Here is a 56,429-nt window from a genome sequence, read left to right as displayed (position 1 = left end):
TCGGCCGCTCGCCCCTGGGCGGGGCCGAGCTCGCGGTCGTGCTCGGGAGCGCGTCTTGACCGTCCGGGTCCTCGTCGTCGAGGACGAGCCCCTGGTGGCCGAGGCGCACGCGGAGTACACCCGCCGCGTCGACGGCTTCGAGGTCGTGGGCATCGCCCACTCCGCCTCCGAGGCCTCGCGGCTGCTGGGGGAGCTGTCAGTCGACCTGGTCCTGCTCGACATGTACCTCCCCGACGGCCACGGCCTCGGGCTGCTGCGCAACCTGCGCGCCGGCGGCGACCTCTGCGACGTCATCGCGGTCACGTCGGCCCGCGACGCCGACATGGTCCGGCGCGCGGTGGCGCACGGGGTGGCGCTCTACCTCATCAAGCCGTTCACGTTCCCGATGTTCCGCTCCAAGCTCGAGCAGTACGCCGAGTACCGCCGCCAGCTGGTCGACGCCCCGTCGGAGGTGCTCCAGGACGAGGTGGACCGGATGCTCGGCTCCCTGCGGGTGGCCAGCGTCACCGGGGTGCTGCCCAAGGGGCTCACCGCCGAGCGGCTGCAGGAGACGATGGCAGAGCTGCGTACGCCGCCGGGGGTGCTGTCGGCCCGCGAGCTGGCCGAGCGCCTCGACAGCTCCCGGGTCACGGCCCGGCGCTACCTCGAGCACCTCGCGGACGTGGGGCTCGCGGTCCGGTCACTGCGCTACGGCGGCGGTGGGCGGCCAGAGGTGGAGTACCGCTGGCAGCACACCGCCGCCGATGGTGGTGGGGTCAGTCGTCCTCGCCGCTGAAGACGACCTCGCGCTTCTGGCGCACCGAGGGCAGCAGGGCCGCCACCACGATGATCAGCGCGAGCGCCAGCAGCGTCGCCGAGATCGGCCGGGTGACGAACACCGACGGGTCGCCCCGCGAGATGATCATCGCCCGCCTCAGGTTCTCCTCGAGGAGCGGTCCGAGCACGAAGCCCAGCAGCAGCGGTGCCGCCTCGCACCCCCAGCGGATGAGGAAGTAGCCCAGCAGCCCGGCCGCCGCGACGGCGAAGACGTCCCAGGAGTTGAGGCCCAGGGAGTAGCAGCCGATCGACGCGAAGGCGATGATCGCCGGGAAGAGCACGCTGTAGGGCACGCTCAGCATCCGCACCCACAGCCCGATCAGCGGCAGGTTGAGCATCACCAGCAGCAGGTTGCCGATCCAGAACGACGCGATGAGACCCCAGAAGAGCTCCGGCTCGGTCTCGATCACGTCGGGGCCCGGCTGGATGCCCTGGATGATGAAGGCGCCGACGAGCAGCGCCATCACCGGGTGGGCCGGGAGGCCCAGGGTGAGCAGCGGGATGAACGACGTCTGCGCGGCCGCGTTGTTGGCCGACTCCGGCGCCGCCACCCCCTCGATGGCTCCCCTGCCGAACTGCTCCGGGTTCTTGGAGATCCGCTTCTCGAGGGAGTACGACGTGAAGCTGGCCAGCACGTGGCCGCCACCGGGCAGCACGCCCAGCAGCGAGCCCATCGTGGTGCCCCGCAGGACGGGCATCCGGATGCGCCGGAAGTCCTCCTTGGTGAGCCACAGGCCCTCGACCTTCTTGGTCACCAGGCTCGGGTTGATCCGGTGCTCGAGGTTGCGGATGATCTCGGCCAGGCCGAAGAGACCGACGGCCAGGGACACGAAGTCCAGCCCGCCGTACATCTCGCGCACCCCGAACGTGAAGCGCGGGACGCCGGTGAACCCGTCCTGCCCGATGGTGCCGAGCAGCAGGCCCAGCACGATCATCGCGAGCGCCTTGACCGCCGACCCGCTCGCCAGGGCTATCGAGGCGAGCAGGCCCAGGACCACGATGGAGAAGTAGTCCGCCGGCCCGAACTTGAGGGCCGCCGAGGCCAGCGGTGGCGCGAAGAGCGCCACCAGCACGGTGGCCACGGTGCCGGCGAAGAACGAGCCCAGCGCCGCCGTCGCGAGTGCCGGTCCGGCCCGGCCCTGCTTGGCCATCTGGTGCCCGTCGAGGGCCGTCACCACCGCGGAGGACTCGCCCGGCAGGTTGAGCAGGATCGCCGTGGTCGAGCCGCCGTACTGGGCGCCGTAGTAGATGCCGGCCAGCATGATGAGCGAGGCCACGGGGTCGAACGAGAACGTGATCGGCAGCAGCAGTGCCACCGTCGCGGTCGGTCCGATGCCCGGGAGCACGCCCACGGCGGTGCCGAGGGTGACGCCGAGCAGGCAGATGAGGATGTTGGAGGGCTGGAGGGCGACCTCGAGCCCCAGCAGGATGCCGTCCATGTCAGCCCCCCAGCCAGTCGCCGAGGATGGGCAGCCGCAGCTGCAGCGCGAACACGAAGACCCCGAGGCACAGCGCCGTGAGGCCGATCGCGATCACCGCGGCCCGACCGGGCCGGGTGCCGTGGCCGGCGAGGGCGGCCAGGAAGGTCGTCACCAGCAGGCTGGGGCCGAGCCCCAGTCCGCCCACGGTGAAGCCGAAGAACATGATCGCCCCCACGAGCAGGCCCATGCGCTGCCACGGGATGGGGCCGCGGTCGGCGTTGGCCACGGTCGGGTCGACGCCGCGGAACGACGCCACCACGATGACCAGCCCCAGGAAGGTGAGGAGACCTCCGAGGGCGATGGGGACGTAGCCGGAGCCCATCCGCAGGGCCGTGCCCACGTCGTACTGCGACCCGCCGATGGCGAACGCGAGGCCGAACGCGACGAAGGTGGCGCCCGCCATCAGGTCAGGCAGCGACGGCCCGGACCGTTCGCCGCCGAGGCGCCCGGCGTGGTCGCCGGGCGCCGCAGGGCTGGTGCTCATTCGCCGGAGACCCCGGCGTCCTCGATGATCGGCGTCCAGAGGTCGATCTGCTCCTCCAGCTTGGCCGTGTGCGCGTCGGGCGTCGCCTCGTCCTCGGTGACCGGGGTGGTGCCCAGGTCGGCCATCTGGTCGATGACGTTCTGGTCGGTCAGCGCGACCTGCAGGGCGGCCGTGAGCTTCTCGACGATCTCGTCCGGGGTGTCGGCCGGGACGTACAGGCCGTGCCACACGCCGACCTCGAGCTCGGGCAGGCCGGCGTCGGCCGTGGTGGGCAGGTCGGGCAGCGCCTCGACCGGCTCGGGCGTGGTCACGGCGTAGCCCTTGATGTCACCGGACAGGATCTGGCCGGTGGTGTTGGTGGTCTGGTCGCACATGAAGTCGACCTGGCCGCCGACCAGGTCGGTGAGCGCCGGGCCGGTGCCGTCGTAGGGGACCTCGGTCAGGTCGACCCCGACGGCCTCCTCGAAGAGCAGCCCGCAGAGCTGCGACGCGGCGCCGATGCCGGCGTTGGCCAGGGTGACGGTGTCGGCGTTGTCGCCGACGTAGGTCACCAGGTCCTCGAGCGTCTCGGGCTCGAAGTCGTCGCGGGCCACGATCGTCATGGGCACGTCGGTGACGAGACCGATGGTCTTGAAGTCCTCGAGCGGGCTGTACTCCAGGTCGGGGTAGAGCGCCGGCGCGGTGGACATGCCGATGTGGTGCATCAGCACCTGGTAGCCGTCGCCGTCCTCGCCGGCCACCTGGCCGGCCGCGACGGTGCCGCCGGCACCCTCGACGTTCTGCACGATGATCTGCTGCCCGAGCTCCTCCGACATCGGCTCGGCGATCAGCCGGGTGACGGTGTCGGTGGGGCCGCCGGCCGAGAAGGGCACCACGAAGGTGATGTCTTCCTCGGGGAAGGCCGCGGGGTCGGCGTCGCCTCCGCCGCACGCGGCGAGCGAGAGGACCGCGAGGACGGCGAGGGACGTGACGGGCGTGCGCATGCGCCTGGGCATGGTGGCTCCTTCGACAGGGGATGTGGCTCACGTCACACCTTGGAGCCGCCGTGCCCGGGGGTCGACGTTGTGCACCTTGTGTTCACGGGCCGGTGCCCCTGGGGGTGGGGCGCACCGCCCGCGCGGTGCTCCCGGACTCAGCGCACGGCCGAGCGGAACCCCCGGAGTCGCAGGCTGTTGGTCACCACGAAGACGCTGGAGAAGGCCATCGCCGCGCCGGCGAGCATCGGGTTGAGCAGCCCGGCCGCGGCGACCGGGATGGCCGCGACGTTGTAGGCGAAGGCCCAGAACAGGTTGCCCTTGATGGTGCCCAGCGTGCGCCGGGAGAGCCGGATCGCGTCGGCCGCGACCCGCAGGTCGCCGCGCACCAGCGTCAGGTCGCTGGCCTCGATGGCCACGTCGGTGCCGGTGCCCATGGCGAGGCCGAGGTCGGCCTGGGCGAGGGCGGCGGCGTCGTTGACGCCGTCGCCGACCATCGCGACGACCCGGCCCTCGTCCTGGAGGCGCTTGACCACGTCGACCTTGTCGGCGGGCAGCACGTCGGCGATGACGTGGTCGATGCCGACCCGGTCCGCGACCGTGCGGGCGGCCGCCTCGTTGTCGCCGGTGAGGAGGTACGGCGTGAGGCCGAGGTCGCGGAGCATCCGCACCGCCTCCGCGGAGGTCTCCTTGACCGTGTCGCCGACGACGACGATGCCGGTGACGGCCCCGTCCCAGCCGACCTCGATCGGGGTGCGGCCGTCGGTGTGGGCCCTGGCGACGGCGGTCCGGAGCGGGTCGTCGCCGGGGTGGTTGCCGAAGTCGCCGCCGGGCTCGTCGCCGGGGTCGCGCGCCGACTGGCGGCGTACGACATCGGAATCCTCCGCGGGACTGTCGGCCGCCGCCAGCTGCGGCCGGCGGGCGAAGACTTTGCGCCCGTCGACGGTGCCGGTGACCCCGACCCCGCCGGTGGCGACGAAGTCGGTGACAGTCGCGTCGGACCCGGCGTACGCCGCGACGGCGCGCGCGATCGGGTGCTCGGACGCCTGCTCCAGCGCGCCGACGAGGCGGAGCAGCTCCTGCTCGTCGACCCCGCGTGCGGCCGCGACGGCGTGGACGGTCATCTCGCCGGTGGTGACGGTGCCGGTCTTGTCCAGCACGACGGTGTCGACGCGGCGGGTGGACTCGAGGACCTCGGGTCCCTTGATCAGGATGCCGAGCTGGGCGCCCCGGCCGGTGCCGACCATCAGCGCGGTCGGCGTCGCGAGCCCGAGTGCGCACGGGCAGGCGATGATCAGCACCGCCACCGCCGCGGTGAAGGCCGCCGACGCGCCGGCACCCGAGCCGAGCCAGAAGCCGAGGGTGGCCACGGCCAGGCCGATCACGATCGGGACGAAGATCCCGGAGATGCGGTCCGCGAGGCGCTGCACCTGGGCCTTGCCGTTCTGGGCGTCCTCGACGAGGCGGGCCATCTGCGCCAGCTGGGTGTCGGAGCCGACCCGGGTGGCCCGCACGACGAGGCGTCCGCCGGCGTTGACGGTCGCTCCGACCACGGTGTCGCCCGGTCCGACCTCGACCGGGACGGACTCGCCGGTCAGCATGCTGCGGTCGATCGCCGAGCTGCCCTCGGTGACCTCACCGTCGGTGGCGACGGCCTCGCCCGGGCGTACGACGAAGTGGTCGCCCACGGCGAGCTGCTCGATCGGGACACGCACCTCGGTGCCGTCGCGCAGCACCGCGACCTCCTTGGCTCCGAGCTCCATGAGGGCGCGCAGGGCCGCGCCGGACTGGCGCTTGGCCCGCGACTCGAGCCACCGGCCGGCCAGGATGAAGGTCGTCACCCCGGCGGCGGCCTCGAGGTAGATGTTGGCGGCGCCGTCGGTGCGGTCCACGGTCAGCTCGAACGGGTGGGTCATGCCCGGCGTCCCGGCCGTGCCGAGGAAGAGGGCGTAGAGAGACCAGCCGAAGGCGGCGAGCACCCCGACCGAGACGAGGGTGTCCATGGTGGTCGCGCCGTGGCGCAGGTTGGTCCACGCGGCCCGGTGGAACGGCCACGCGCCCCACACCACGACGGGGGCGGCCAGGGTGAGCGAGAGCCACTGCCAGTAGTCGAACTGCCAGGACGGCACCATGGCCAGCGCGACCACGGGCACGCTCAGCACCGCGCTGATGACGAGCCGGTCGCGCAGCGGGTCCCGCTCGGGGACGTCCTCGACCGCGGCTGTCGCGCCGGGAGGCGGCGGCAGCGCGGCGGCGTACCCGGCCTGCTCCACGGTGCGCAGCAGGTCGTCGGTGCTGACCGAGGTCGGGTAGGAGACCTTGGCCTTCTCGGTCGAGTAGTTGACGGTGGCGGTGACGCCGTCGAGCTTGTTGAGCTTGCGCTCGATGCGGTTGGCGCACGAGGCGCAGGTCATGCCGGTGATCGCGAGCTCCACGTCAGTGGCCATCGGAATCCTCCTCCCCATGCTCGTCGGCCTGGTCGTCGGTGTGGTCGTCGGCGGGCGCGTCCGGCCCGTTGCTGCGGACGGCGAGCTCCGCGGTGCGGACCACGCCCTCGTGCTGGAAGTCGAAGAACAGGCGGTAGCCGCCCGCACTGGGCACCTCGACCGCGAACGGGACCTCCGGGCCGGCGTCGCCGTCCTCGGGGTGCACGTGGAGGTAGGCCAGGTCGCCCTCGCGCAGCGCGACCAGGTGGCCGTAGGCGCCGAGGTAGGGCTCGAGGTCGGTCACCGGCTCGCCGTCGCGGCTGACCCGGACGGCGACCGCTCCGTCGTCGAGGTCGCCCACCAGGTCGACGGTGTAGCCGTCGACGGTGTCGGTCGTCCGGTTGCCGGAGTGCGGCGCCGGGGTGAAGCGGCCGGCCACCTCGACGTCGGTGCCCAGCGTCAGGGCCGGCCCCCCGGTGGGGGTGAAGTCGGCGAAGACCCGCCACGTGCCGGGCGTCAGGTCCACGTCGGTGGTCCAGGTGCCGTCGGCGGACATCATCGGGTGGACGTGCTGGTAGCCGGAGAAGTCGCGGCGTACGACGATGAGGTGCAGGTCCTTCTCGTGCTCCTCGTCGTACGCCGTCACGGCAGCGCCGTCGGGGCCGGTCACCGCGAAGCGCAGGGTCGCGCGCCCGGGGGTGAGCCCGCTGGTGGGCAGCTCGAGGGTGTAGCCGGCCTCGCTGACCTGGAGCCCGCCGGGGACGTCGGTCGCCGCGGCCGCTGAGGCGGAGGCCGCATCGTCGTGCGTGTCGCCCGTGTGGGTGTCGGTGGCGACCTCGACGGGATCGACGCGGTCCTCGACGAGGCGGCCGATGCCCCACGCCGTACCGAAGACGACGGCGAGCGCGGTGACGAAGAGCGCCACCCGCACCGGGGTGCTCATGCCAGCTGGTAGCCGGCTTCCTCGACGGCGGCGCGGACGGCCTGCTGCTCGAGGGGCTGGCTGCTCGTGACAGTGACGGCGCCCGAGTCGAGGACGACGTCCACGGTCTCGACGCCGGGGATCTCGCTGATCTCCTCGGTGACGCTGGCGACGCAGTGGCCGCAGGTCATGCCGGTCACGGTGAAGGTCTGGGTGTCGGTGGTCATGGGGTCCTCCTCAGGACTTCACGAGCCGCGCGATGGCCGCGCTGGCTTCCTTGAGCTTGGCCTGCTGCTCGTCGCCGCCCTCGCGGACGGCCTCGACGACGCAGTGCTCCATGTGCTCGTCGAGCAGGGCCAGGGACAGGGACTGGAGGGCGCGGGTGACGGCGGAGACCTGGGTGAGGATGTCGATGCAGTACTGCTCCTCGTCGACCATCCGGTGCAGCCCGCGGACCTGGCCCTCGATGCGCTTGAGACGCTGGAGGTGCTTGTCCTTGGTGCCGTGCGCGACGTAGCTGTGTTCCATGCCTCCGACCGTACCCCTAGGGGGTATAGGTAAGCAAGGCCCCGCGCGCGACGAGCACCTCCCGCAGCAGGTCGGGGCGGTCCGTGATGATCCCGTCCACTCCCGCGTCGAGCAGCATCTCCATGGTCGGTACGTCGTTGACGGTCCACACGGCGACCCGGACGCCCAGGGCGTGCGCCTGCTCGACGATGCGCTCGGCGTACACCGGAAAGCGGCCCAGCCGGTAGGGCACGTGCGCGAAGCTGCCGCACGCGACGCGGGCGGGCGTGCGCGCACCCGACCGCGATGCCGCGATCAGGGCGGTGAGGTTGCGCCAGCCCAGCGCCGTAGTCACCTCGGGCACCTCGGCCTTGAGTCGCAGCAGGCGCCGCGACCAGGCGCCGGCCACGCAGACCCGCGCGGCCCAGCCGGGGTTGGCCGTGAGCAGGGTCGCCATCGCGTCGACCGAGCGCTCGTCCTTGAGGTCGATCGCCCACCTGGCCTGGGGGAGGGAGTGCATCGCCTCCGCCAGCGTCGGCACCGGCTCACGTCCGTCGACGCGCAGTCGTCGTACGTCGACCAGGTCCAGGTCCGCGATTGACCCGCGCTCGCCGGTGGTCCGCCGCAGGGTGGCGTCGTAGAAGCAGACGAGCTCGCCGTCGCGCGTCGTACGGACGTCGGTCTCGAGGTGGCGCACGCCCAGGGCGATCGCCCGTCCGAAGGTCGCCAGGGTGTTCTCGGGACCGAGCGCCATGCCACCGCGGTGCGCGATGGCCAGGGGGCCGGGCTCCTCGCCGTAGGTCACGACTTCAGCATGGGTCCGCACCCGCCGCGCGGGAGGCCGCGGGACGGCTCGGGCGGCACTGTTCACGCAGGCTTCGTCCCGGACCCCCCGGCCGTGCCTGCGCGGAATACTCGGCGGCCACCCGCCGTTACATGTCGTACAATCTTCAATCAGATCGGTTGGAGCAGAAGCACCAGGAGGCAGTCATGCAGTTCGGCATCTTCAGCGTCGGCGACGTGACGCCCGACCCGACGACGGGACGCACCCCGAGCGAGGCCGAGCGCATCGAGTCGATGACCCGCATCGCGCTCAAGGCCGAGGAGGTCGGGCTCGACGTCTTCGCGACCGGCGAGCACCACAACCCGCCCTTCGTGCCGAGCAGCCCGACGACCCACCTGGGCTTCATCGCCGCCAAGACCGACAAGCTGCTCCTCTCCACGTCCACGACGCTGATCACGACCAACGACCCGGTCAAGATCGCCGAGGACTACGCGATGCTCCAGCACCTCTCCGGTGGCCGCATCGACCTGATGATGGGCCGCGGCAACACCGGCCCGGTCTACCCGTGGTTCGGCAAGGACATCCGCGACGGCATCAAGCTCGCCATCGAGAACTACCACCTGCTGCGCCTGCTGTGGCGCGAGCCGGTCGTCAACTGGCAGGGCCAGTTCCGCACCCCGCTGCAGGGCTACACGAGCACCCCGGCCCCGCTCGACGGCACGCCGCCGTTCGTGTGGCACGGCTCGATCCGCAGCACCGAGATCGCCGAGCAGGCGGCCTACTACGGCGACGGGTTCTTCCACAACCACATCTTCTGGAACAAGGAGCACACCGAGCAGATGGTGCGCCTCTACCGCCAGCGCTTCGAGCACTACGGCCACGGCAGCGCCGACCAGGCGATCGTCGGGCTCGGCGGCCAGGTCTTCATGGGTACGACGGAGGCCGAGGCCAAGCGCCAGTTCCGGCCCTACTTCGACAACGCCCCCGTCTACGGCCACGGTCCCTCGCTGGAGGACTTCTCCACGATGACGCCGCTGACCGTCGGGACCCCCGAGCAGGTCATCGAGCGCACCCTCGGCTTCGCCGACTACGCCGGTGACTACCAGCGCCAGCTGTTCCTCATCGACCACGCCGGCCTGCCGATCGACGTCGTGCTGGAGCAGCTCGAGATCCTCGGGCGCGACGTCGTGCCGGTGCTGCGCACCGAGTTCGACCGCCGCCGCCCGGCCCACGTGCCGAGCGACCCGCCCACCCACACCTCCCTCGTCGCAGCCGGGCCCGACGCCCCGCACCACCTCGTCGAGCCCGCCCGCGCGACGCTGGAGGCCGCCACCTCGACCAGCACCCAAGGAGCCACTGCATGACCCGCACCGTGGTCGTCATCACCGCCGGCCTCAGCGTCCCCTCGTCCACCCGGTTGCTCGCCGACCAGGTCGCCGACGCCGTCAGCGCCCAGGTCGGCGCGCGCGGCGAGGCCGTGCGCCTCGAGCACGTCGAGCTGCGCGAGCTGGCGGGTGACCTCGCGTCGTACATGACGAGCGGTGGCGTGCCCACCGCCCGCCTTTCCGAGGTCCGCGACCTGGTGTCGTCGGCCGACGGGATGATCGCGGTGACGCCGGTGTTCACGGCGTCCTACAGCGGGCTCTTCAAGATGTTCTTCGACGCCCTCGACACCGACGCCCTCAACGGCATGCCGGTGCTGATCGCGGCCACCGCGGGCACCGCCCGGCACTCGCTGGTCCTCGACCACGCGATGCGTCCGCTCTTCGCCTACCTGCGAGCCGTGGTCGTGCCGACGGGGGTCTTCGCCGCCACCGAGGACTTCGGCGGCACCACCGACCTCTCGGCGCGGATCACCCGCGCCGCGGGAGAGCTGGCCGGGCTCGTCGTGGGCACCGACCACGTCGCCGGCTTCGGCCCGGACGCGAGCGGACGGCGTACGACGCGCACGTCCGGCACCGACCTCGGCCCGGTGACCGACTTCGCCGACCTGCTGCGCGGGCACGCGGGCTGACCACTCGCTGATCACCCCTAGGGACCCCGGACGGTTGTCCGGGGTCCCTGTGCGAGACATGGTCGAGGAATGACTGACGACAAGAAGATCACCGTGGAGCGCACCATCCAGGCCCCGACGTCCGCCGTCTTCGACGTGCTGAGCAACCCCGAGCGGCACGCGCAGATCGACGGCTCGGGCTTCGTCAAGGGTGACGTGGGCTCCAACCGCATCCAGCAGGTCGGCGACGTGTTCACCATGGACATGACCGGCGACCACATGGGCGGCGACTACCAGACCGACAACACCGTCACGGGCTACTCGCCCAACCAGCTGCTCGCCTGGCAGACCGCCCCCGCCGGCCAGGAGCCCCCCGGCTGGCAGTGGGTGTGGGAGCTCGAGGCGGAGGGTTCCGAGGCCACCAAGGTCCGGCACACCTACGACTGGAGCAACGTCACCGACCAGGAGCTGCTCAGCAAGATCAGCTTCCCGCTGGTCTCGCAGGCGGACCTGGAGAGCGCGCTGACGAACCTCGACCAGGCGGTCACGGGCTCCTGATGAGTCCCGTCCGGATCCGTCCCGTGGGCGGACTCCCCGGATGCCTGGTGATGATCCTGGTGTCGGTCCTGCTCTCGGTGCTGCTGACGCTGGTGCTCAACCTCCTCGCCCGCTGAGGATCCCTTGTTCTTCCCGTCGACGCTGGGGTCACCGACTCGTAGGTTGGTCGGTGACCCCACATCGTCGGCAAGGAGAGCGCCATGACCAGCCTGCTCAACCCCTACGTCAACGTCCTCGACGGCAAGGCCCGCGAGGCCCTGGAGTTCTACCAGTCGGTGCTTGGCGGCGACCTCACCGTGATGACCTTCGGCGACATGGGCACCGAGGGCCCGCTCGCCACGCAGGTGATGCACGGCCAGCTCGAGACGCCCGCCGGCTTCACGCTGATGGTCGCCGACGCGCCGCCGGAGATGACCCAGGTGACCATGGGCAACAACATCTCGATCAGCCTGTCCGGCCCGGACGAGGACGGCGACGCCCTGCGCGGCTGGTTCGCCGGGCTCGCCGAGGGTGGTCAGGTGCCCCAGCCGCTTGAGGCCGCTCCCTGGGGAGACCAGTTCGGGATGCTGGTCGACAAGTTCGGCATCAACTGGATGGTGAACGTCGCGGGCGCGCCGCAGGGCTGAAACTCGGCCGCGGGTGGGCGCCCAAACCGCCCAGAATGACGCTGGCCCGACACGCACCGATCTGCGCGGGTGCCACTGGGATGGACCTCAACGTGCGGGTCCAATCCCGTGCCGCCGCACCGGAACCTGAGCGCGCCGCTGCGACCACGCCGGTCTCTAGACGATGTGCCATCCGGTCATCCATAACGGATGAGGTGCTGGCGAGGCCCGAGGGCGAGGGTGTGGGTGGGAGGTCCTATGAACGAGGACACGAGTGCTGATGCTTCTTCGGAAGGCCCGCACAGTTCCCGGCTGGCCATGCTGCTGGCCGCGGCCATGTTTGTGCTCGTTGTCGACACGTCGCTGATGAACGTCTCGATCTCTGCGGTGGTCGATGATCTCGACACGACGGTGAGCGGCGTGCAGTCCGCGATCGCTCTCGAGGCGTTGGTTTCGGCCGCGTTCATCCTGATCAGCAGCAAGGTGGGCGACCTTATCGGTCGCAAGCGCGCCTACGTCCTGGGCCTACTCGCCTACGCCATCGGCGCCTTGGCGATGACACTGGCCCAGAACCTGACCACGATCATCGTGTTCTGGGCGATCATCGGAGGTTTGGGGGCGTCGCTGCTTCTGCCCGCCATGCAGTCACTCATCCACGGCAACTTCGACGGATCCGCTCGCAAGAAGACCTACGCCCTGGTCGGGGCAGCCGCGGCCATCGCCGCAGCCGTAGGGCCGCTGCTCGGGGGCTTCGTCACCACCTACCTGTCGTGGCGCGTTGGCTTCCTGCTGGAAGCGTTGGTCATCGCGGTGGTGCTCGTGAACATCAAGCTGGTCCGCGACGTGGCCTACACGGGTCCTCGACAGGTCGACCTGGTGGGCGCAGCGCTCTCCGTTGTGGGCATGGGCGCAGTCGTCCTGGGCATCCTGGTCTGGCAGGAGGGCGGCGAAGCGGTGGGCGTGCTCATCGTGGCCGGCCTCGTTGGGCTCGCGGCCCTGGCGTACTGGCTGGTGCGCCGCAAGCGCCAAGGCAAGCCGACGTTGCTCGACCCGGACCTGTTCCGGTTCCCGCACTTCCGTGTCGGCATCTCGCAGCAGATGCTGCAGCAGATCACCCTCGGCGGCGCGATGATCGTGCTCCCGATCTTCTTGCAGATGACGCTCGAGTACAACGCGATGGAGGCAGGGCTCTCCCTGGCCCCGCTGTCGCTCAGCATGTTCGCAGTCGCCATGATTGCCGGCCGCAAGTCCGGCAAGCGTCGCGCCAGCAGCGTGGTCCGTTGGGGCTTCGCACTCACGACCCTGGGGATGGTCCTGATCATCCCGCTAGTCCCTCGCGCCGACTTCGGCTGGTGGCTCATCGGCCCCTTGCTCCTGGCGGGCTCCGGGCTCGGCCTGCTGGTGTCCCAGCTCAACAACTACACGTTGGCCCCCATCGCCGAGGAGCGCGTCAGCGAAGCGGCCGGAGTGAACTCGGCCGCAGGGTCGTTCGGGCTGTCGTTCGGCCTCGCGGTCGCCGGAGGACTCATGCTGGCCGCCCTGTCGTTCAGCTTCAACGAGATGACCCAGGACAGCACGGTGATCCCGGCCGCCCAGAAGGACCAGATCGCCGCGACCCTGGAGGACGACGCCCAGATCATGAGCAACACCCAGCTCGACACGCTGTTGGCTGACGAACCACAAGCAGTTCAGGCGGAGATCCGAGAGATCAACACGGACGCCCGGGATCTCTCATTGCAGATCGCCTTGCTGGTGCCTGTGCTGGCCAGCCTGCTCGGGCTGCTCAACTCGATCCGCATGGGGCGTCTCCCAGAGATCACCCCGACAGCCTCCATCGAAGACACGACTCTGGGCTGACCACCAAGACGGAACTCCCGGGGCCGAACGCCTCCTTAGGTCGCGATGGGAGAGCGCTGGCTGGCACTGTGTCTTTCCGCCGCGATTGGGCGCGGTCGAAGAGAATTCTCTATCCACAGATCCTTCGAACAGGCTTGCGAACGACATCCATCGTCGGTAGCGTTTGAGCCACGTTCCACGAAGTCACCGGGTAGTCGAATTGCCGAGCTGGTGGGGCGAGTTGCGAGGGTGAGTAATAGTCCGGGATCCGGGCCTCCAGGAGCGACGACCGTTGTGAGTCACGTACGCACGTGACGCACTGTCGTCGAGAGGAGGCCGGCCGTGGAGCACCCGATCGTGGCTGCCGTGGGCTCCGTCCGCTCGACGCTGAAGAGCGTCGGTGACGCCAACCCGACGTTCATGACCACCGATGACAAGGCCGCCGCGCTGACCGAGTTGGTCCGGGCCGAGGGTCAGCTTGCCGAGCTGCGGCTGCGGATCCTGGCCGATGCCGGTGACCTCGCGGTGGCGACCGCGACGAAGGACGCGGCCGGGTGGCTGGCGAAGGTGACCCGCACGCGATTCTCCGACGCGCGCGCAGACCTGGCCCTGGCCAAGGCGCTGGACGGTGAGCGCCAGGTGCTGGCCACGGCGATGCGGGAGGGCGACGCGACCCTGGCGCAAGCGCGGGTGATCCACCGCGTCCTGTCTGCGCTCCCCTCGCGCATCGACGCCGACACGGTCGCCAAGGCCGAGGCGCATCTCGTCGAGCAGGCCGGACACTTCGGTCCCAAGGAGCTCGGCCGACTCGGGCGACACATCCTCACGGTCGTGGCGCCCGAGATCGCCGAGGAGGCCGAAGCGCGACGGCTGGCCGAGCTCGAGGCCGCTGCCGCTGACAAGACCCGGCTGACGATGCGCCGCCTCGGTGACGGCACGACCCGGATCTCCGGCCGGGTGCCGGATGCAGCCGCCACCAGGCTGGCGACATACCTCGAGGCCTTCAGCAACCCGCGTGCCGGCGCCGAGGGGCAGCAGAACGAGGCCGACCCGTTCACGCGCCTGCCTTACCCCAAGCGGATGGGGCAGGCGTTCATCCAGTTCCTCGAGGCGGCTGACCCTCGGCGGCTGCCGATCCACGGCGGCGACGCCACCACGGTCGTCGTCACCGTCCCGCTCGCCTCCCTCAGGGCCGAGCTCGGTGCGGCCGACCTCCTCGGCTCCGGCCTGGTGCCAGGAGACGAGCTCACCGGCGACCTCATCACCGCAGCCCAGGCCCGACGCCTAGCCTGCACGGCCAAGATCCTGCCGGCCGTCCTCGGCGGCGACAGCATCCCGCTCGACCTCGGACGCGCCCGCCGGCTGTTCTCACCCGGCCAGCGCAAGGCACTCCTGATCCGCGACAAGACCTGCCGGGCAGAGGGATGTGACGTGCCGGGGACCTGGTGCGACGCCCATCACCTCGACCCCTGGTCGACCGGCGGCAGGACCGACCTCGACAACGGCGTGCTCCTCTGCAACCACCATCACCACCGGGCCCACGACCCGGCCGGTTACCGCACCGACCGCCTCCCCAACGGCGACATCAGGTTCAACCGACGCAGATAGGCCGGATTCCTCCCGCGCACGAAGCGAGGCAGATCACCAGGGCGAGGGCTGGTAGTCCTTCACGAAGCAGCCGTAGAGGTCCTCGCCCGCCTCACCCAGCACGACCGGGTCGTAGACCCGCGCCGCGCCGTCGACGAGGTCGAGCGGCGCGTGCCATCCCTCGGCGGCGATCCGCAGCTTGTCCTGGTGCGGCCGCTCGTCGGTGATCCAGCCGGTGTCGACCGCGGTCATCAGGATCCGGTCGGTCTCGAACATCTCGCCCGCCGACGTACGGGTCAGCATGTTGAGCGCGGCCTTGGCCATGTTGGTGTGCGGGTGCCCGGCGCCCTTGTAGCGGCGAGAGAACTGGCCCTCCATCGCCGAGACGTTGACGACGTACGCCCGCTGCGACGCCGCTGCCTGCGCAGCGGCCGCGAGGGCCGGCCGCAGCCGCGAGACGAGCAGGAACGGCGCGATCGAGTTGCACAGCTGCACCTCGAGGAGCTCGAGCGGGTCGACCTCGCCGACGGTCTGGGTCCACGAGTTGTTGGTCTGCGTGTCCGGCAGCAGGCCACCGGCGTCGACGGCGGTCCCGGCGAGGTGGGCGTCGAGCGAGGCGTGCCCGGCCGACAGCGCGAGCGCCGTCATGCTCGCCGCGTTGTGGGCGGCCAGGGCGGAGGCCCGCGACTCGCCCTCGTGGTGCGCGACGGCGGTGTCCGACAGGGCGCCGGCGATGGCCGCCGGGTGCGCCTCGCTGATCCGGTCGAAGGTCACCATCTCGGGCAGCACCCGGTCCTCGGGGAGCGGCGCGTGCTCGGCCTCGACCAGCGGCGCGTAGGCGCCCGGCGTACGACGCACCGTCTGGCAGGCGTTGTTGATGAGGATGTCGAGGGGACCGGCGCCCGCGACGTCGTCGGCCAGCGAGACCACCTGGGTCGGGTCGCGCAGGTCGATGCCCACCACCTTGAGCCGGTGGATCCAGTCCGCGCTGTCGGGCAGCGAGGAGAAGCGGCGTACGGCGTCCTTGGGGAAGCGGGTCGTGATCGTGGTGTGGGCGCCGTCGCGGAGCAGCCGCAGCGCGATGTACATCCCGATCTTGGCGCGCCCGCCCGTCATCAGCGCCCGCCGGCCGGTGAGGTCGGTGCGCTGGTCGCGCTTGGTGTGGCTCAGTGCGGCGCAGGAGGGGCAGAGCCAGTGGTAGAACGCGTCGACCAGGGTGAAGTCCTGCTTGCAGATGTAGCAGCCGCGGGGGTTGATCAGCTCGCCGGCGAACGCGCCGGGTGCCGTGGAGACGAGCGGGATGCCGGACGTCTCGTCGTCGATGCGCACCGGCGACCCGGTGGCTGTCAGCTCGGTGATCGCGCGGTCGTGGGCCAGCTCCTCGGCGCGCTTGCGGAGCTTGCGCTCGGCCTTGATCGACTTGTACATGTGCGACGCCGCCCGCTTGACCCGCACGTGGTCGGGGTGGTCGCCGGGCAGGTGGTGCAGCTGCTCCAGCACCCGGATGGTGGTCGCCAGGTCGCCCGGGTCGATGCCGGGGTCGAGGGCGGAGGCGGTGCCGGGCTGCTCAGTCACCGGAAGATCGTAGGCGCGCCCGAACAGCCCGGGCGATTCGCGGACCGCGCGGGGAGGGGCAGGCGATCAGGCGGTGCGCTCGCCGCCGGTGTCCTGGGCCACCGAGCCCATGACACGCACCCGGTCGGCGCGCAGCCCGTGCGCGACGCCCCACAGGACCGCCTTGGAGCGGCTGTCGACGTCGATCTTGCGGTAGCAGGACCGGATGTAGGACTTGATCGAGTTGACCGACAGCGACGTGCGGTCGGCGATCTCGAGGTTGCTCAGGCCCATCGTGATGAGGGACAGCACCTCGGCCTCGCGGGCGGTGAGGCCCTCCTCGCGACCCGGCCAGTCGCCGCCGACGAGGCGGTTGCCCTTGGGGGCGGGGGAGACGATGACCCGCCCGGAGGCCACGGCCTGCAGCGCGTCGACCAGCTGGCCGGCGGTGAGGCTCTTGGAGAGGTAGCCGGAGACGCCCTGCTCCATCGTCTCGCGGGCCAGCCAGGGCTGGAAGTTCCACGTGTAGACGACGACCTTGCCGATGCGCGGGTTGGCGAGCAGGCGGGACACGCCGGGGCCGTTGCCCTGGCCCATGCCGAACGTGTCGTAGAGCGCGATGTCGACCTCGTTGACGATGTTCTTCTGGGCAGCGAGCTCGACGATCTCGATGCGGTCGCCGTAGTTGCGCAGCATCGCATCGAGGCCACGGACGACGACTTCGTCGTCGTTGACGAGTGCAACGCGGATCACCATGGCAGCACCATACGACGGCGAGCGGGCGGTATGTTCAAATCGGTCGTTGATCAGACATGGGGGAGGCCAGGTGCAGGACCACGCGCTCGCGACGCCGATGGGCGGCGCGGCACCGTCGGCGGGCGGTCTCGGAGTCCGCTGCGAGGGGGTCGTCCACCTCTACCGCACCTTCGGCGGCCACGACGTCGTCGCCCTGCGCGGTGTCGACCTGGCGATCGCCCCGGGCGAGCGGGTCGCCTTCCTCGGCCCCAGCGGCTCCGGCAAGTCGACCCTGCTGACCCTCCTCGGCGGCATCCAGAAGCCCAGCGCCGGGCGCATCTTCCTCGGTGACGAGGAGATCTCCCGGATGGGTGAGCGCTACCTCGCCCGGATCCGCTCCCGCAGCGTCAGCACGATGCTCCAGGGCGCGACCCGCAACCTGCTGCCCTACGCCACCGCCCGCCAGAACATCGGCTTCGCCCGCCTGTCGTTGTCCGGCGCCGAGCGCCGGGACGCGATGCTCGACAGCGAGCTGCTCGGTCGCGTCGGGCTCGAGCAGCAGTCCGACCAGGTGGTCTCGACGATGTCCGGCGGCCAGCGCCAGCGACTCGCGCTCGCCTGCTCGGTGGCCACGTCGCCGCGGCTGCTGCTCGCCGACGAGCCGACCAGCCAGCTCAGCCACGAGGACCGCGACCACGTCCTCCACCTGATCCACTCGCTCGGCGACGACTTCGGCACCACGATCGTCGTGGTCACCCACCAGCCCGAGGTCGCCGCGACCTTCCCGCGCACCGTCACCATGAAGGGCGGCCGCGTCGGCTCCGAGGGCCGCGAGGGCTCGGAGTACGCCGTCGTGGGCGAGGATGGCGTCCTCCACCTGCCCGCCCACGTGGCGGCGGAGTGGCCGCCCGGCACCCTGGTGCGCTTCGAGGAGGACGAGCACGGTCGCCTGCTCGTCAGCCGCTCCGACGGAGAGGGCACCCCCGCGTGAACGACCTCGTCCTCGACCACGTGACCTACGTGGCCGGTCGCACCCTGCTCGACGACGTCTCGCTGACGTTCCCCGCCGGCCGGGTCACCGCGCTGTCCGGCCCCAGCGGCTCCGGCAAGACCACGCTGCTCTCGATCGCCGGCGGGCTGCTCGCGCCGACGTCGGGCACGGCGTCGTACGACGGCGCCTCGACGTGGACGGGCACCGGCGACCCGCGTCCCGAGGTCGCCTTCGTCCTGCAGGTCTACGGCCTGGTGCCCATCCTCTCGGCCCGGGAGAACGTCTCGATCGCGCTGCGCGCCCGGGGCGTGGCCCCCGCCGACGCCGACGAGCACGCCGAGGCCGCGTTGGCCAGGTTCGGCATCGCCGACCTCGGCGAGCGCCAGGTGGAGGAGCTCTCCGGCGGGCAGATGCAGCGCGTCGCCTGCGCCCGCGGCTTCGTGGTCGGCGCGGGCATCCTGCTGGCCGACGAGCCGACCTCCGAGCTCGACGAGGGCAACCGCGGGGTCGTCCTCACCGAGCTGCGCGAGGAGGCGGCCCGCGGCGCGGTCGTCGTCGTCGCCACGCACGACCCCGCCGTGGTCGAGGCCTGCGACGTCCACTACGCGCTCGACGAGGGCCACCTGGTGTGACCGGACCGAAGGTGGCGGGATGACCCGCCTCGTCCGCGGCGCCTGGAGCCGCCGGGGCGCCCTGACGACCCTCGTGCTGATGACCGCCGTGGTGGTCGGCGGTGCCGTCGGCGTGCTCGGCTTCGCCGCCGCGGCCGGCACCTCCCGGCTGCTGGCGGCCCCGCTGCTGCTGCTCGGTGCGGTCGCCGTGCCCAGCATCGGCGCCGAGCTCGCGGCCGCCCGCCGCGAGGAGATCGGCCTGGCCCGGCTGCGCGGCATCCACGGCGCGCGGCTCTGGCGGTTCCTGCTCCTCGAGCCCCTCGGCGCCATCGTCGTCGGCACCGCGCTGGGCGTCGCGCTCGGCGCGGGGGTGACGATCGCGTCCACGTCACTCTGGCTCGGCGAGGCGGCCGACCCGCTGGACCGGACGGCCCTGCTGACCGCCCTCGGCACCGCGCTAGGCGGCCTCGCCATCGTGGTGGTGTCCTCCGTCGCGGCGCTCCGTGAGCCGCTGGCGGTCCAGGTCGCCACCCGGGCGCGTCCGCGGCGGGCCACCACCGTGGCGGTCTTCCTGAGCGTCCTGGTGATCGTCGGCGCCGGCGTCGCGGCGTACCGCTCCCGTGCGGGGACCACCGACGACCCGGACGCCCTCGTCCTGCTCGGCCCGGCGCTCGTCGGCCTCGCCCTCGGACAGGTGGCGATCTGGCTGCTGCGCCTCGGCGCCCGGATCGCAACCGGTACGACGGGTGGTCGCGGCATCGCGCCCTTCCTCGCCACCCGTCGCCTCGCCCGCGCCGACGACCTGGTCACCCCGCTGCGGCTCGTCGTGGCGGCCGCGGTGGTGGCCACCCTTGCCGCGACCGGCGCCGCCGCCGTCGACGACTGGACCGACACCGAGTCGCGGATCTCGGCGGCCGGACCGACGGTCGTCCCGGTCGAGGGCGGCGCCCGCGGTGCGCTCGCCCTCACCCGCGAGCTCGACCCCGAGGGGGACCACCTCATGGCCACCGCCGTGGTGCCCAACCTGGACCGCCTCGCCGAGCGCCGCGCCTACGTCGACGCCGACCGCTTCGAGTCCGTCGTGGGCGACTTCTACGACGGCACCCCGGTCGCCGACGCCGCCGGGGCCGTCCCGGACCTCGCCGCCGACCTGCCCGACCTAGCGCTGCAGGGCGACACCCTCACCGTCGACGCCCGCGTCCTCGAGAAGGGCGAGGGCTCGACGGTGGGCATGGGCCTCGAGGTCGTGTACGTCGGCAACGACGACTCCCGGCAGTCCGCGTCCCTCGGTCTCACGCTGAGGAGCGAGGGCGCGCGGGCCAGTCGCACGGTCCGGCTGCGCGGGTGCGCCGACGGGTGCCAGCTCGTCGGGATGTCCGTGCGCCGGATCTACGGTGCGGGCACCAACGTCTTCAACCTCGACCCCGAGCCCTTCGTCGTGCTCCTCGAGCGGGTGGTCGTCGGCGAGCGCGACCTCACCGACCTCGCGTGGCGACCCGACGAGGGGTCGATCAGCGCCAACCAGAACAACCGGTTCTTCGACGACCTCGTCGACCCGCTGCGCCGGATCACGGCCAACCGGCGCGACGGCCTCGAGGTCGCGCCACTGCCCGAGGGACCGACGGCCCTCGTGCTCGCCGCGTCCGGGCTCCCCGTCCGCCTGCTGTCGGCCGACCTGGAGGACCCCGTGCCCCTCGACCTGGGCAGCAGCGAGCGCCCGGCCGACCCGCTGGGCTCGTACGCCGCCCTGCCGCTGGTCGGCTCGGTCGGCGTGCTGACCGACCTCACGGCCTCCTCGGTGGCGTCGGGTCCCACGGTGCCGAGCGCCGACTCCGGCATCGTGGCCGCCGCGGACACCCCCGACGAGCTCCTCGACCGGTTGGTCGCGACCACCGGCACCGAGCCTCGCTCGCTCGAGGACCTCCGCGACGAGATCGGCACCGCCGCCGGCGCCGACCAGGCCCGCGCCTACGTCCTGATGGCCGGGGCCTGCGTGCTGGTCGCGCTGCTCGCCCTGGCGGCCGGCGTGGCCCGGCACCTGCGCAGCTACCGCCACGACGTGGCCGCGCTGCGCGTCCTCGGCATCGGGGTGGCCACCGCCCGGCGCGCGGGTCGCGCCGAGCTCGCGTCCCTGGCGGTGCTGGTCCTGCTGACGGTCACCGTCGGCGGCTGGCTGGCCGTCGAGCTGCTCCTCGGCGGGCTCCCACTGGTCACGCCCCCGCCGGCGGCGCAGCCCCTCGACACCTCGGCCCGGACCCTGGCGCTGGTCGTCCCGGCCGTCCTCGCCGCGGCCGCCGTGCTCGTGGTCGGCGGCCGGGCCCGCGTCGTACGTGACTCCACCACGCGCCCTTCCCTGCTGCGGGACGAGGAGCGACGATGATCCAGCTCCTCGGCACCGTGCTGCGCGGCCTGCGGGCGCGCGCCCTCCTCAGCGTCGGCTCGATCCTGCTGACCGCGCTCGCGGTCGGCTCGGCGGTCCTCGGCCCGATCTTTGCCGAGGCGGTCACCAGCTCGTACGTCGTGACGCGGCTGCGCGAGGCGCCCGCGGCGTCCACCGGGCTGGTCCGCGTGCTCGAGCTCCAGTCGCAGCTCGCACCCCAGGCCGCGCGCGACCTCGCGGTCGAGGAGTCCACGGCCCTGGACGAGGGGCCCTGGGACGAGCCGACCACCACGCTCCTCTCGACGCGCTACAGCGCGCTGCGCGGGGTGGTGAACTTCTGGGCGCGCGAGGACGTCTGCGGCGGCCTCGAGGTGACCGGCCGCTGCCCGAGCGCCCCGGGCGAGGTCCTGATGCTCAACACCGACGCCGAGCGCAACGGTGCCGTCATCGGCGAGCCGCTGGAGCTGTCGATCTTCGAGCCCGGCGAGATCGAGGGCCAGTACCCGCGCTCCCCGATCGACGAGGTCGTGGTGGTCGGCACCTACACCACCCCGCAGTCCGACGACGTGTGGATGCTGCCCACCCTGCTCACGACCACCAACGAGCAGTCCAGCCTCTCCGGCGGTTACCAGCCCTACCAGCCGGCGCCGCTCATCACGACGTCCGACACCATGGCCGTGCTCGGGCCCGGCCAGTGGACGGTGCGCGTCGACACCCCGCTCGAGGTCCCCGCCGACCTCACGCGGGAAGACCTCGACGCGGCCGTGGAGACCGCCGCCGGCCTGGACTCCAGCACCGACGTGCCCGGCGGCACGCTGGTCGGCGTCCCCGACGTCAACAACCTCAGTGCCGTCCGCGACGAGGTCCGCGAGCAGCAGGCCACGGCCCGCGCCTCGATCGCGCCCGCCGTGCTGTCCCTCGTCCTCGTCGCCCTCGCCCTCCTCATGCGGCTGCTCATGGCCGCCAGCGAGATCCGGGTGCCCGAGCTCGCGCTGGCCTCGCTGCGTGGCGTCTCCTCGCGACGGCTCTGGGTGCTGGGCCTCTCCGAGCCGCTCGTGGTGCTCGCCGTCTCCGCCCCGGTCGGGGCGGCCCTCGGCCTCGGCATGGGCTACGCGCTGACGCAGGCCTGGCTGGTCGAGGGGTTGCCCCTGCCCGTGCCGTGGGTGAGCTGGGCGGCCGCCGCCCTCGTGCTCGCCGCCGCGGTGGGGGTCGCGGTGGTCGCGGTCGGGCTGGTGGTGCGCGACACGCTCGCCTCCCAGCTCTCCGGCGTACGCCGCCCGCAGGCCACCCGCCGCTGGTCCGTCGTCGCCCAGCTCGCGCTGGTCGCGCTCGCGCTCGCGGTCCTCTTCTCCAAGCTCGCCTCGGGCACCCAGAGCGACCCGGACGCCACCGACCTGGTCCTCCCGGTGCTGCTGGCCATCGTCGCCGGGCTCGCGGCCACCCGACTCACCGCCTGGCTGGCCACCTGGTGGACGCGCCGCCGCCCGCACACCCGCTCGCTGAGCGGCTTCGTCTCCGCCCGGGCGATCTCGCGGCGCCAGGAGGGCACCCTGGTGATCCTGCCGCTCACCGCCGCGATCGCGGTCGCCGTCTTCGGGGCGGGCGTCTACGACTCCGCGGCCACCTGGCGCGCCAGCGTCGCGGCCACCGCCTCGCCCGGTGAGGTCACGTGGAGCTCGCCGCTGTCGCTGCGCGACACCCGCGACCTGACCCGGCGCATCGACCCCGACGGCGACTGGGTGATGACCGCCGCCGAGGTCCAGAACCCGGGCGCCAACTTCTCCATCGTCGACGCCGACCGGCTGGCCACCATCGCGGTGTGGCCGCCCACGTGGACGCCCGACCAGCCCGTCGAGGACGTCGCCGCGAGCATCGAGACCGCCGGGGACGTCCCGTCGCTGGTGGGCCGGCGCCTGTCGATGACCATCGACAACCGCGCCCGGACCTCGAGCCCGCTCAACGTCGAGGTGCGCCTGGGCTCGGTCGGCGGCACCCCCGAGCGCGTCTACCTCGGGCCGTTCCCGCGCGGCGTGCACACCGTCTCCGGGCGCCTGCCCCGCACGTGCGCCACCGCGTGCCCGCTCGAGGGCCTCACCCTCGGCGGCGGCGCCGGCACCACGATGGAGATGGACGGCGAGGCCAGCGTGGTCGAGATCGCCGTCGACGGCGCCCGCGTCGACGAGGCCATCGACGGGGCCGGATGGGTCCCCGCCCCCGACTCCCAGGCCGCCAGCTCGATCGCCGACATCGACGCCGACAACGGGTCCATCGACCTCGTCCTCGACTCGGCCGGCCGGCCCGCGATGGCCCGCCTCACCTCCGGCGGCATCGCCCTCAAGCGTCCCGCGGTCCGTGGCGTGGACGTCTCCGACGAGGCGATCGAGAACCTCGACGGGTCCGGGGTCATCGGGGTGGAGCCGCGGGGCACCGCCGAGGGCCTGCCCTTCGTCGGACCGACCGGCCTGCTCGTCGACTACGCGTCGTTCATCACCGACCGGCCCGTCTACGACAACCTCTTCGAGACCCGGGTGCTGATGCGCGACGAGGCCCCGCAGCATGTCCGCGACGCCCTCGAGGAGTCGGGGCTGACCGTCGAGACCACGCTCGCGACCGAGCAGCGCGTCCTCGACCAGAGCGCCTACGCGCTCGCGCTGCGGCTGTACGCCGTGGTGGCCGCGCTGGTCCTGCTGATGGCGCTGGCCGGCCTCGTCGTCTCGACCGCGGTCCAGCTGCCCGCCCGGCGACGGGACGCCGCGGCGCTGCGCGTGGTCGGCGTACCGCGTCGCTCCGTGATGTCGGCGGTGGCGCGCGAGTTCGTCGTGGTGCTCGGTGGAGCGGCGGTCGCCGGCATCCTGGCCGGCTCGCTCGCGCAGTACGTCGTGCTGCGCACCATCACGCTGGGCTACGTCGAGGCGCTGTCGACGCCGCGGCTCGTCGCGGAGATCTCCCCGGCACGCCTGCTCGCGCTGACCGCCATCGCCGCGGTCGTGCTCGGCGTCGCCGCCTTCATCAGCGCCTGGCTCACCGTGCGCGGGGCCCGGGGGTCCACGCTGCGCGAGAACGCGCGCTGATCACCCGTCGGCCCCCTCCGCGGGGTCCGGGTCCCTTCAAGCAGCGTCGAAGCGGAAGCCCACGCCGCGCACGGTGCGGATCCAGCGCTCCTCGCCGTGCTCGCGCAGCTTGCGGCGCACGTTGGCCACGTGCACGTCGACGAGGTGCGTGTCGGTGGCGTGCTCGGTCTCCCAGACCTCGCGGAGCAGCTCGTTGCGACGCATCACGACACCGGGCCGGGTGGCCAGGGCGGTGAGCAGGTCGAACTCGGTGCGGGTCAGCTCGACGGGCTGTCCGTTGACCTCGACGTCACGGGCGTGGCGGTCGAGGACCAGACCACCTCCACCCTCGATGCGGCCGTCGCGGTTGACGCTCGCGGGCCGGGGGGAGGCCGACGAGGAGCGCGGACGGCGGAAGAGTGCGGCGATGCGGGCCTGCAGCTCGCGGGGCGAGACGGGCTTGCCCATGAAGTCGTCGGCGCCTGCCTCGAGACCCAGGAGCAGGTCGATCTCGTCCTGTCGCTCGCTCACGAACACGATGTAGCAGTCGCTCGAGGACCGGATGCGGCGGCAGACCTCGAGGCCGTCGATGTCGGGCAACGTGAGCTCCAGCACCACCAGGTCGGGCTGCACGTCGTCGAGGTGCGCGAGAGCGGTGCGACCACGAGCCGCGGTCGAGACCTCGAACCCGGCGCGTTGCACGGCGTCGCTGATCGTGTCCCTCGTGCCGGCGTCGTCGTCGACGACGAGGGCAGAACGGTATTTCATTGACTTCCCCCCGGAAGGTGTTGCAGCGGTCCTATCCTGCCTCATTGGACAAGGGTCGAACGTATTCGTGGCCCTCGCTGGGGAAAGACGCGCTCGTGGTCGCCTTGTTACGGCGTAGATACAGATTTGGCAAAACTGTCACCATGTTGACGATTGGTTGACATAGTTCCCGCCGTCCCCCCCCTGCTACGAACGGGAGCAGCCATGACGGCAGTTGCCGGGTCCCCCACGCCCCCCACGCTCGAGAGCGTCGACACCCCCACCGACGCGCGGCGCGACCGCGCCGAGGACCCGCGGGCCCCCCGCCGCGCGAGCACCCGGGTGATCGTCGTGGTCGCCCTCGGACTGGTCCTGCTCTCCACGGTCTTCACGTTCACCGGTGCCGACGCCGCCAAGGCCCGCGACCCGCTCCAGCGGAACGTCCGCTTCGGTGCCTGGGTCGAGGGGATGACCCTCGAGCCCGCCCGCCTCGACGCCCTCGGCCGCAAGCTCCGGACCGACGTGGCCGTGGCGTCGTACTACTGGGGCTACGGCGACGTCTTCCCCGCCGGCCCCGAGCTCGCGCACAGCCGCGGTGGCACCCGCGACGTGCTGCTGTCGTGGGACATGGGCGAGACCCGGTTCGTCGAGTGGAGCGGCGGGCAGCACGACGCCTACCTCGACCAGATCGCCGAGGCCGCGCTCGCCTACCCGTACGACGTGTACGTCCGCCCGTGGCCGGAGATGAACGGCGACTGGCAGTCCTTCCAGCCGACCCGCGACGGGGCCAAGGCCCACGGCGGCACTCCGCAGGAGTTCGTGGCGGCCTGGCGGCACGTGGTCGACCACCTCCGCACGGCGGGCGTCGACAACGTCAAGTGGGTCTTCAACCCCACCGTCGACACCTACGCCGAGACCACCAGGGTCGACGACATCTGGCCCGGCGCCGGGTACGTCGACGTGCTGGGGCTCGACGGCTTCAACTGGGGCCAGGACTCCCTGTGGGGTGAGTGGCAGGACTTCACGTCCGTGTTCCGCACCCAGTACAAGCGGCTGACGCGGCTGCACCCCTCCGCCCCGGTCTGGATCTGCGAGGTCGGCTCCAAGGAGCCGCGGCGCCACGACGGCGCCCCCCGCGACCGCCGGCAGAGCAAGGCGCGCTGGATCAAGGACATGATGACGGCGCGCGCCTTCCCCCGCATCGACACCGTCGTCTGGTTCAACGAGGCGAAGGAGCGGGACTGGCGGATCGAGTCGTCGCGGTCGTCGCTCAGGGCGATGCGACAGGCCCTGCGCTGACCCCAGCCGCGTCGGCCGCACTGACCCGGCGGTCGCCCCGGTCCGAGACCGGCGTGGAGCGCCCGTCGACGACGACGTCGGCGAGCTCGGCGACGGCGATCAGCCGCTTGGCCGAGCCGTACTTGGGCCAGCAGGTGGTCAGGGTGAGCTTGCGTCCCGGCAGCGGGTCGAGCACGTGGTGCGCGTCGGCCGCGACGATCCACGGCTCCTTGACGATCCTGTAGACCCAGGTGGTGTCGCCCTGCGACACCTCGACCCGGTCGCCGTCGCGGAGCTCGTCGAAGTCGATGAAGGGGTCGCCGTGGCCGGCCCGGTGGGCCGCGATGGCCGCGTTGCCCTCCTCGCCCGGCATCGGCGTACCGGGGTAGTGCCCGGGCCCGAGGTCGAGCGCGGGCTCGTCGGTGCCCTCGACCACGGCCCACTCCCAGTTGTCGCCGAAGCGCGGGATGCGCAGCTCGGCGAAGGGCTTCTTGTACGCCGACCGGCTCGCCACGGGCACCGGCACGTCCTTGCGGACGACCGGGCGCGGCGCCGTCCCCAGGGAGAGCTCCTGCTGGAGCCCCTCCTGGGTGCGGTCGGTCCGCCAGTCGTCGTAGCCGAGGCGCAGGACCACGGCCCCGGCCACGAGGCCGAGGATCACGACGAGGGCGAGCAGGCGACGCATGGTCAGCCCTGACGCTTGGGCAGGATCCGTCCGACGGCCAGGAAGGCTGCGATGATCGCGAAGCCCGCCAGGAACAGCCACATCGCGTCGAACCAGATGGAGGCACCCATCCCGGTCACGGCGAGGGTTCCCCCGCCAGCTGCACCGTTGTTGTACATGTGAATCACCACTTTCTCTCGGTGCCCAGGAAGGCCTGGGCGAATGCGCGGGCCTGGACGGCCTGCAGGAAGATGTCGAAGACGAACTCGATGACGACGGGAGCCGCCAGAGCCATCTGGCGGACCCCGCGGGCCCGCACGGTGACGACCCGCTCGAGGGCGAAGACGCCCGTCAGTGCGAGCCAGAACGGGTGGAGCGTGAAGCCCACCCCGACGGCGGCCACGAGGCTGCCGACGTAGAGGAGCGTCGCGAGCACGCCCAGGAAGCTGAGGAGCTGTCGACCCCAGTAGCGCAGGGTGACCCGGGTCCAGCCGTAGTCCACGAGGTTCTCGATGGCCCCCCGCTTCCAGCGCAGTCGCTGGTCGGACAGCGCGCGCCACGTCGGCATCACCTCGGTCTCGAGGGTGCACGCGGCGGGCGCGAGGATGCTGTAGCCGAGGTGCAGCAGGGCCAGGGAGAGCTCGTTGTCCTCGGTGAGGACGCGCAGGTCGTAGACCGACCCGGCGCCGGAGTTGTCGGGCAGGCGACCGTCGCGACGGGCGGCGATGACCTCGCGCAGCACACTCACCGGGAAGACCGACGCGGTGCCGGTGAGCACCAGGGCCTTGCCGCGCAGGCGGCGCACGTCGCGCTCGTAGCGGGCGTACTCGTTGCGCTGGAAGGTGCCGACCAGGCCGCCGCCCGGGCCGCCGCGGAACGTGCCGCCGACGCCGCCGAGGCTGCCCTCGCGCAGGTTGGCCCGGGCCACGGCGAGGAACTCCGGGTCGAGGGTGCAGTCGGAGTCCATGACCAGCACCTGGGCGTGGTCGCCCATCGTCGGCAGCAGCTGCTCGAGCACCTGGTTGAGGGCGCCGGCCTTCTTGTGGCTGTTGTCGACCGTCTCGTGCACCTCGGCGCCGCGCTCGCGGGCGATCTCGACGGTGCGGTCCGTGCAGTTGTCGGCGACCACGATGATGTGGTCCGGCGGCCGGGTCTGGTCGCGCAGCGAGTCGAGGGCCGCGCCGATCGACGCCTCCTCGTTGTGGGCAGGCAGCAGCGCGACGAGCGGACCCACGGGCCGCACGGTGCCCTTGCTGACGGTGCTGCTGACAGCACTGCTCATGGCACCGCGGCGCGCGGTCGTTGTGGTCGTGCCCCCGGTCTTCACATAGAGGTGATCGATCCAAACGGGCGGATCGAACGCGTTTTCAGGGTTTCTGGTTGAAAACTTGATCTACTTGCGGGGTTCTTGACAGTCCCTTGACGCAGGTGTGGACGTCGTGACGCGGGACACCCTGACACGGACCCTCCTCAGGATGGGGGAGGTTCACGCAAGCCGCACGGCGCGGTTCACCCAGGTGGCGACCGAGCGCATCCCGACCTTCTCGTAGAGCCCGAGGGCGCCGGTGCGGGAGTCGGTGCTCAGCTCGGAGATGCTCGCGCCGTGCTCGCGGGCCAGCCGGAAGCTGTCCACCAGCAGGGCCTGGGCCAGTCCGCGCCCGCGCTGGTCGCGGCGTACGGCGAGGCGCGCGACGTACGCGACCCCGCCGGGCGCGACGTGGACCAGCGACACCCCGACCACGGTGCCGCCGTGGTCGGTGAGCACGCGCAGGTTCCAGGGCTCGAAGCCGGGCCGCTCGACCAGCGAGGCCCGGAAGTCCTCGAAGGGCTCGCGGTCACGGACGGACCACTCGAGGAATGCGTCCTCGAGGACGTCGTGTGCGGCCCGCAGGTCGGCGTCGGCGGCTGTGCGGACGGCGTACCCCTCCGGGAGCTCGCGCTCCGGGATCTCCGTGCCCGGGGGCAGCTGGAGGACCCAGCTGGTCCAGCGCACCTCGTAGCCGAGGGCCGCGAGCAGCCGGTCGCCCGGGCCGCCCTCGGGGACGGGGTTGCCGACCACGGGGGAGCCGAGCCGGCGGCCGAGGTCGCGCAGCCACCAGGCCAGCCAGGTGCCGATGCCGCGGCCCCGGTGCGAGGGCAGGACTGCGGTGTCGGCACGGTCGACGCCCATCAGCTCGGCGTACCCGACCAGCAGGTCGCCGTCGAGGACCGCGACCGAGCGGGCCGCGAGGTCGTGGCTGGGCTTGGCCCAGTCGCCCACGATGTCGGCCTCCTCGATCTCGACGGTGCCGAGGTCCTCCTGCTCCTGCGCGGCCATCAGCGCGAAGACGATGCCCGAGTCCTCGCGCCTCAGCGGGCGGGTGGTGAGGCCGGCGGGCAGGGCCGGGGCGGGGTCGGTGCTGGCGTCCGCGGTGCTCGTCATGCGGTCCATGATGGAGGCGTGGAGGGGGCGCCGTCGCCCCATTATCAGAGGGCCGCGCGCCACCGACGGGCGGACGTGACGGACGTCGCCGCGACGACGAATCGGGTGCCCGTTGCGCTAGCCACTACCGTTGACGGGTGGTTGACGATACTTCCCCCGCCCCTGTCGACGTCGAGCAGCAGTCCTTTGCCGACCTCGGACTCGCCCCTGCAGTGCTCAAGGCGCTCGCGGACGTGGGGTACGAGTCGCCCTCGCCCATCCAGGCGCAGACCATCCCGCCGCTGATGGAGGGCCGCCACGTGGTGGGCCTCGCGCAGACCGGCACCGGCAAGACGGCCGCCTTCGCGCTCCCGATCCTGTCGCGGCTCGACCTGTCGCAGAAGACCCCGCAGGCCCTCGTCCTCGCGCCCACCCGTGAGCTCGCGCTCCAGGTGTCCGAGGCGTTCGAGAAGTACGCCGCGCACATGAGGGGCGTGCACGTGCTGCCGATCTACGGCGGCCAGGGGTACGGCGTCCAGCTCTCGGCCCTGCGGCGCGGCGTGCACGTCGTCGTCGGCACGCCCGGCCGGATCATGGACCACCTCGAGAAGGGCACCCTCGACCTCTCCGAGCTCCGCTTCCTCGTCCTCGACGAGGCCGACGAGATGCTCAAGATGGGCTTCGCCGAGGACGTCGAGACGATCCTCGCCGACACCCCCGCCGAGAAGCACGTCGCGCTGTTCTCCGCGACGATGCCGGCCCAGATCCGCCGCATCTCCAAGAAGTACCTCGCGGACCCGGTCGAGATCACGGTCAAGAACAAGACCACCACCGCGGCCAACATCACCCAGCGCTACCTCATCTGCTCCTACCCGCAGAAGGTCGACGCCCTCACCCGCATCCTCGAGGTCGAGAACTTCGAGGGGATGATCGTCTTCGTCCGCACCAAGAACGAGACCGAGCTGCTCGCCGAGAAGCTGCGGGCTCGCGGCTTCTCAGCGATGGCCATCAACGGTGACGTGCCGCAGGTGCAGCGCGAGCGCACGGTCAACCAGCTCAAGTCGGGCAAGCTCGACATCCTCGTCGCCACCGACGTGGCCGCCCGTGGCCTCGACGTCGAGCGGATCAGCCACGTCGTCAACTACGACATCCCGACCGACACCGAGTCCTACGTCCACCGCATCGGCCGCACCGGTCGCGCCGGTCGCAAGGGTGACTCGATCGCCTTCGTCACCCCGCGCGAGAAGCACCTGCTCCGGGCCATCGAGAAGGCCACCCGCCAGCCGCTGACCCAGATGCAGATCCCGACCATCGAGGACATCAACTCGACGCGGCTCTCCCGCTTCGACGACTCGATCACCGAGGCGCTCGGCAGCGACAAGCTCGACTTCTTCCGCGACGTCGTCGCGCACTACGTCAACGAGCACGACGTGCCGGAGGCCGACGTCGCCGCTGCCCTGGCCGCCGTCATGCACGGCGAGCAGCCGCTGGTCCTCGACCCGGCGTCCGAGCCGCAGCAGAAGGCCTTCGACACTCGCGAGCAGCGCCCCGAGCGCGGCGGCGGCAAGAAGCCCGAGCGGCGCCCGCGCGGGCGCACCGACGTCGACATGGCGTCGTACCGCATCGCCGTCGGCAAGCGCCACAAGGTCGAGCCCCGCCAGATCGTGGGCGCCCTGGCCAACGAGGGCGGCCTCTCCCGCGGGGACTTCGGGCACATCGACATCCGCCCGGACTTCTCCCTCGTCGAGCTGCCCCGCGAGCTGCCGGCCGGCACCCTCGACAAGCTCTCCGGCACCCGCATCTCGGGCAAGCTCATCGAGATCCGCCTCGACGGCGGCCCGCCCTCCCGGCGTGCCGACTCCCGCGCCCCCCGCTCCTCCGAGGGTGGCGACGAGCGGGCGCGGAAGCCGCGCCACAAGGGCTGAGCTCTCGCCCCTGACATGCAGCGAGCCGGCGACCCGCACGTGGAGTGCGGGACGCCGGCTCGGGTGCTTCTGCCGTACGCCGAGTGGTCAGGCGGACGGACGGGCCGAGATCAGGCGGACTTGATCGCCGAGATGTCGAACTCGAGCTTGATCTTGTCGGAGACGAGGACGCCGCCGGTCTCGAGCGCGGCGTTCCAGGTGAGGCCGAAGTCCTTGCGGTTGACGGTGGTCGCACCCTCGAAGCCGACGCGGACGTTGCCGAACGGGTCCTGCGCGGAGCCGGTCTCCTCGAAGTCGATCGTGACGGACTTGGTGACGTCCTTGATGGTGAGGTCGCCGGTGATGGCCCAGTCGGAGCCGTCGCGCTTCACGTCGGTCGAGACGAAGCGGATGGTCGGGTAGGTCTCGGCGTCGAAGAAGTCGCCGGACTTGAGGTGGCCGTCGCGGTCGGCGCTGCGGGTGTCGACGGTGGCGACGTCGATGGTGAGGTCGACGCGGGAAGCGGAGGGGTTGGTGGCGTCGACGTGGGCGGTGCCCTCGAAGCCGTTGAACTGGCCGCGGACCTTGGTGACCATCGCGTGGCGGGCCACGAAGCCCAGCGTGCTGTGCGAGGGGTCGATCGTGTAGTCGCCGGTGATGTCGTCGATGGCGGTGGTGGGGGCGTCGAAGGTGTCAGTCATTGGTGTCTCCCTTGGTCGGCCGGGGCCGGTAGTTGGTAGAGGATTCAACTACTCTAACCGTACCGTGGTCCGCTTTGTTCCCGTCAGGGCAGAAATCTTCGAGAAGCTCCCGAAACGACGAGGAGCCACCGGCCCGGTCGGGCGGTGGCTCCTCGTGCGAGTGACTGTCGTCAGGCGGCGTGCGGCGCTCGCGTGGCGATCCGCGGCGGCGCCCAGCGCGCCTCCATGTGGGTGCGCCCGGACTCGTCCGTGACTGCGACCCAGTGGCAGACGAGCCCCTCGGTCGTCCCCGTGGTCATCGTGTGGTCCCTCATGTGACACCTCCCGTTCACTTTCCGTTCACCAAGAGTAGCCGATCCCCATCCGGGCGCCAAGACAACGGCGAAATCGGTCGTGTCGCTCCACCTCGCCGCGTGTCGCGGGGGTGAGGTCGGGGGTTCCGCTCCACCTCCCGTTTGGCGAACGGATCCCGACCAGTGCGTACGACGGCGGGGCGTGGCGTGAGGGGGCGGCGCGAGGATGGTCCGGACGCAGACGAACCCCTTGCTGCATGGGGTCAGCAAGGGGCTCGCGGCAGAACTGTCCCACCCCCAGGGGCGAGGTGTCCCGATCTTGCCGAGATCGTGAAACTGGTCAGGACCGGTGCCCATTCGGGGCGTCGCGGTCCAGACCGGACGCCGCCCGTCAGCGGGTCTGGCACGATGAATTCATGAGTGATCAGCCCGAGTTGTTGTTCATCGACGGAGAGTGGCGAGAGGCCAACGACGGCCGGCGGTTCGCGGTGGAGGACCCGGCCGACGGGTCCGTCCTCGCGCGGGTCGCCGACGCGGGCGAGGTGGACGCCGCCGACGCCCTCGAGGCCGCCGTGGCGGCCCAGGCCGGGTGGGCCGCGGCCGCCCCGCGCGAGCGCGGCGAGCTGCTGCGCGCGGCGTACGAGCTGATCATCGAGCGCACCGACGAGTTCGCCCGGACCATCAGCCTCGAGATGGGCAAGCCGCTGGTCGAGGCCGCCGGCGAGGTGGCGTACGGCGCGGAGTTCTTCCGCTGGTTCGCCGAGGAGGCCGTGCGCATCCACGGCCGCTTCATGAGCGCGCCCGACGGCAAGAGCCGGCTGCTGACCCTCAAGCGTCCGGTGGGTCCGTGCCTGTTCGTGACCCCGTGGAACTTCCCCCTCGCGATGGGCAGCCGCAAGATCGGCCCGGCGCTCGCCGCCGGGTGCACCGTGGTGGTCAAGCCTGCCGAGCAGACGCCGCTCACCATGCTCAAGCTGGCCGACCTGCTGCGCGAGGTGGGGGTGCCGGCCGGCGTGGTCAACGTGGTGCCGACCAGCGACGCCGCGGGCGTCGTCTCCTCCCTGATGGCCGACGACCGGCTGCGCAAGGTGAGCTTCACCGGCTCCACCGACGTCGGCAAGATCCTGGTCCGCCAGTCGGCCGACAACCTCCAGCGAGTGTCGATGGAGCTCGGCGGCAACGCGCCGTTCGTCGTCTTCGAGGACGCGGACGTGGACGCGGCCGTGGCCGGCGCGATGATCGCCAAGATGCGCAACATGGGCGAGGCCTGCACCGCGGCCAACCGCTTCGTCGTGCACGCCGACGTGGCCGACCGCTTCGCCGCCGCGCTCGCCGAGCGGATGGGCGCGATGACCGTGGGCCGAGGGCAAGACGACGGCGTGCAGGTCGGGCCGCTCATCGACTCCGACGCCATCGACTCGGTCACCCAGCTGGTCACCGACGCCGTGCACGACGGGGCGAAGGTCATCACGGGCGGCACCGCGACCGGGGGCCCCGGCCACTTCTACCCGCCGACCGTGCTCACCGACGTGCCCGCCGAGGCGCAGATCAACAAGGTCGAGGTCTTCGGGCCGGTCGCCCCGATCACCACCTTCACCACCGAGGAGGAGGCGGTCGCCGCAGCCAACGCCACGGAGTACGGCCTTGTCGCCTACGCCTGGACCCAGGACCTGGCCCGCACCATGCGCCTCCAGGAGTCGCTGCAGGCCGGGATGATCGGCATCAACACCGGCCTGGTCTCCAACCCGGCGGCGCCGTTCGGCGGTGTCAAGGCGAGCGGCTTCGGGCGCGAGGGTGGCTTCGAGGGCATCGAGGAGTATGTCGACACGGTCTACGTCGCGCTGCCGGCCGGCTGATCGCGCCCACTTACGGGGTAGTCCGTGACGAACGGACCCCCGGAGGACCCTTGGGTCAGGGGTCCGTTCGTCACGGACTACACCAGCTGGGAGGCCAGTTCCAGCGCGCGCCGGGCCAGCGGCTCGGCCGCCGCACGGTCGACGGCGACGAGGCCGATACGGGTACGCCGGTCGAGCAGGTCGTCGACGTCCACCGCGCCCTCGTGGGTCACCCCGAACACGAGCTCGGCCAGCGTGACCGGGACCCGGTCGGAGACCGGGGCCAGCAGCTCGTCGTCGCCCAGCCCGGTCCGTCGGGCGGTCGCCAGGACCAGCGCGGCGTCGGTGCCGTAGCGGCGTACGAGCCGGGCCGGCAGCTCGAGCCGGGCCAGCTCGTCGCGGGGGGCCGCGCCGAGCAGCGGCGTGGTCGCGGTGACGCACCGGCCTGCGGTCAGGTCGCCGTGCGCGACGGCGGTGTCGACGGCGTCCTGCGCCATCCGCCGGTACGTCGTGAGCTTGCCGCCGACGACCGTCACCAGGCCCGTGGGCCCGGTCAGCACGGCGTGCTCGCGGGAGAGGTCGGAGGTGCGCCCCGGGCCGGCGTCGAGGAGGGGTCGGAGCCCGGCGAACGCCCCGACCACGTCCTCGCGGCGCAGCGGCCGGGCGAACGCCGCCGCCACCACGTCGAGGAGGAACCCGATCTCGGCCTCGCTCGGCTCCGGCACGTCGGGCAGCGGACCGTCGACCGGCTCGTCGGTGAGGCCGACGTAGACCGTGCCGTCGGGCTGCGGCAGCACCAGCGCGAAGCGGTTGGTCTCTCCGGGCACGGGCGCGGTGACCGCCACGGTGAGTCCGGGCAGGGTGTCGGCGCGCAGGACCAGGTGGGTGCCGCGGCTGGGGCGCAGCGTGATGTCGGCGGCGAGGTCGCCGGCCCACACCCCGGTGGCGTTGACGACCGCGCCCGCCGTGACGGTTCGGGTCGCGCCGGTCAGCTCGTCACGCAGGTCGACGCGTGTCCCCGTCGCGGCCGTGACCCGGGCGCGGGTGCGGACGTGGGCGCCGTACGACGCCGCGGTGCGGGCGACCGTCGTCACCAGCCGGGCGTCGTCCTCGAGCTGGCCGTCCCACGACAGGAGGCCGCCGCGCAGGCCGTCGCGGCGCAGCGCGGGCGCCATCCGGAGCGCCTCGGTGGCCGACACGCGGCGGGGGGCGGGGAGGGTCTCGGCGCCGGTGTGGGCCGAGATGCGCAGGGCGTCGCCGGCCCGCAGGCCGAGGCGGGTCAGGCCGGCCTGGAAGCGGGAGACGCTGGACATCAGCGGCACCAGCATCGGCAGGGGACGGGTGAGGTGCGGGGCGGTGACCTCCATCAGGATGCCGCGCTCGACGGCGCTCTCGTGGGCGACGCCGACCTGGCCGTGGGCGAGGTAGCGCAGGCCGCCGTGGACCAGCTTGGACGACCAGCGCGACGTGCCGAACGCGAGGTCGTGGGCGTCGACGGCGAGCGTGGTCAGTCCGCGGGTGGCGGCGTCGAGGGCCACGCCGGCGCCGGTGATGCCCAGTCCGACGACGACCAGGTCGACGTGGTCGGGCAGGTCGTCGAGGCCCGCGCGGATGCGGGTCACGGGGCGAGCACCCTCGCGATGACGAGGCGAGCCTCCGCGTAGAGGTCCTCCTCCGTCACGTCGTCGTCGACCATGGTGTGCCCGCTGAGCACGAAGCCGTGGGCCGCCAGCACCAGTGACCGGGCGATCACTGGCGGGTGCCCGGCGCGGATGGTGCCGTCGGCCTGGCCGGCGCGGACGGCGTCCTCGATGAGGTCCAGGATGAGGTCCTGCGAGCGGCCGCGCCGGTGCAGCAGGTAGGGCAGCAGGAGCTCGGGGTCGAGCTCGACGATCCGGACGAACAGCTCGTTGTCGCGCAGCGCGCGCACCGTGTCGAGGACGCGGTCGGCGATGTCGGCGTCGGGATCCCCGGCCGTCACGATGCCCGCCCACTCGCGGGTCATCAGGTCGCCGAGCAGTCGGCCCATGTCGGGCCAGGTGCGGTAGATGGTCATCCGGGAGACGCCCGCACGGCGGGCGACCTCGGTGAGCGTCGTACGCCGCCAACCGACGTCGAGGATGAGGGCGCGGGCGGCGTCGAGGTAGCCGTCCTGGGGACTGTTGTGACGAAGTGACGTCATGTGTCACAGTGTAACGCATGACGTCTGAGATGCACCCCCAGCGCTGGGGCGACCCGGCCGCCGCCGTCGCGCTGCCGGACACCGCCCGCGGGCTCGTGGAGCTCGCGTTCGGCGGGATCCGCGACACCTCCGCCGTGGTCGCCCCGGCGGGCGAGCTCCCCTCGCTGGACGACGCTCTGCTCGACGGGCTGCGGGCGGTCGTCGGCACCGAGCACGTGCTGACCGACACCGCGACCCGTGCCCTGCGCACCCGCGGCAAGTCGACGCCGGACCTGTTGCGCGCCCGCGCCGGGGACCTCACGGACGCGCCCGACGTCGTCGTACGACCCGGGGACGCCGCCGAGGTCGAGGCGCTGGTGGCCTTCGCGGTCGAGCACCACCTCGCGCTCGTGCCGTTCGGCGGCGGCACGTCGGTCACGGGCGGGCTGGTCGCCCGGCGGGAGGGGTTCGCCGGGGTGGTCAGCCTCGACCTGGTGCGGCTCGACCGGCTGGTCGCCGTCGACCCCGTCTCGATGACCGCCACCCTCGAGCCGGGCCTGCGCGGTCCTGCCGCCGAGGCGCTGCTCGCCGAGCACGGCCTGACGCTCGGGCACTACCCGCAGTCGTTCGAGCACGCCTCCATCGGCGGCTTCGCCGCCACCCGCTCCAGCGGCCAGGCCAGCGCCGGCTACGGACGCTTCGACGCCCTGGTCGTCGGGCTCACCGTGGTGACCCCGTCCGGCGTCCTGACCCTCGGCTCGGCACCCGCCGACGCCGCCGGTCCCGACCTGCGCCAGCTCGTCCTCGGCTCCGAGGGCACCCTCGGCGTGATCACGTCCGTCACGGTGCGGGTGCGCCGGCTCCCCGCGGTGAAGGTGTACGACGGCTGGCGCTGGCCGTCCTTCGCCGCCGGCTCCGACGCGATGCGGACCCTCGCCCAGGCCGGCCTGCTGCCCACCGTCATCCGGCTCTCCGACGAGACCGAGACGGCGATCAACCTGGCCGACCCCGACTCGATCGGCGCCGGCGGCGACGCGGGCTGCCTGATGGTCGTGGGCCACGAGGGGGAGCCCGCGTCCGTGGCTGCCCGGCGCGCGGCGGTCGCCGCGGTGCTCACCGGGCTCGGCGGGACCGACCTCGGGGAGGAGCCCGGCCGGGCCTGGGAGCACGGCCGCTTCCACGCGCCGTACCTCCGCGACTCGCTGCTCGACGTCGGTGTCCTCGTCGAGACGCTCGAGACGGCGACGTTCTGGTCGCACCGGCAGGGGCTGTACGACGCGGTCAAGGCCGCGCTCGCCGGCTCGCTCGGCGAGGGGGCGCTGGTGCTCTGCCACGTCTCGCACGTCTACGAGACCGGCTGCTCGCTCTACTTCACCGTCGCCGCTCGGCAGGGCGAGGACCCGCTCGCGCAGTGGGCGGCCGCCAAGGCCGCGGCGAGCGACGCGATCATCGCCGCAGGCGCGACGATCACCCACCACCACGCGGTCGGCACCGACCACAAGCCGTGGTTCGCCCGGGAGATCGGGCCGGTCGGCGTCCAGGTCCTGCGGGCGGTCAAGGACTCGCTCGACCCGACCGGCGTGCTCAACCCGGGGGTCCTGATCCCGTGACGAGCTCCTTCGCGTTCCTGGTCAACCCCGCCTCGGGTGGCGGGGCCGCGCCGGGTGCGGTCGTCCCGGTCGCCCGCCGCCTGCGCGACGCCGGGGCGACGGTCGAGGTGACCTACTCGCCCGGCCCGCAGGCCACCCACGACCTGGTGGCCGCCGCGGTCGCCCGCGGCGACGTGGTGGTCTCGGTCGGCGGCGACGGGATGCTGTGCTCGCTGGCCGGCGAGGTCGCGCGCCTCGGCGGGACGCTGGGGATCGTGCCCGCAGGCCGGGGCAACGACTTCGCGCGGATGCTCGGGCTGCCCGACGACCCGCTCGCTCAGGCCGACGTGCTGCTCGCCGGCGCCACCCGCCGGGTCGACCTCGTCTCGTGGGCGGTCGGCGGCGTCTCGCGGGTGGTCGCCGGGTCGGTCTACGCCGGCGTCGACGCCCGGGCCGCCGCGATCGTCGACCGGGTCCGCTGGCTGCCCGGCCCGGTGCAGTACCCCTACGCCGCCGTCCGCGCCCTCGCGACCTACCGCCCCGCCCGCTACCGCGTCGTCGTCGACGGGGTCGTCGGCGAGTACGACGCCGCCACCGTCGTCGTCGCCAACTCCCGCTACTACGGCAAGGGGATGGCGATCGCGCCCGCCGCCAGCCTCGCCGACGGGCTGCTCGACGTGGTCGTGATCGAGGCCACGTCCAAGCGCGAGCTCATCCGCTCGCTCCCCACGGTCTACGACGGCTCGCACGTCACGCTGCCCGAGGTCACCGTCCTCACCGGGGCGCGCATCGAGCTGTCCGCCGACGCCCGGGTGCCTGTGCCCGTCGGGGGTGACGGCGAGCCGCTCGGGGTCCTCCCGTCGCTCGCCTCGCCGCCGGCGGTCGCCTCGGTGCTGCCGGGGGCGCTCGCCGTCATCGCCTGACCGGGCAACCTGGTGGTCAGCGGAAGGTCCAGACCAGCAGGTCGGTGTGCTCGGTCGCGGTGACCACCCGCCCGGGCTCGTCGGAGAGGCGCAGCGCGTCGCCCTCCGAGAGCCGTCCGGTGCCCGGTCCGCCGTCAGCTCCGCCGGCCGTCCCGTCCCTGAGGTCGAGGGCACCGGTGGCCGCGAAGGCGTGGACCAGCGGCGCGTCGGGGAGGGCGACGGTCTCGCCGGGCGCGAGCCGGGCGACCTGCAGGGACGCTCCCGTCGTACGGATCGGGAGACCTCCCGACCCGGCGACCGGCACCAGTCCGGACCCGTCGAGGTCCACCGCCAGCTCCTGGTGCTCGGGGCTGCCGCCGGGCGAGTCGGGGCGCACCCACGCCTGCACGAAGCGGGTCGGGCCCGACGCGGGGTCGGCGACCTCGGTGTGCCGGATGCCCGAGCCCGCGCTCATCGCCTGCACCGTGCCCGCGCCGATCGGCGAGGTGTGGCCGGTGGAGTCGGTGTGCAGCAGGACCCCCGACAGCACCCAGGTGACGATCTCGAGGTCCTGGTGCGGGTGGTCGGGGTAGCCACCACCGGGCTGGAGGAGGTCGTCGTTGTGGCAGACCAGGGGACCGAAGCCGAGGTTGGCGGGGTCGTAGTGCGGGCCGAACGAGAAGGAGTGCCGCGTCACGCGGTCCGCCTCGTGGGTGGAGAACCTCTGCCATCCGGCGTACACGGTCGCGGCCATGCCGATATCTTCACAGCGTGACGACTGATCCGCCCGGGTCTTTCCCCCACCTCCCCCCGGGCTTTCGGTTCGGGACCAGCACGGCGGCGTACCAGATCGAGGGTGCGGCCACCGAGGACGGCCGCGGACCCAGCATCTGGGACACCTTCTGCGCCGAGCCCGGACGCATCTCCGACGGCTCGTCCGGTGCGGTCGCCTGCGACCACTACCACCGGTACGAGGAGGACGTCGCGCTGATGGCGGAGCTCGGCGCCGGCGGCTACCGGCTGTCCCTGTCGTGGTCCCGGATCATGCCCGACGGTCGCACCGTCAACGAGGCCGGGCTCGCGTTCTACGACCGCCTCCTCGACACCCTCGTCGCCCACGGCATCGCCCCGATGGTGACGCTCTACCACTGGGACCTGCCCCAGGCCCTCGAGGACGAGGGCGGCTGGCTCAACCGGGAGACCGTGGACCTCTTCGCCGCGTACGCCGCGGTCGTCGCCGAGCGCTTTGTCGACCGGGTCGAGCACTGGATCCCGATCAACGAGCCCAACGTCGCCTCGCTCCTCGGCTACGGCCTCGGTCTCCACGCGCCGGGCCGGACCCTGATGTTCGACTCGCTGTGGGCCTCGCACCACATGCTGCTGGCGCACGGTCGGGCCGCGATCGAGCTGCGCAAGCAGGGTGCGCAGAGCATCGGCTGCGCCAACAACCACGCTCCCGTCTGGCCCGCCTCCGACGACGACGCCGACGTCGGCGCCAGCAAGATCTACGACGGCCTGTGGAACGGCATGTTCCTCGAGCCGATGCTGCTCGGCCGCTACCCGGTCGACCTGGCGCCGCTGCTGGACGGGCTCGCCGAGCCGGGGGACATGGCGACCATCCGCCAGCCGCTCGACTTCTACGGCGTCAACTACTACAACCCGATGAAGGTCGCCGCGGCCCCCGAGGACGCGGACATGCCCTTCGAGCTGCGCGACGTCGTCGGCTACCCGACGACCGACTTCGGCTGGCCGGTCGTGCCCGACGCACTGCGCGAGTGGCTGATCATCTTCCGCGCCCGCTACCGCGCCGCGCTGCCGCCGATCATGATCACCGAGTCGGGGTGCGCCTACAACATGGGCCCGGACGAGGACGGTGTCGTCGACGACCAGCCGCGCATCGACTACCTGCACGCCCACCTGACCGCGGTCAGCGAGGCGATCGAGCGGGGCGTGGACGTCCGCGGCTACTACTGCTGGTCGCTGCTGGACAACTTCGAGTGGGCCGAGGGCTTCTCGCAGCGCTTCGGGCTCGTGCACGTCGACTACGACACGCTCGAGCGCACTCCCAAGCGCTCCTTCCGTTGGTACGCCGACCTGATCGCCGCCCAGCCCGGGAGCGGGTCCACTGCCGGATAGGGTGCGACGCATGTCGAGTCGTCGGGTCGTCTTCGTGGTCGGATCGGGCCGCAGTGGGACCAGCACCATGAGCGGCACGCTCCAGACGCTCGGGCTGCACGTGCCCCAGCCCGAGGTCGCCGCGGACGCCACCAACCCGAAGGGCTTCGGGGAGCCGCAGTGGGTCGTCGACCTGCACACCGAGCTCCTCGCCCGCAGCAACGTCCAGGTCTCCGACGCCCGCCCCCGTGCGTGGCTCGACGCCGGCCGGCTCAGCGGCGACCACGCCACCCGGGAGCGGGTCACGGCGTGGCTCGAGACCCAGTTCGCCGAGAACGACGAGCTGGTCATCAAGGACCCGCGGGCGTCGTGGTTCCTCGGGCTGTGGCGCGCGTGCGCCGACCGTTGCGACGCGACGTCGTCGTACGTCACCATGCTGCGACCGGTGACCGAGGTCGTCGGCAGCAAGAAGACCTACTACGACCAGCGCCAGGGCGACGTGACCCGCACCGCCGCGTGGGTCAACATGATGCTGCACACCGAGCGCGCCACCCGGGGCGAGCAGCGCCGCTTCGTCCGGTACGCCGACCTGCTGGCCGACTGGACCCAGCCGGTCTTCGCGATCGGCGAGGCCTTCGACCTGTCCGCGGTCAAGACGGCGATGGCCAACGACATCGCGCAGGTCCACAAGTTCATCGACCCCTCGCTGCGCCGGGTGACCATGACCTGGGACGACGTGCCGGTGCCCGCTCTCCTGCGCGACCTCGCCCAGGAGACGTGGGAGGTGCTCGACCGGATGGCCGAGGAGGGTGGCGACACCGTCAAGGCGCGCGCCGCCTGCGACCTGCTGCGGGTCACCTACGGCGAGATGTACGCCGACGCCGAGGCCTTCGCGCACTCCACGACGCTGGCCCAGCGGCGGACCGCCGCGGCCGACGCCCGCCGCAAGGCCGAGGCCGACCACGCCTCGGGTGCCCGCCGCGCGGCCGAGCTGGTGCCGCACTCGGTGCGCGCGATGGTCCCGGAGGGCGCCCGCCGCAGCCTCCGCAAGGCCCTGCACCGGGAGCGCTGAGGACACCCGTGCCGCCCACCACCCCGGACATCCCCTCGCTCGAGGGGCTCGCCGACTACGACGTCACGTGGCCATGGACGCGCGGCAAGCGGCTCACCCCCGGTCTCACCTGTGTCTTCCGGGTGCGCAACGAGGCCCGCAACCTGCCGTGGGTGCTGCCGCCGATCCTCTCCGCCGTCCAGCACGTGATCCTCGTCGACAACGGGTCGACCGACGGCACGCTCGAGGTCGCCGCGTCGATCGCCGCCGACCTGGGCGCGAGCGACCGCTTCACCGGGCTCACCTACCCGCACTCCGTCGCCCGTGCCGGTGGTGAGCACCTGGCCACCCCGGCCACCTCGGTGCACTCGCTGACGCACTTCTACAACTGGTGCTTCAGCCACGTGCGGACGTCGTACTCCATGAAGTGGGACGGCGACATGGTGCTCACCCCCGAGGGCGCGGGCATCCTGCGCGACCTGGCCTGGCAGCTGGAGTCGACTCAGACGATCGTGGCCATGCCGCGCCACCCGCTCACCGTGGTCGACGAGCGGACCGGCTGGCTCGACCTGTCGCTGCGCTTCCTCGAGCCGTGGGTCTATCCCATGGGTCCGGACTACACCTTCGTGAAGGCCTTCGACTGGGAGCTGCGCGAGTATCCCGCGGGCGTCGAGCGGCTCGTCCTCCAGCAGGGGCTGTGCGTGGAGGTCAAGTGGCTCGACGCCGACGAGTACGCCCACTGGCGCACCGAGGGTGTCGACTTCACCCACACCCGGCTCTACCGCAAGCTGCGCGAGTTCGAGGTGGACGAGGCGATCCGCTCGGGCCGCGCCGAGGCCCTGGGCGGCCTCGTCCGCGTCGACGCACCCGAGGGCGTCCACATCATCGACCACGTCACCCGCACGTGGCTGCGTCAGCAGCCGCGACCGCTGGTCACCCACAGCCTCCCCACGTCGCTGCGCGAGCGCACCCCCCGAGACCTGGCCGGCCGCGAGCAGGAGGCCCAGCGATGAGCGTGTCCTTCTCCGGTCATCCCCTCGATGGCTTCACCTCCCCCGAGCCCCTCCTGGTCATCGGTGACGACGCGTCCGCCGCCGACCTGGCACCGGCCGGTGCCACGTACACGACGATGGCAGGCACCACCGACATCGGCCGCGGCTGGAAGTCGGTGCTGTGGATGACCGCCGACCGTGCCTCGCTGCGCCGCCTCGCGTCCACCGTCAGCCGGGTCGGCCAGACCCGCGTCGTCGCGCTCTGGCTCACCGACGCCACCGAGCCGCTCGCCCTCGTCCCGCGCCCCGAGTGGCCGCCGCTCACCTCCTTCATGGCCCGCGAGGCGGGCCGTGGCGTGCTCACCGTGCTCCGCTTCGCCCAGCCGATCGGCGCCCACGTGGTGCTGACCGAGCTCGCCCGCCAGGCCGTGCCCGGCGTCGACACCGGCCACGGGGGAGTCGTCGTGGCGTACGCCGGTCGCGAGCCCGCTGCGGGCCTCGACGTGCGGGCGCCGCGCTACGCCTCCGCCGCGGAGGCCGGCGACCCGGAGGTCGTGGTGCCGGCCGACGTGGTGGTGGCGGGTCCCGAGGCTCGCTCCGCTCGCACCTCGACCACCGAGACGACGGGCGTCCCGGTCCACCCCGTCATCGACCGCGCCCCGACCGTCGTCACGGACCCCGGCCTCGAACCGGTCGACGAGATGGTGGTCAACCCCCGCGGCTGGCGCAAGGAGTGGACCGAGCCGGTCCGCGACCTCGCGCCCGGCCAGGCCACCACCGAGGCCGCCATCGCGGCGCTCCGCGACGTCCAGGGCCTCCGCGTCGACCTCACCACCGCCGACCCGCAGGTGGTCGCCCACCTCGCCGCGGCCGGCGTACCCCTCATCGCCACCGGGACCCACCCCGCGCTCGGACCGACGCTGACCCAGGCGCTGGAGGCGCAGCCCGACCTGGAGGACGCCCTCGCCCGCGAGGAGCACAGCGTCACGACCAGGCGCGCCGCGCTCCTCGAGCACTCCACCGTCGCGTGGCGCGCCCGCCTCGCCGCCCGGGCCGGTGTGCGGCACGTGGCGAGGCCGCAGGTCAGCGTCCTGCTCACCACGATGCGCCCCCACCAGCTCGACTTCGCGCTGCGCCAGCTCGCCCGCCAGCGCGACGCCGACTTCGAGCTCGTGCTCGCCACCCACGGCTGGGAGGCCGACGAGGCGCAGGTCCGTGCGGCCCTGCCCGGCCGCGACGTCGTGCTCGTCCCGCGCAGCCAGGACACCTTCTTCGGCGACGTGCTCAACGCGGCGTACGAGGCGGCCTCCGGCGACGTGCTGCTCAAGGTCGACGACGACGACTGGTACGGCCCGCACGCGGTCGTCGACCTGCTCCTCGCCCGGCGCTACAGCGGCGCCGACGTGGTGGGCATGCCCAGCGAGTTCGTCCACCTCGCCGAGCTCGGCATCACCACGCGGCGCAACCACCCGACCGAGATCTTCAACCGCTTCGTGGCCGGCGGCACGATCATGGCCGACCGCGACGTGGTGCGCAGCGTGGGCGGCTTCCGGCCCGTACGCCGCTTCGTCGACGCCCAGCTCCTCAGCGGCATCGAGGCGGCCGGCGGCCGGATCTACCGCACCCACGGCCTGGGCTACGTCCTGCGACGCCTCGCCTCCGGCCAGCACACGTGGCAGGTCGAGGCCGACTCGTTCCGCAAGGAGGGCATCGTGGACCGGGAGTGGACCGGCTTCCACGCCAGCCGCGAGCTCGAGGTCGACGAGCGGGACCTGCCATGAGCCAGCCCGTGTCCGCCCGCCGCGACCAGCCCGTCGTACGCCGCAACGAGTGGGACGTCCTCACGCCTCCCGCGATCGGGGCGTGGACCCCCACGCGGACCGTCACGGTCGTCGTCCCGGCGTACAACTCCCACCGCACCCTGCCGCACGTGCTCGCCGGCCTGGCCGCGCAGACCTACCCCGCGCACCTCGTGGAGGTCGTGATCTCCGACGACGGCAGCACCCCGCCCGTCGTGCTGCCCGAGGTCGTCCCCGACCACACCCGCGTCGTGCGCGTCGAGGAGGGCTGGGGCTGCGCCGGCGCCTGCGAGGTCGCGGGCCGGGCGAGCGAGGGCGAGCTCCTCTACTTCGTCGACGCCGACATGCTGCTGTGGCCCGACCACCTCGAGGCCCAGCTCCGCTGGCTGCACGAGGTCGACTACGCCGTGGTGGCCGGCACCAAGCGCTTCGTCGACCCCGAGCGGCTGCTGGCCCAGGACCCGGCGACCACCCGCGACCAGGTGGCCTCCGGCGAGGTCGCGACCCTGTGGGACTGGGACACCGCCGAGCCGCACAAGTGGGTCGACGGGATGTGGCGGCGTACCGACGACCTCACCCACGCCGGCCCGCGCGCCTTCCGGTCCTTCGTCGGGGCGACCTTCGCGCTGTCCCGCGACCTGCTCGACGCGGCCGGCGGTTGGGACACCACGCTGCGCCTCGGCGAGGACATGGAGCTCGGCCACCGCCTCGGCGAGGCCGGCGGGCTGCTCGTCCCCGAGCACGCCGCGAAGTCCTGGCACCTCGGCCGCTCGCACGTGATGGAGCGCCGCGAGCAGGTCAACCGCTACAACGACGCCTACCTCGCCAACCTGATTCCCGGGATGAGGCCCAAGCGCAACGCGCACGGCCGCCGCTACGAGACGCCGTACCTCGAGGTCGTGCTGGAGATGGCCGGCGACGCCGACGAGGTGATGGGCTGCGTCGACGCCGTCCTCGACTCCACCCTCGACGACCTGCGGGTGCTGCTGGTCGGGGACTGGGTGGCGCTGCACGAGGAGCGCATCCACCCGCTCGCCGACCCGCTGCTCGAGACCCGCATCGTGCACCGCTCGTACCGTGACGACCAGCGCGTCGCCCTCGTCGCCGCGGTGCCCGCGGGACGCACCCGCTCCAGCCTGCGGCTGACCCTCGACTCGCCCGCCCTCGCACCCGCGCCCGGTGCGCTGCTCGCCCTGGTCGAGGACCTCGAGCGCACCCACGACGGCGCCCTGGTCATCGAGGGCGTCGGCCGACTCGAGCGCGTCGCCGCGGTCAGCCGGGCGACCTGGCTCGGCCTCGGCACGTCCGACGAGGCGCTGGACCGGGTCTATGGCGTACGCCGCCTCGCGGCCGCCGACGCCGGCTTCGTCCCCACCGCCGAGCGGGAGGTCCCGCGGTACGACGGCAAGCTCAAGAAGCCGGTCCCGTCCGAGCTGGGCGGTGCGACCCCGCCCGAGGAGCAGCGGCCGCCGGAGCACCACGAGCGGCGCGGCATCTGGGGTCGGCTGCGCTAGGGCCGCCCGACCGCCGAGCACAACGCAGGCAGTTCGCGTCCCAGCCGCCCGCGCTGAGCGGGCCGATGTAGTGCGGCGACGCGAACTGCCTCCGTGGTGCGCGCTCTCAGACCTGTGGGGTCCCGTGCACGATCAGCACGCTCATCGGGGCGTGCACTGCAACCCGCGCTGAGACGCTGCCCCGCAGGAAACGCCGCACGTCACCGAGGCCGCGGCTGCCGACGATGACCAGGTCGGCCCCCTCGCGCTCCGCGACGTCGATGATCGCGGTGGCGGGGTCGTCCACCACCACGTGCCCCTCGCAGTCCACGCCTCGTTCCTGCAGTCGCAGGAGCGCGACCTGCTGGCGAGCGTTCTCCGGGGCGTTCGGTTCGTACGCGTCGCGGAACTCCGGGGGCAGCTGCCGGAGGTGGTCGGCAATCCTGGCGGCCGACTCGGGGTGCGAGGCGGTGACCACGTGGACCGTGCCGCCCGGTCCGACCTGGTCGGCTGCCGCCTCGAGCGCCCGATCGGCGTCGGGGGAGCCGTCGTACCCGACGACCACCGTGTCGTATCCCATTGCGTCTCACTCCCATCGGCATCGAGACCGCCGCAACCGACCTCGCGGCCCAGTCCTCCACGTGCCACGATGCCGCTCGCGGTGTCGGGTGGTCAGGTCCGTTGGTCACCGGCTGGCGGGACGTTCTGCCAGCATGGAGTCGCGCACACCGGCGTGGAACGTCAGGGCTCGGACGCGGCTCGAGGGTGGAATTCCACACACCTGCGTGGAAGTTCAGACAGGCCCCGCGGTCGCCCGCCGGGTCAGGACCTCCAGAACTCCCGCAGCAGGTCCATGACCCGGGGGTCGTCCTGCACGCGGTGCCCGGCACCGGCCACGGTGTGGTGCGCGGCCCCGAGGCCGACCAGCGACTCCGCGGTCTCGGCGTACAGGGGGCCGGACGGAGCGGTGAGGACGAGCGTGCGCGCCGGCAGGGAGGGCCCCAGGCCGACACCCCACGGCGGAGCGAGACGACGGAGGCGGGCGGCGTTGTCCGACAGTGCGTCGTCCCACGAGGTCGGCGGAGGGAAGCCCATGCCCGCAGCGAAGCGGGCGAACCAGTCCGGGTCGGAGAGCCCCGGGTCGGACGCGGAGGCGAACACCGCGCCCATGTCGGCGATGTGCTCCTCCACCGCCGGCATCCCGCGGGCGAGGTCGAAGCACGCCGGCTCGAGCAGTGCCAGCGAGCGGACGAGGTCGGGACGCGCCTGGGCCGCGAGGAGGGCCGCGTTGGCGCCGTACGAGTGCGCGACCACGTGCCCGCCTGCGGACGAGGCCAGCAGGTCGACGAGGCGGCGCGAGGCACGGGCAGGGTCGTCACCCTCGGCATCACGCGGGAGGAAGTGCCACCCGGTCTCGGGCGCGACGGCCTGGAGCGGCCACGCGTCGACGCCGGCGCCCCCGGCGCCGTGGACGAAGACGACGGGCACGACGGCGGGCGCCACGATCGAGCTCAGTCCGAGCCGAAGAGGTCGCGCGTGTAGACCCGGTCGGCGACGTCGGCGAGCTCGGGGACCATCCGGTTGGCGACGATCACGTCGGCCTCGCGCTTGAAGGCGTCGAGATCGCTGACGACCTCCGAGCCGTAGAACCGGCCGTCGGCGTCGAGGTGCTCCGCGCCGATCTCGGGCTCGTAGACGACGACCGGGATGCCCTTGGCCTTGATCCGCTTCATGATCCCCTGCACCGAGGACTCGCGGAAGTTGTCCGACCCGGCCTTCATCAGCAGCCGGTGCACGCCGACGGTGCTGGGCTTGCGGTCGATGATGTCGAAGGCGATGAAGTCCTTGCGCGTGGTGTTGGCGTCGACGATCGCGGTGATGAGGGTCTGCGGGACCTCGGAGTAGTTGGCCAGCAGCTGCCGGGTGTCCTTGGGCAGGCAGTAGCCGCCGTACCCGAAGGACGGGTTGTTGTAGTGCGTGCCGATCCGCGGGTCGAGCCCGACGCCGTCGATGATCTGCCGAGTGGCGAGGCCGCGCGACATGGCGAACGAGTCGAGCTCGTTGAAGAACGCCACCCGCATGGCGAGGTAGGTGTTGGCGAAGAGCTTGATCGCCTCGGCCTCGGTCGGCTCGGTGAAGAGCGTGGGCACGTCGTCCTCGTCGGAGCCCTCGACGAGCAGCTCGGCGAAGCGGCGGGCGCGGTCGCTGTCCTCGCCGACCACGATGCGCGCGGGGTGGAGGTTGTCGTGCAGGGCCCGGCCCTCGCGGAGGAACTCCGGGCTGAAGATCACGTTGTCGGTGCCCAGCCGCGCACGCACGTCCTCGACGTAGCCCACCGGGATCGTCGACTTGATGACCATCGTCGCGTCCGGCGCCACCTTCTGGACGTCGGCGATCACCATCTCGACCGAGGCGGTGTTGAAGTAGTTGGTGACCTCGTCGTAGTTGGTCGGCGTCGAGATGATCACGTAGTCCGCGCCGGCGTAGGCCTCGGCCGGGTCGGTCGTGAACGTGACGTCGAGGTCCTCCTCGGCGAGGAAGCGCTCGATGTCGTCGTCGTGGATGGGGCTGTGCCCTCCACGCAGGGTCTCGACGCGCGCCTCGTCGAGGTCGAAGGCGACGACCCGGTGGTGGCGGGCGAGGAGCACCGCCATCGACAACCCGACGTACCCGAGTCCGGCGACGGCGATCCTGGTGGTGGTGGCTTCGGTGGTCACCCAGCGAATTGTGCCCGAGTCAGGCGCCCAGCGCGGCGGCGGTGCGGCGAACGATCTCGGTCAGCCGCTCGCGCGAGGTCGCGATGTTGAGGCGTACGTGCCCGCCGGTGCCCGGGTGGTAGTCGTGCCCGGGGGCCACCTTGACCCGGCCCTTCTCGAGCAGCACCGCGGCCGGGTCCCAGTCGTCGACGTCGGCCGGGCCGTAGGCGCGCAGGTCGAGCCAGGCGAGGTACGTCGCCTCGAGCGGTCGCATCCTGGCCTGCGGGAGGTGCTCGGCCAGCAGCTCGCCGAGCAGGGTCCGCTGCTGGTCGAGCCGCTCGCGCAGCGCCGCCAGCCAGGGGTCCCCGTGCGTGTACGCCGCGACGGCGGCCACGACGCCGAGCGTCGACCACGAGTCGTTGCGGGCCATCGGGACGGAGAACAACCGGTCGCGGGTGGCGTCGTCCCCGGTCACCACCTGGGCGCATTTGAGGCCGGCGGTGTTGAACGCCTTGGACGAGGCGACCACGGCGACCGCGTGGTCGGCGGTGCCGGGGAGCGAGAGGTAGGGGACGTGCTCGCGACCGGGCAGCACCAGCGGGGCGTGGATCTCGTCGCTGATCACGCGCGCGCCGTGCGCGGTCACCACGTCGCGGATGCCCTCGAGCTCGGCTCGGCCGAAGACCCGGCCCCACGGGTTGTGGGGCTGGGTGAGCAGCAGGGTGCGGGCACCGTCGGCGAGGAGGCGGTCGAGCCGGTCGAGGTCGATGGCGCAGTGCTCGGCGTCGGGGTCGACGACGAGGTCCCAGCGCTCCCGGCCGGTGATCGCGGCGATCTCGAGCTGCGGGCTGTAGGCCGGGACGGGCATCACCATCGGGCCCGGGTCGGACAGCACGTCGAGGGCCAGCCGGACCCCGGCGGTCACGTCCACGACCGGGATGACGTGCTCCGGGTCGACCCGGTGGCCGAACTGCCGCGCCGCCCATGCGGCGTACGCTCGGCCGAGCTCGCCGCCGCGCTCGAACGGCGGGTAGCCGGTCTGGCCGGCGTCGACGGCCGCGTGCAGCGCGTCGAGGACGACGTCGGCGGTCGCGTAGTCCATCTCGGCCACCCAGGCGGGGATGACGTCGGGATCGACGGTGCCCCACTTGAGGACGAGGGCGCGGCGGGCTTCGGCGTCGGTGAGGTCGCGGATCACCCTCCCGACCCTAGGCGCGCAGCGTGCCGTGCCGCTCGACCTCGGTGTCGGGGCGTCGCTCGTGGCCGGGACCGAGACCGTGGCTCAGGGCCCACAGGACCGCCTGCGAGCGGCTGTCGACGTCGATCTTGCGGTAGGAGGACCGGACGTAGGACTTGACCGAGTTGATCGACAACCCCATCTGGGCGGCCACGTCGTTGTTCGAGAGGCCAACGGCGATGAGGGACAGCACCTCGGCCTCGCGGGCCGTGAGCCCCTCGTCCTGGCCGACCCAGGCCGACCCGTCGTGGGTGGTCCGCCGGTCCGGCGCGACGACGACGCGCCCGTGGTGGACCGCCCGCAGCGCCGCGACGAGCTCGGGGCCCGCCAGCGCCTTGGAGAGGTAGCCGGACGCGCCCTGCCGGATGAGGTCACCGGCCAGCCAGGGCTGGAAGTTCCACGTGTAGACGACGACCTTGCCGACCCGGCCGTCGGCGAGGAGCCGGGCGACCCGCCGCTGGCCCTGCTCGGTCGTGACGGTGTCGAACAGGACGACGTCGGCACTCGACGACGACAGGTCGACGAGCCGGACGGTCTCGCCGTGGCCCTCCACCATCGCCGACACGCCCCGCACGACGAGCTCGTCGGCATCGACGAGCGCAACTCGCATCACCATCGATCCGGTCGTCCTCTCCCTCGGCCTGCGCGGTTTACATTGTAAAACGCCGGTTCAAGCAGCCCGCACCGCAGGGGGTTCGCCACCGCCGTCCTCGCCACCAAATCGGATGAGTCGTGGGTGCGATCCCACTGCCGGGCGACCGCACGGTCCTACAGTCGGTCGATGCGCGAGCGGGGGACCACGCACCGGCTGGCGGACGCCGGGGCGGCGTTCACCAGCAACGCCCGCAACCCGGACCTGAGGCGGGCCCAGCTGAGCTTCCTCGGGGCGTGGACGGCCGAGTGGGCCTTCACCGTCGCGCTCGGCATCGTGGCCTACCGCGACGGGGGCGCTGCCGCGCTCGGCCTGGTGGGGCTCCTGCGGATGGTCCCCTCCGCGATCGTGGCGCCGCTGCTCTCGCCCCTCGCCGACCGCGGCCGCCGTGAGCGGGTGCTGGTCGTCGTCTCCACCGTGCGCGGGCTCGCGACCGGGGCCGCCGCCGTGGTGGCCGCGGTGGGGGGCGCGTCGGCGGCGATCTACGCCCTGGCGGTGCTCTCCACGATCGCGGCCACGCTCTTCCGGCCGGCCCACTCCGCCCTGCTGCCCTCGCTGTGCCACACCGGCCACGAGCTGGCCAGCGCCAACGTGGTGCGCGGGATGCTCGACTCGGCGGCCACGCTGGTGGGGCCGCTCATCGCGGCCGTGCTGCTCGGGGTTGCCGACGTGGAGGTGGTCTTCGCGGTGGCCGCGGCCGCCTCGCTGTGGTCCGCCGCCCTCCTCCTCCGCCTGCAGTACGACGCCCCGCCGCGGCCCGCCGCGTCGGCCCGCCCCCGTCTGGTGCGGGAGGCCGCCGAGGGGATCCGTGTGGTCGCCCACCACCGCGACCTCGCGCTGGTGCTCGGCCTCGCGGCCGCGCAGTCCTTCACCCGGGGTGCGCTGACCGTCTTCTCCGTGGTGGTGTCCATCGAGCTGCTCGGCCGCGGTGAGCCCGGCGCCGGCACCCTGATGACCGCCGTCGGGGTCGGTGCGGTCCTCGGGTCGCTGGGTGCCTCCCTCCTCGTCGGCACGAGGCGCCTCGGTGCCTGGTTCGCGCTCGGGGTCGCGCTGTGGGGTCTGCCGATCGCGCTGGTCGGCTTCGTGCCGGTGGACTTCGCGGCGCTGGTGCTGCTGGCCTTCGTCGGCGTCGGCAACGCGCTCATCGACGTGGCGGGCTTCACCCTGCTGGGTCGGATGGCCCCCGACGAGGTGCTGGCGCGGGTCTTCGGCGTGCTGGAGAGCCTGGTCGCGGTGTCCATCGGGGTCGGCGCGGTCGCCGCCTCGTGGGCGGTCGGGGCGTGGGGGCCGCGCACCGCGCTGGTGGCCGTCGGGCTCGTCTGCCCGGTGCTGGCCGCCGCGTCCTGGTGGCGGCTGCGCGAGCTCGACCGCACGGTGGGGGTGCACGACGAGGTGGTCGGCCTGCTGCAGCGGGTCCCGATGCTGCGCACCCTCCCGCTGCCCTCGGTCGAGCAGCTCGCCCGTGGCCTCGAGCGCGTCGACATCCCCGCAGGGGCGACGGTCTTCAGCCAGGGCGACGTCGGTGACCGCTACTACGTGGTCGAGTCCGGCGAGGTCGACGTCGTGGGGGACGGTCGCCTCCTGACCACCCTGGGGCCCGGCGAGGGGTTCGGCGAGATCGCGCTGCTCCGGCAGACCCGCCGGACGGCGACGGTCGTCGCGCGCGGCGACGTACGCCTGCAGGCCCTGCTCTCGGACCGGTTCCTGGCGGTCGTGCTGGGCTACACGCCGAGTGCGCGGGAGGCCGCGCTGGGCGTCGACGAGATGCTGGACCGCTTCGACCCGGAGCGACCGGCCACCGATCCGCCGCCGTCGCACCCTTGAGGCGGGCCGGGGCTTCTGCCATCGTGAGCCATGGCCTCCGTCCGGGGGCTCATGCTCATCGCCGACATCGGCGGCTACACCGAGTACATGAGCACCCACCGCATGAGCCTCGCGCACGCCCAGGTCAACACCGGCCGGCTGCTCGAGCGGGTGATCGACGCCGCTCCCGGCCTCGAGCTGGTCGAGGTGGAGGGTGACGCGGCGTTCCTCTACCGCGAGGCCGGCTCGACGGCGCCCGACGACCTCGTCCGCGAGGTCACCCAGCTGGCCGCGGCGATGCACCGGGCCTTCCACGTCGAGCGGGAGTACGTCGCGCGCAACCTCTGTCCGTGCTCGGGGTGCAAGGAGGCGGCCAACCTGACGCTCAAGTTCGTGGCGCACGTGGGGGAGGTGGCCACCCAGACGATCCGCGACCGCCTCAAGCTCGTCGGGATCGACGTGATCCTGGTGCACCGGTTGCTCAAGAACCCGGTCCCGGTGCGGGAGTACGTGCTGCTCTCCGAGGAGCTCTACGGGACCGGCGCGTCCACCGTGTCCGACCAGGTCCACGAGGTCGCGCCGGAGCTGGAGGGCATCGGCACCGTGCGGGCCTTCTACGTCGACGTGGCCGGGCTCGACGAGGGCGCGCCGCCGCTGCCGGCGCCGACCGTGCGTGGCCGTCTGGTGCGCACGGCGTACGCCGCCGGCGCGGGGCTGCCGTACATGTTCGGCCGCCGTCGTCGGGAGCTCCAGGGAGCGGCCGGAGCGTAGCGACCGAAAGGCCCGGCGCAGCGGGACCGTCGGCACTGTGTGGTGCGGACCCCGCGGCCTAGCGTCGAGGAGAAGGACCGACATCGTGAGGGAGTGGTCGCCGTGACCGACGAGTTCGTCACCCAGCTGTCGCTGGACGAGTGCTGGGAGATGTTGCGCGAGGAGGAGTTCGGGCGGCTGGCCTTCCGGCTCGTCGACGAGGTCCACATCACGCCGATCAACTACGCGGTCGACGGCGAGACGCTGCTCTTCCGGACCGCCGAGGGCAACAAGCTCCTGTCCGTCGTGATGGGCTCCGAGGTGGCCTTCGAGATCGACCGGTACGGCGAGGACGCGGCGCGGAGCGTCGTCGTGCGCGGGTCGGCCCGGCTGCTCCCCGAGGACGAGGCCCACCGCTCGGAGAGCGTCCCGTTGAGGCCGTGGGTGCCGTCGTTGAAGTACAACGTCGTCGAGATCACCCCGAAGGTCATCACCGGGCGGGCGTTCTCGCTCGAGCGACCCTGGCTCCACCTGCGTCCGCACGACTGACGCCCGGGACTCCAATCCGACGAGCGGTCGGCGACGAAGGCCACGTGCACGGCGGCCCAGCCACCTCTCTCCCTCCTGGTGGCGGGGCCGTCGTGCTCCGGGGACCCTTTGGGGTGCCCCGTTACGTTTTCAACCATGGGAATCATGAAGAAGGCAGGCGCCCTCGGAGTCGCCAAGATGGTCTACACGGAGGCGCGGAAGCCCCACAACCAGGCCAAGATCAAGCAGGCGATGCAGACGATCAAGGACCGTCGCAACCAGGGCCGCGCCCGCTGAGCTCGTAGCCAGGACCCGTGGACTGCTGGCCCCGACGGCGATCGTCGGGTGCGGCGGTACGGGTCACGGGAGCTCCCCCGTGCGGTCTTGAGGAGATCTTGAGAGGTCGTGGACCGCACGCTGTCGAAGCGTTGCCGATCCTCCGAGGACAGGCTCAGACCACCGTGTTGCGACGTCACCCGTTCGTGGGAAAACGGCGCACGTTTCCATCCGATCGTGGCACGGCGCCGAAGTGTGGGGGTGCGCGCCGGACGAGCGCGCGAGACGGGGGGAGGAGCCTGCATGACCGTCACCATCACCCACCCGGGAGCGGGTCTGCTCGCACCCGCCCTGGACACCCTGACCGACGTGGTGGCAGGTGACTGGGCCAGCGTCTCGCGGCTGTGCGCCGCGCGCCTGAAGGACGCGAAGACCTGCGGCTTCGACCTCGACGTCGTCGCGGTGCGTGCCGGCGTCGTGCGCAGTCCGCGCCAGACGTACGACTACCAGGTGCACCACCGCTTCCTCGTGGTCTCCGAGCACCCCGCGGTCCTGTGTGCGGCGCTCGACCTCTACGTGCAGCTGTGGCTCGGCCGGTGGGACACCCTCGAGCAGGTGGCCCCGGTGCGCACCCGGCCCATCCCGGGCTGGCGTCCCCTCGAGCTGCTCCGCGCCCGTGCGCGCCACCAGCTCCCCGGCACCTGGCCGGAGGAGTCGGCCGACGCCGAGGGCCTGACCCAGGCGCCGCCGACGGCCCGGCTGGCGCACCACATCCTGACCGCGCTCGAGGGCGGCAGCGACTCCCCGTTGTACGACGTCCCGGCGGGCCCCGCCGCCGTGCACGTCACCTGATCAGGCCCGCGGGAACACGCAGAACTCGTTGCCCTCCGGGTCGGCCAGCACCGTCCAGTGCGGCTGGTCCCAGAGGTGGGTCGCGCCCCGCGCGAGCAGCTCGTCGACATCACCCCTGACGTCCCAGTGGGCGCGGTTGGGCTCGGTGCGTGGCTCGGGCACCGGGGCGAAGTCGAGGGTCATGGTCTCGTCGACGGCGACGCCGGTCAGCGTCCACACGTCGTACTCCGCCTGGAACTCGGGCTCGGCGCCGAAGAGCTCACCCCACCAGCGGGCCTGGGCCTCGGCGTCCCCGCAGTCGATGCCGATCCCGTGGATGCGGTAGTCCGGCAGCCGGTCGGGCGTGCGCACGAACGCGCAGAACTCGTTGCCCTCCGGGTCGGCCATGACCGTCCACCCGAACCCGGTCTCCTCGGCCGGATCGAGCACGGAGCCGCCGAGGTCGACCAGGTCGTCGATCGACGCGCAGTAGACGTCGAGGTGGACGCGGTTCTTGACCCGGTGCGGCCGGTCGACCGGGTTGACCCACAACGAGTGGGCCGGTGTCGGGCCCCCGAGCCGGGCCGGGGCCTCGCCGTCCGCGATGTCGAGCCCGCTGACGGCCGCCCAGAACTCGGACTGCATCCCGACGTCGATCGCGTCGATGCAGAGGTCCTGCCAGCGCACGATGCTCATGGTGGCAGTCAAGCACTCGTACGCCGTCGGGTCAGCCCCGGATTCGGGAGGCTTATGCTCGCGAGATGACGATCCAGCAGGCAACAGAGATGACGCACGCGGCGATGCTGGGCCTGGGGGTCTACCGGCCCGAGCGGGTCGTCACCAACGACGAGATCTGCGAGGTGCTGGACTCCAACGACGAGTGGATCCAGACCCGGTCGGGGATCAAGACGCGGCGCTTCGCCGGCGAGGACGAGACCCTGATCGGGATGGCGACGACCGCCGCCGAGCGCGCGCTCGCCGTCGCCGGGGTGAGCGCCGACCAGCTCGGCTGCGTCATCGTCGCCACCTCGACGCACCCGGAGCACACGCCCGCCTCGGCCCCGCAGGTCGCGACCCGGCTCGGCTCGACGACCGCGGCCTTCGACGTCTCCGCCGGCTGCGCGGGCTTCTGCCACGCGCTCAACCTCGCGTCCGCGATGGTCCGCTCGGGGGCAGAGAAGTACGTGCTGGTCATCGGCGTCGAGCAGCTGAGCCGCTTCATGGACCCGACCGACCGCGGGACGGCATTCATCTTCGCCGACGGTGCGGGCGCCGTGGTCGTGGGCCCCGCGGACGCCACCGGCATCGGCCCGACCGCCTGGGGCTCGGACGGCTCGCAGGCGCACGTCATCAACCAGACCCCGAGCTGCCTCGGCGGCCACGGGTCAGGGGCCGACCACCCGGTCGTGCAGATGGAGGGCACGGCGGTCTTCCGCT

At 72.4% G+C, this 56,429-nt stretch carries 54 protein-coding genes (2 of these 54 running past the window's edge); 28 read left to right on the top strand and 26 right to left on the bottom strand.

The genetic code is table 11. The features are described from left to right. On the top strand, positions 1–59 hold the 3' end of the coding sequence (locus DAE25_RS10055) for a sensor histidine kinase (RefSeq protein WP_107766078.1). The gene continues 1,570 nt to the left of window position 1, outside the view; only the last 59 of its 1,629 coding nucleotides appear in the window; its start codon lies off the left edge, out of view; it ends in the stop codon at positions 57–59. Continuing rightward, positions 56–775, top strand: a complete 720-nt coding sequence (locus tag DAE25_RS10050) for a response regulator (protein ID WP_107766077.1) — start codon at positions 56–58, stop codon at positions 773–775. The genes DAE25_RS10055 and DAE25_RS10050 overlap by 4 nt, the downstream gene beginning before the upstream one ends. Here the strand turns inward: DAE25_RS10050 and DAE25_RS10045 are convergent. The 8 genes from DAE25_RS10045 to DAE25_RS10010 form a co-directional block, all read right to left on the bottom strand. Beyond that, entirely contained in the window at positions 756–2,255 is a 1,500-nt protein-coding gene (locus DAE25_RS10045; protein ID WP_107766076.1) for a tripartite tricarboxylate transporter permease, read from the bottom strand. The two genes, DAE25_RS10050 and DAE25_RS10045, sit on opposite strands and share 20 nt — an antisense overlap. Position 2,256: 1 nt before the next feature. Then, entirely contained in the window at positions 2,257–2,781 is a 525-nt protein-coding gene (locus DAE25_RS10040) for a tripartite tricarboxylate transporter TctB family protein (protein ID WP_107766075.1), read from the bottom strand. Then, on the bottom strand, positions 2,778–3,776 hold the full coding sequence (locus DAE25_RS10035) for a tripartite tricarboxylate transporter substrate-binding protein (RefSeq protein ID WP_199907524.1): 999 nt from the start codon (positions 3,774–3,776) through the stop codon (positions 2,778–2,780). Before DAE25_RS10035 ends, DAE25_RS10040 begins: the two co-directional genes overlap by 4 nt. 137 nt (positions 3,777–3,913) lie before the next feature. Further along, positions 3,914–6,220, bottom strand: a complete 2,307-nt coding sequence (locus DAE25_RS10030; RefSeq protein ID WP_199907523.1) for a heavy metal translocating P-type ATPase — start codon at positions 6,218–6,220, stop codon at positions 3,914–3,916. Then, the gene (locus DAE25_RS10025; RefSeq protein WP_107766072.1) at positions 6,192–7,124 is read right to left on the bottom strand and encodes a hypothetical protein; all 933 of its coding nucleotides are present in this window, start codon (positions 7,122–7,124) and stop codon (positions 6,192–6,194) included. Before DAE25_RS10025 ends, DAE25_RS10030 begins: the two co-directional genes overlap by 29 nt. Next, positions 7,121–7,330 (bottom strand): heavy-metal-associated domain-containing protein, encoded by a 210-nt coding sequence (locus DAE25_RS10020; protein WP_107766071.1) that lies wholly within the window; start codon positions 7,328–7,330, stop codon positions 7,121–7,123. The genes DAE25_RS10025 and DAE25_RS10020 overlap by 4 nt, the downstream gene beginning before the upstream one ends. Before the next feature lie 10 nt (positions 7,331–7,340). Further along, on the bottom strand, positions 7,341–7,631 hold the full coding sequence (locus tag DAE25_RS10015; RefSeq protein WP_056887889.1) for a metal-sensitive transcriptional regulator: 291 nt from the start codon (positions 7,629–7,631) through the stop codon (positions 7,341–7,343). A 16-nt stretch (positions 7,632–7,647) separates the two neighbouring features. Continuing rightward, the gene (locus tag DAE25_RS10010; protein WP_107766070.1) at positions 7,648–8,415 is read right to left on the bottom strand and encodes a glycerophosphodiester phosphodiesterase family protein; all 768 of its coding nucleotides are present in this window, start codon (positions 8,413–8,415) and stop codon (positions 7,648–7,650) included. A gap of 185 nt (positions 8,416–8,600) precedes the next feature. On the opposite strand from DAE25_RS10010, the gene DAE25_RS10005 reads away from it, so the two are divergent. The 6 genes from DAE25_RS10005 to DAE25_RS09980 all read left to right on the top strand — a co-directional run bounded on the left by DAE25_RS10005 (position 8,601) and on the right by DAE25_RS09980 (position 14,994). Next, entirely contained in the window at positions 8,601–9,758 is a 1,158-nt protein-coding gene (locus tag DAE25_RS10005; RefSeq protein WP_107766069.1) for an LLM class flavin-dependent oxidoreductase, read from the top strand. Next, positions 9,755–10,408, top strand: coding sequence for an FMN reductase (locus tag DAE25_RS10000; protein ID WP_107766068.1), 654 nt, complete (start codon positions 9,755–9,757; stop codon positions 10,406–10,408). The genes DAE25_RS10005 and DAE25_RS10000 overlap by 4 nt, the downstream gene beginning before the upstream one ends. Before the next feature lie 69 nt (positions 10,409–10,477). Next, a complete protein-coding gene (locus DAE25_RS09995; RefSeq protein ID WP_107766067.1) occupies positions 10,478–10,945 on the top strand; it encodes an SRPBCC domain-containing protein in 468 nt (155 codons plus the stop codon). Between the two features lie 200 nt (positions 10,946–11,145). Beyond that, on the top strand, positions 11,146–11,571 hold the full coding sequence (locus tag DAE25_RS09990; protein ID WP_107766066.1) for a VOC family protein: 426 nt from the start codon (positions 11,146–11,148) through the stop codon (positions 11,569–11,571). Positions 11,572–11,808: 237 nt separating this feature from the next. Next, a complete protein-coding gene (locus DAE25_RS09985; protein ID WP_107766065.1) occupies positions 11,809–13,407 on the top strand; it encodes an MFS transporter in 1,599 nt (532 codons plus the stop codon). Positions 13,408–13,728: 321 nt separating this feature from the next. Continuing rightward, positions 13,729–14,994 carry an HNH endonuclease signature motif containing protein gene (locus DAE25_RS09980; protein ID WP_107766064.1) on the top strand — a complete coding sequence of 422 codons (1,266 nt, stop codon included), beginning with the start codon at positions 13,729–13,731 and terminating at the stop codon, positions 14,992–14,994. A gap of 33 nt (positions 14,995–15,027) precedes the next feature. On the opposite strand, the gene DAE25_RS09975 is transcribed toward DAE25_RS09980, so the two are convergent. Together DAE25_RS09975 and DAE25_RS09970 are read right to left on the bottom strand one after the other, a co-directional pair. Then, a complete protein-coding gene (locus DAE25_RS09975) occupies positions 15,028–16,548 on the bottom strand; it encodes an SDR family NAD(P)-dependent oxidoreductase (RefSeq protein ID WP_199907522.1) in 1,521 nt (506 codons plus the stop codon). A gap of 66 nt (positions 16,549–16,614) precedes the next feature. Next, positions 16,615–17,283: a response regulator transcription factor gene (locus DAE25_RS09970; protein ID WP_107766063.1), complete on the bottom strand. Its 669-nt coding sequence runs from the start codon at positions 17,281–17,283 to the stop codon at positions 16,615–16,617. Between the two features lie 70 nt (positions 17,284–17,353). Between DAE25_RS09970 and DAE25_RS09965 the strand changes: the two genes are divergently transcribed. From DAE25_RS09965 to DAE25_RS09950, 4 genes are read left to right on the top strand one after another with little or no spacing between them, the layout of a single operon-like run. After that, positions 17,354–18,253, top strand: a complete 900-nt coding sequence (locus DAE25_RS09965; protein ID WP_234410964.1) for an ABC transporter ATP-binding protein — start codon at positions 17,354–17,356, stop codon at positions 18,251–18,253. Next, on the top strand, positions 18,250–18,885 hold the full coding sequence (locus DAE25_RS09960; RefSeq protein ID WP_056889313.1) for an ABC transporter ATP-binding protein: 636 nt from the start codon (positions 18,250–18,252) through the stop codon (positions 18,883–18,885). The genes DAE25_RS09965 and DAE25_RS09960 overlap by 4 nt, the downstream gene beginning before the upstream one ends. Positions 18,886–18,904: 19 nt before the next feature. Next, positions 18,905–21,244, top strand: coding sequence for an ABC transporter permease (locus tag DAE25_RS09955; protein WP_107766061.1), 2,340 nt, complete (start codon positions 18,905–18,907; stop codon positions 21,242–21,244). Beyond that, positions 21,241–24,315 carry an FtsX-like permease family protein gene (locus tag DAE25_RS09950; RefSeq protein WP_107766060.1) on the top strand — a complete coding sequence of 1,025 codons (3,075 nt, stop codon included), beginning with the start codon at positions 21,241–21,243 and terminating at the stop codon, positions 24,313–24,315. Before DAE25_RS09955 ends, DAE25_RS09950 begins: the two co-directional genes overlap by 4 nt. Positions 24,316–24,351: 36 nt before the next feature. On the opposite strand, the gene DAE25_RS09945 is transcribed toward DAE25_RS09950, so the two are convergent. Beyond that, entirely contained in the window at positions 24,352–25,062 is a 711-nt protein-coding gene (locus DAE25_RS09945) for a response regulator transcription factor (RefSeq protein WP_107766059.1), read from the bottom strand. 204 nt (positions 25,063–25,266) lie between these two features. Here DAE25_RS09945 and DAE25_RS09940 point away from each other — a divergent pair, with 204 nt between their 5' ends. Beyond that, on the top strand, positions 25,267–26,340 hold the full coding sequence (locus tag DAE25_RS09940) for a glycoside hydrolase family 26 protein (protein WP_107766058.1): 1,074 nt from the start codon (positions 25,267–25,269) through the stop codon (positions 26,338–26,340). Here DAE25_RS09940 and DAE25_RS09935 read toward each other — a convergent pair. From DAE25_RS09935 to DAE25_RS09925, 4 genes are all read right to left on the bottom strand, one after another. Then, positions 26,312–27,004: a sortase gene (locus tag DAE25_RS09935; protein ID WP_107766057.1), complete on the bottom strand. Its 693-nt coding sequence runs from the start codon at positions 27,002–27,004 to the stop codon at positions 26,312–26,314. The genes DAE25_RS09940 and DAE25_RS09935 overlap by 29 nt on opposite strands. 2 nt (positions 27,005–27,006) lie before the next feature. After that, positions 27,007–27,162, bottom strand: a complete 156-nt coding sequence (locus DAE25_RS23140) for a hypothetical protein (protein WP_159083664.1) — start codon at positions 27,160–27,162, stop codon at positions 27,007–27,009. A 5-nt stretch (positions 27,163–27,167) separates the two neighbouring features. Then, positions 27,168–28,265 (bottom strand): glycosyltransferase, encoded by a 1,098-nt coding sequence (locus DAE25_RS09930; RefSeq protein ID WP_107766056.1) that lies wholly within the window; start codon positions 28,263–28,265, stop codon positions 27,168–27,170. A 204-nt stretch (positions 28,266–28,469) separates the two neighbouring features. Then, positions 28,470–29,405, bottom strand: coding sequence for a GNAT family N-acetyltransferase (locus tag DAE25_RS09925; protein ID WP_107766055.1), 936 nt, complete (start codon positions 29,403–29,405; stop codon positions 28,470–28,472). A gap of 137 nt (positions 29,406–29,542) precedes the next feature. Between DAE25_RS09925 and DAE25_RS09920 the strand changes: the two genes are divergently transcribed. Next, positions 29,543–31,309, top strand: coding sequence for a DEAD/DEAH box helicase (locus tag DAE25_RS09920; RefSeq protein ID WP_107766054.1), 1,767 nt, complete (start codon positions 29,543–29,545; stop codon positions 31,307–31,309). 110 nt (positions 31,310–31,419) lie between these two features. Here DAE25_RS09920 and DAE25_RS09915 read toward each other — a convergent pair whose 3' ends face one another. Both DAE25_RS09915 and DAE25_RS23135 read right to left on the bottom strand, forming a co-directional pair. After that, positions 31,420–31,989, bottom strand: coding sequence for a YceI family protein (locus DAE25_RS09915; RefSeq protein ID WP_107766053.1), 570 nt, complete (start codon positions 31,987–31,989; stop codon positions 31,420–31,422). A 170-nt stretch (positions 31,990–32,159) separates the two neighbouring features. Beyond that, positions 32,160–32,303, bottom strand: a complete 144-nt coding sequence (locus DAE25_RS23135; RefSeq protein WP_159083663.1) for a hypothetical protein — start codon at positions 32,301–32,303, stop codon at positions 32,160–32,162. A 395-nt stretch (positions 32,304–32,698) separates the two neighbouring features. On the opposite strand from DAE25_RS23135, the gene DAE25_RS09910 reads away from it, so the two are divergent. Beyond that, the gene (locus DAE25_RS09910) at positions 32,699–34,138 is read left to right on the top strand and encodes an NAD-dependent succinate-semialdehyde dehydrogenase (RefSeq protein WP_107766052.1); all 1,440 of its coding nucleotides are present in this window, start codon (positions 32,699–32,701) and stop codon (positions 34,136–34,138) included. A 77-nt stretch (positions 34,139–34,215) separates the two neighbouring features. On the opposite strand, the gene DAE25_RS09905 is transcribed toward DAE25_RS09910, so the two are convergent. Then, the gene (locus tag DAE25_RS09905) at positions 34,216–35,739 is read right to left on the bottom strand and encodes a glycerol-3-phosphate dehydrogenase/oxidase (protein WP_107766051.1); all 1,524 of its coding nucleotides are present in this window, start codon (positions 35,737–35,739) and stop codon (positions 34,216–34,218) included. Next, entirely contained in the window at positions 35,736–36,299 is a 564-nt protein-coding gene (locus tag DAE25_RS09900) for a TetR/AcrR family transcriptional regulator (RefSeq protein WP_107766050.1), read from the bottom strand. The genes DAE25_RS09905 and DAE25_RS09900 overlap by 4 nt, the downstream gene beginning before the upstream one ends. 17 nt (positions 36,300–36,316) lie before the next feature. Between DAE25_RS09900 and DAE25_RS09895 the strand changes: the two genes are divergently transcribed. Further along, positions 36,317–37,888 (top strand): FAD-binding oxidoreductase, encoded by a 1,572-nt coding sequence (locus tag DAE25_RS09895; protein ID WP_234410963.1) that lies wholly within the window; start codon positions 36,317–36,319, stop codon positions 37,886–37,888. Further along, positions 37,885–38,790, top strand: coding sequence for a diacylglycerol/lipid kinase family protein (locus tag DAE25_RS09890; protein ID WP_107766048.1), 906 nt, complete (start codon positions 37,885–37,887; stop codon positions 38,788–38,790). The genes DAE25_RS09895 and DAE25_RS09890 overlap by 4 nt, the downstream gene beginning before the upstream one ends. A gap of 16 nt (positions 38,791–38,806) precedes the next feature. Here the strand turns inward: DAE25_RS09890 and DAE25_RS09885 are convergent, their stop codons facing one another. Continuing rightward, entirely contained in the window at positions 38,807–39,523 is a 717-nt protein-coding gene (locus DAE25_RS09885; RefSeq protein WP_107766047.1) for a pirin family protein, read from the bottom strand. Between the two features lie 17 nt (positions 39,524–39,540). Here DAE25_RS09885 and DAE25_RS09880 point away from each other — a divergent pair, with 17 nt between their 5' ends. The 5 genes from DAE25_RS09880 to DAE25_RS09860 are packed head-to-tail and all read left to right on the top strand — an operon-like array spanning position 39,541 to position 46,240. Beyond that, a complete protein-coding gene (locus tag DAE25_RS09880) occupies positions 39,541–40,905 on the top strand; it encodes a GH1 family beta-glucosidase (protein WP_107766046.1) in 1,365 nt (454 codons plus the stop codon). A 10-nt stretch (positions 40,906–40,915) separates the two neighbouring features. Beyond that, the gene (locus tag DAE25_RS09875; RefSeq protein WP_107766045.1) at positions 40,916–41,956 is read left to right on the top strand and encodes a sulfotransferase family protein; all 1,041 of its coding nucleotides are present in this window, start codon (positions 40,916–40,918) and stop codon (positions 41,954–41,956) included. Between the two features lie 8 nt (positions 41,957–41,964). Further along, entirely contained in the window at positions 41,965–42,948 is a 984-nt protein-coding gene (locus tag DAE25_RS09870; protein WP_199907521.1) for a glycosyltransferase family 2 protein, read from the top strand. Further along, on the top strand, positions 42,945–44,708 hold the full coding sequence (locus DAE25_RS09865) for a glycosyltransferase (RefSeq protein WP_107766044.1): 1,764 nt from the start codon (positions 42,945–42,947) through the stop codon (positions 44,706–44,708). Before DAE25_RS09870 ends, DAE25_RS09865 begins: the two co-directional genes overlap by 4 nt. Beyond that, positions 44,705–46,240 carry a glycosyltransferase gene (locus DAE25_RS09860; protein ID WP_107766043.1) on the top strand — a complete coding sequence of 512 codons (1,536 nt, stop codon included), beginning with the start codon at positions 44,705–44,707 and terminating at the stop codon, positions 46,238–46,240. The genes DAE25_RS09865 and DAE25_RS09860 overlap by 4 nt, the downstream gene beginning before the upstream one ends. A 106-nt stretch (positions 46,241–46,346) precedes the next feature. Here the strand turns inward: DAE25_RS09860 and DAE25_RS09855 are convergent, their stop codons facing one another. The 5 genes from DAE25_RS09855 to DAE25_RS09835 all read right to left on the bottom strand — a co-directional run bounded on the left by DAE25_RS09855 (position 46,347) and on the right by DAE25_RS09835 (position 50,768). Further along, positions 46,347–46,799 (bottom strand): universal stress protein, encoded by a 453-nt coding sequence (locus DAE25_RS09855; protein ID WP_107766042.1) that lies wholly within the window; start codon positions 46,797–46,799, stop codon positions 46,347–46,349. 242 nt (positions 46,800–47,041) lie between these two features. Further along, a complete protein-coding gene (locus DAE25_RS09850) occupies positions 47,042–47,722 on the bottom strand; it encodes an alpha/beta fold hydrolase (RefSeq protein ID WP_107766041.1) in 681 nt (226 codons plus the stop codon). An 8-nt stretch (positions 47,723–47,730) separates the two neighbouring features. Continuing rightward, positions 47,731–48,879: a nucleotide sugar dehydrogenase gene (locus DAE25_RS09845; protein WP_234410993.1), complete on the bottom strand. Its 1,149-nt coding sequence runs from the start codon at positions 48,877–48,879 to the stop codon at positions 47,731–47,733. Positions 48,880–48,955: 76 nt separating this feature from the next. Further along, a complete protein-coding gene (locus DAE25_RS09840; RefSeq protein ID WP_107766040.1) occupies positions 48,956–50,113 on the bottom strand; it encodes a MalY/PatB family protein in 1,158 nt (385 codons plus the stop codon). A gap of 10 nt (positions 50,114–50,123) precedes the next feature. Continuing rightward, on the bottom strand, positions 50,124–50,768 hold the full coding sequence (locus tag DAE25_RS09835; RefSeq protein ID WP_107766039.1) for a response regulator transcription factor: 645 nt from the start codon (positions 50,766–50,768) through the stop codon (positions 50,124–50,126). Between the two features lie 165 nt (positions 50,769–50,933). On the opposite strand from DAE25_RS09835, the gene DAE25_RS09830 reads away from it, so the two are divergent. The 5 genes from DAE25_RS09830 (at position 50,934) to DAE25_RS09815 (ending at position 55,013) form a co-directional block, all read left to right on the top strand. Continuing rightward, positions 50,934–52,628, top strand: coding sequence for an MFS transporter (locus DAE25_RS09830; protein ID WP_107766038.1), 1,695 nt, complete (start codon positions 50,934–50,936; stop codon positions 52,626–52,628). 30 nt (positions 52,629–52,658) lie between these two features. Continuing rightward, positions 52,659–53,378, top strand: coding sequence for a DUF2652 domain-containing protein (locus DAE25_RS09825; protein WP_107766037.1), 720 nt, complete (start codon positions 52,659–52,661; stop codon positions 53,376–53,378). Between the two features lie 102 nt (positions 53,379–53,480). Next, entirely contained in the window at positions 53,481–53,906 is a 426-nt protein-coding gene (locus DAE25_RS09820; protein ID WP_199907520.1) for a pyridoxamine 5'-phosphate oxidase family protein, read from the top strand. Positions 53,907–54,041: 135 nt separating this feature from the next. Continuing rightward, positions 54,042–54,182: a hypothetical protein gene (locus tag DAE25_RS23530; RefSeq protein ID WP_199907519.1), complete on the top strand. Its 141-nt coding sequence runs from the start codon at positions 54,042–54,044 to the stop codon at positions 54,180–54,182. A 282-nt stretch (positions 54,183–54,464) separates the two neighbouring features. Continuing rightward, positions 54,465–55,013, top strand: coding sequence for a hypothetical protein (locus tag DAE25_RS09815; RefSeq protein WP_107766036.1), 549 nt, complete (start codon positions 54,465–54,467; stop codon positions 55,011–55,013). On the opposite strand, the gene DAE25_RS09810 is transcribed toward DAE25_RS09815, so the two are convergent. Beyond that, complete coding sequence (locus DAE25_RS09810; protein WP_107766035.1) at positions 55,014–55,688, bottom strand: VOC family protein; 675 nt, start codon at positions 55,686–55,688, stop codon at positions 55,014–55,016. Between the two features lie 65 nt (positions 55,689–55,753). Between DAE25_RS09810 and DAE25_RS09805 the strand changes: the two genes are divergently transcribed. Next, positions 55,754–56,429, top strand: partial view of a beta-ketoacyl-ACP synthase III gene (locus DAE25_RS09805; protein ID WP_107766034.1) — the 5' portion only. It continues 326 nt past the right edge of the window; the window shows 676 of its 1,002 coding nt (coding positions 1–676); the start codon lies at positions 55,754–55,756; its stop codon lies beyond the right edge, outside the window.

This window comes from Nocardioides terrigena (assembly GCF_003047265.1).
Classification (GTDB): Bacteria; Actinomycetota; Actinomycetes; order Propionibacteriales; family Nocardioidaceae; genus Nocardioides; species Nocardioides terrigena.
The sequence above is the reverse complement of the archived record's forward strand: the minus strand, read 5'-3'. Positions and strand labels throughout refer to the sequence as shown.

Excerpts from the sequence above, each read along its gene's own strand:
- DAE25_RS23530 (WP_199907519.1), top strand. The coding sequence starts at position 54,042 with ATGGGAATCATGAAGAAGGCAGGCGCCCTCGGAGTCGCCAAGATGGTC.
- DAE25_RS10030 (WP_199907523.1), bottom strand. The coding sequence starts at position 6,220 with ATGGGGAGGAGGATTCCGATGGCCACTGACGTGGAGCTCGCGATCACC.
- DAE25_RS09990 (WP_107766066.1), top strand. The coding sequence starts at position 11,146 with ATGACCAGCCTGCTCAACCCCTACGTCAACGTCCTCGACGGCAAGGCC.
- DAE25_RS10005 (WP_107766069.1), top strand. The coding sequence starts at position 8,601 with ATGCAGTTCGGCATCTTCAGCGTCGGCGACGTGACGCCCGACCCGACG.
- DAE25_RS09925 (WP_107766055.1), bottom strand. The coding sequence starts at position 29,405 with ATGACGAGCACCGCGGACGCCAGCACCGACCCCGCCCCGGCCCTGCCC.
- DAE25_RS10015 (WP_056887889.1), bottom strand. The coding sequence starts at position 7,631 with ATGGAACACAGCTACGTCGCGCACGGCACCAAGGACAAGCACCTCCAG.
- DAE25_RS23140 (WP_159083664.1), bottom strand. The coding sequence starts at position 27,162 with ATGTACAACAACGGTGCAGCTGGCGGGGGAACCCTCGCCGTGACCGGG.
- DAE25_RS23135 (WP_159083663.1), bottom strand. The coding sequence starts at position 32,303 with ATGAGGGACCACACGATGACCACGGGGACGACCGAGGGGCTCGTCTGC.
- DAE25_RS09885 (WP_107766047.1), bottom strand. The coding sequence starts at position 39,523 with ATGGCCGCGACCGTGTACGCCGGATGGCAGAGGTTCTCCACCCACGAG.
- DAE25_RS10040 (WP_107766075.1), bottom strand. The coding sequence starts at position 2,781 with ATGAGCACCAGCCCTGCGGCGCCCGGCGACCACGCCGGGCGCCTCGGC.
- DAE25_RS09895 (WP_234410963.1), top strand. The coding sequence starts at position 36,317 with ATGACGTCTGAGATGCACCCCCAGCGCTGGGGCGACCCGGCCGCCGCC.
- DAE25_RS09860 (WP_107766043.1), top strand. The coding sequence starts at position 44,705 with ATGAGCCAGCCCGTGTCCGCCCGCCGCGACCAGCCCGTCGTACGCCGC.
- DAE25_RS09915 (WP_107766053.1), bottom strand. The coding sequence starts at position 31,989 with ATGACTGACACCTTCGACGCCCCCACCACCGCCATCGACGACATCACC.
- DAE25_RS09940 (WP_107766058.1), top strand. The coding sequence starts at position 25,267 with ATGACGGCAGTTGCCGGGTCCCCCACGCCCCCCACGCTCGAGAGCGTC.
- DAE25_RS09855 (WP_107766042.1), bottom strand. The coding sequence starts at position 46,799 with ATGGGATACGACACGGTGGTCGTCGGGTACGACGGCTCCCCCGACGCC.
- DAE25_RS09875 (WP_107766045.1), top strand. The coding sequence starts at position 40,916 with ATGTCGAGTCGTCGGGTCGTCTTCGTGGTCGGATCGGGCCGCAGTGGG.
- DAE25_RS09930 (WP_107766056.1), bottom strand. The coding sequence starts at position 28,265 with ATGAGCAGTGCTGTCAGCAGCACCGTCAGCAAGGGCACCGTGCGGCCC.
- DAE25_RS10045 (WP_107766076.1), bottom strand. The coding sequence starts at position 2,255 with ATGGACGGCATCCTGCTGGGGCTCGAGGTCGCCCTCCAGCCCTCCAAC.
- DAE25_RS09950 (WP_107766060.1), top strand. The coding sequence starts at position 21,241 with ATGATCCAGCTCCTCGGCACCGTGCTGCGCGGCCTGCGGGCGCGCGCC.
- DAE25_RS10035 (WP_199907524.1), bottom strand. The coding sequence starts at position 3,776 with ATGCCCAGGCGCATGCGCACGCCCGTCACGTCCCTCGCCGTCCTCGCG.
- DAE25_RS09945 (WP_107766059.1), bottom strand. The coding sequence starts at position 25,062 with ATGAAATACCGTTCTGCCCTCGTCGTCGACGACGACGCCGGCACGAGG.
- DAE25_RS09810 (WP_107766035.1), bottom strand. The coding sequence starts at position 55,688 with ATGAGCATCGTGCGCTGGCAGGACCTCTGCATCGACGCGATCGACGTC.
- DAE25_RS10020 (WP_107766071.1), bottom strand. The coding sequence starts at position 7,330 with ATGACCACCGACACCCAGACCTTCACCGTGACCGGCATGACCTGCGGC.
- DAE25_RS10025 (WP_107766072.1), bottom strand. The coding sequence starts at position 7,124 with ATGAGCACCCCGGTGCGGGTGGCGCTCTTCGTCACCGCGCTCGCCGTC.
- DAE25_RS09835 (WP_107766039.1), bottom strand. The coding sequence starts at position 50,768 with ATGGTGATGCGAGTTGCGCTCGTCGATGCCGACGAGCTCGTCGTGCGG.
- DAE25_RS09955 (WP_107766061.1), top strand. The coding sequence starts at position 18,905 with ATGACCCGCCTCGTCCGCGGCGCCTGGAGCCGCCGGGGCGCCCTGACG.
- DAE25_RS09815 (WP_107766036.1), top strand. The coding sequence starts at position 54,465 with ATGACCGTCACCATCACCCACCCGGGAGCGGGTCTGCTCGCACCCGCC.
- DAE25_RS09985 (WP_107766065.1), top strand. The coding sequence starts at position 11,809 with ATGAACGAGGACACGAGTGCTGATGCTTCTTCGGAAGGCCCGCACAGT.
- DAE25_RS09935 (WP_107766057.1), bottom strand. The coding sequence starts at position 27,004 with ATGCGTCGCCTGCTCGCCCTCGTCGTGATCCTCGGCCTCGTGGCCGGG.
- DAE25_RS09970 (WP_107766063.1), bottom strand. The coding sequence starts at position 17,283 with ATGGTGATCCGCGTTGCACTCGTCAACGACGACGAAGTCGTCGTCCGT.
- DAE25_RS09865 (WP_107766044.1), top strand. The coding sequence starts at position 42,945 with ATGAGCGTGTCCTTCTCCGGTCATCCCCTCGATGGCTTCACCTCCCCC.
- DAE25_RS10000 (WP_107766068.1), top strand. The coding sequence starts at position 9,755 with ATGACCCGCACCGTGGTCGTCATCACCGCCGGCCTCAGCGTCCCCTCG.
- DAE25_RS09830 (WP_107766038.1), top strand. The coding sequence starts at position 50,934 with ATGCGCGAGCGGGGGACCACGCACCGGCTGGCGGACGCCGGGGCGGCG.
- DAE25_RS09825 (WP_107766037.1), top strand. The coding sequence starts at position 52,659 with ATGGCCTCCGTCCGGGGGCTCATGCTCATCGCCGACATCGGCGGCTAC.
- DAE25_RS09900 (WP_107766050.1), bottom strand. The coding sequence starts at position 36,299 with ATGACGTCACTTCGTCACAACAGTCCCCAGGACGGCTACCTCGACGCC.
- DAE25_RS09910 (WP_107766052.1), top strand. The coding sequence starts at position 32,699 with ATGAGTGATCAGCCCGAGTTGTTGTTCATCGACGGAGAGTGGCGAGAG.
- DAE25_RS09995 (WP_107766067.1), top strand. The coding sequence starts at position 10,478 with ATGACTGACGACAAGAAGATCACCGTGGAGCGCACCATCCAGGCCCCG.